The organism is Mumia spirodelae (assembly GCF_050632745.1).
Classification (GTDB): Bacteria; Actinomycetota; Actinomycetes; order Propionibacteriales; family Nocardioidaceae; genus Mumia.
This window is the reverse complement of sequence record NZ_JBODSD010000001.1, coordinates 497,886-555,556: the sequence shown is the minus strand read 5'-3', so window position 1 is coordinate 555,556 and position 57,671 is coordinate 497,886. Positions and strand designations below refer to the sequence as shown.

Below are 57,671 nucleotides of genomic sequence, written 5' to 3'. Positions count from 1 at the left end.
GGCGTCTTCGAGCGGACGCTCGCCTACTGCAAGGACCGCCACGCGTTCGGGCAGCCGATCGGCAGCTTCCAGAACACCCGCTTCGTCCTCGCCGAGATCGCGACCGAGCTCCAGGTGAGCCGCGCGTACCTCGACGAGATGGTGCGCCGGCACGTCGCCGGGGAGCTGAGCGCCGAGGACGCCGCCGCGGCGAAGTGGTGGTGCACCGAGCAGCACGTCCGCATCGTCAACCGCTGCCTCCAGCTCCACGGCGGCTACGGCTACATGCGCGAGTACCGGATCGCCCGCGACTACGAGGACGCCCGGATCACGACCATCTACGGCGGCACGACCGAGATCATGAAGGAGATCGTCGGCCGCGGTCTGGGCCTGTGACCTCCTTCCTCTCCGAGACCCACCTGACCCACAGCTGAAGGACACCGCGCCATGACCGAGACCGCCTACATCTACGACGCCCTGCGCACCCCACGCGGCAAGAACCGCGGAGGCGCCCTGCACGCGACCAAGCCCGTCGACCTGGTCGTCGGGCTCCTCGACGAGCTCGTCCCCCGCAACCCCGGGCTCGACCTCGAGCGCATCGACGACCTCGTCCTCGGGGTCGTCTCCCCGGTCGGCGAGCAGGGCGGCGTCATCCCCCGGACCGCCGTGCTCGTGTCCGGGCTCCCGGAGAGCGTGCCCGGCGTGCAGCTCAACCGCTTCTGCGCCTCCGGCTTGGAGGCCGTCAACACCGCGGCCGCCAAGATCGCCGCCGGTGACGGCATGGTCGTCGCCGGCGGTGTCGAGTCCATGTCGCGCGTGCCGATGGGCAGCGACGGTGGCGCGTACGTCCAGGACCCGACCACCGCGTACGACGCGTACTTCGTCCCGCAGGGCATCGGCGCCGACCTGATCGCGACGATCCACGGCTTCTCGCGCGAGGACGTCGACGCGTACGCGCTGGAGTCGCAGCGCCGTGCCGAGCACGCGTGGACCAGCGGCTACTTCAAGCGCTCGATCGTGCCCGTGCGCGACATGAACGGCGTCCTCGTGCTCGACCACGACGAGCACCGCCGCCCCGACGCGACGGCGGAGTCCCTCGCCGCGCTGCGCCCCGCGTTCGCCGGGATCGGCGCCCAGGCCGGCTTCGACGCCGTGGCGCTGCAGAAGTACCACGCGGTCGAGCGCATCGAGCACGTCCACACCGCCGGCAACTCCTCCGGCATCGTCGACGGTGCCGCGCTCGTGCTACTGGGCAGCGAGTCGGCCGGCGCGTCGATGGGGCTGACGCCGCGCGGACGCATCGTCGCCACCGCGGCCGTCGGCAGCGAGCCGACGATCATGCTCACCGGACCGACCCCGGCGACCCGCAAGGTCCTCGACCGGGCAGGCCTGACCGTGGACGACATCGACCTGTTCGAGCTCAACGAGGCCTTCGCGTCGGTCGTCCTCAAGTGGATCGAGGACCTCGCGCTCCCGACCGAGAAGGTGAACGTCAACGGCGGCGCGATCGCCCTCGGCCACCCGCTCGGGGCGACCGGCGCCATGATCCTCGGCACCGTCCTCGACGAGCTCGAGCGCCGTGACGGCCGCTACGGGCTCGTCACGCTCTGCGTCGGCGCCGGGATGGGCGTCGCCACCATCATCGAGAGGCTCTGAACATGACCACCGAAGGAATCCGCTGGGAGCAGGACGCCGACGGCGTCGTCGTCCTCACCATGGACGACCCGACGCAGCGCGTGAACACGATGAACGACGTCTGGGCCACGTCGTACGCGCGTGCCGTCGACCGCCTCGAGGCCGAGCGCGACACGATCACCGGCGTCGTCCTGACCAGCGCCAAGTCCACCTTCTTCGCCGGCGGCGACCTCACCCTGCTGCGCCAAGGCTCGCCCGAGGACGCCCCGCAGCGGACCGCGCACATCGACGCGATCAAGGCTCTGATGCGCCGGGTCGAGACGCTCGGCCGCCCCGTCGTCGCCGCGATCAACGGCACCGCGCTGGGCGGCGGGCTCGAAATCGCGCTCGCGACCCACCACCGGATCGTCGCCGACACCCCCGGATGCCGCCTGGGGCTGCCCGAGGTCACCTTCGGGCTGCTGCCCGGCGGCGGCGGCATCACGCGCACCGTCCGGATGCTCGGCCTGCAGCGCGCGCTCGCCGAGGTGATCCTCTCCGGTGCCCGGATGCGACCGGGCAAGGCGCTCGAGGTCGGCATCGTCGACGACGTGGTCGCCACGACGGCGGAGCTCCTCCCCCGGGCCAAGGCGTGGATCGCGGCCAACCCCGACGCGGCGCAGCCCTGGGACCGCAAGGGATTCCGCATCCCCGGCGGCGGTCCCGCCAGCCCGGCGGTCGCGACCACGCTGCCCGCGATGACCGCGCTCCTGCGCCAGCAGCTCAAGGGCGCCCCGATGCCCGCGCCGCGCGCCGCGCTCGCGGCCGCCGTCGAGGGGGCGTACGTGGACCTCGACACCGCGTCGCTGATCGAGACCCGCTATCTGGTCAGCCTGACGAGCGGCCAGGTCACCAAGAACATGATCCACACGTTCTTCGCCCAGCAGCGCGTCGACGCCGGCGCGAGCCGTCCGGAGGGGCAGCCGACGTACGCGTGCCGCCGGCTCGGCGTGATCGGCGCCGGGATGATGGGTGCGGGGATCGCCTACGTCGCCGCCAAGGCCGGGATCGAGGTCGTCCTCGCCGACGTCTCGCTCGACGCCGCGGTCCGCGGCAAGGGCTACTCGGAGAAGCTGGAGGCGAAGGCGATGGCGCGCGGCCGTACCGACGTCGAGACCTCCGCCGCGCTGCTCGCGCGGATCACCCCGACAGGAGACGTCGCCGACCTCGCGGGCGCCGACCTCGTGGTCGAGGCGGTCTTCGAGTCCGTGCCGGTGAAGCAGGAGGTCTTCTCCCGTGTCGAGCCGGTCGTGCTCCCCGACGCCGTCCTCGGCTCCAACACCTCCACGCTGCCGATCACCACGCTCGCGGAGGGCGTCGGCCGTCCGGAGGACTTCATCGGCATCCACTTCTTCTCGCCGGTCGACAAGATGCCGCTGGTCGAGATCGTCCGCGGCGCCAAGACCTCCGACGCGACGCTGGCGAAGGCGTTCGACTTCGTCCGCCAGATCCGCAAGACGCCGATCGTGGTCAACGACCAGCGCGGCTTCTTCACGTCTCGCGTGATCGGCACGTTCATCAACGAGGCCGTCGCCGCCGTCGGCGAGGGCGTCGAGCCGTCGACGATCGAGCAGGCGGCGCTGCAGGCCGGCTACCCCGCCGGACCGCTGCAGCTCCTCGACGAGCTGACACTGACGCTGACGCAGAAGATCCGTGCGGAGACGCGAGCCGCGGTCGAGGCCGGGGGAGGCACCTGGCAGCCCCACGGGGCCGATTCCGTGCTCGACCGGATGATCGGCGAGCTCGACCGATGCGGGCGCTCGACCGGAGGCGGGTTCTACGCCTACGACGAGGACGGGCGCCGCACCGGCATCTGGCCCGGACTGCGCGAGGCGTTCGGGTCCGGCTCCGCCGACGTGCCGTTCGTCGACCTCCAGGAGCGCATGCTGTTCGCGGAGGCGATCGACGCGGTGCGGTGCCTCGACGACGGCGTGCTGACCTCCGTCGAGGACGCCGACATCGGCTCGCTGCTGGGCATCGGGTTCCCGCGGTGGACGGGCGGGGTGCTCCACTACATCGACCAGTACGACGGAGGCCCGGCCGGGTTCGTCGCGCGAGCGCGCGAGCTGGCGGCGGCGTACGGTCCGCACTTCGAGCCGCCGGCGTCGCTGGTCGCGAAGGCCGAGGCGGGCGAGGTGCTCGCGTGAGGCGCACCCGCACGGCGACGGGCGGCGACCCGTGATCACCACCCGGTTCACCGAGGCGTTCGGGATCGAGCACCCCGTGGTCCAGGGCGGCATGATGTGGGTCGGTCGCGCGGAGCTGGCGGCGGCCGTCTCGGAGGCGGGTGGGCTCGGGATCATCACCGCGCTCACCCAACCGACGCCTCACGACCTCGTCCGCGAGGTGGAGCGCGCCCGACGGCTCACCGACAAGCCGGTCGGGGTCAACCTCACGATCCTGCCGACGATCTCCCCACCGCCGTACGAGGACTACCTCCGGGCGGCGATCGATGCCGGCGTGACGATCCTGGAGACCGCCGGTGCGAACCCTGAGCCGTTCCTCGACCTCCTCAAGGCGCACGGCGTCCGGGTGATCCACAAGTGCACAAGCGTGCGGCACGCGCTGAAGGCCGAGCGGATCGGTGTCGACGCGGTGAGCATCGACGGGTTCGAGTGCGCCGGGCATCCCGGTGAGGACGACATCGGCGGTCTGGTGCTGATCCCGGCGGCGGCCGACCGGCTCTCGATCCCGTTCCTCGCCTCGGGCGGGATCGCCGACGGCCGCGGGCTCGCCGCGGCGCTCGCGCTCGGCGCCGACGGGGTCAACATGGGCAGCCGGTTCCTCTGCAGCGTGGAGTCGCCGGTCGCCGACGCCGTCAAGCAGCGCATCGTCGAGGGCTCGGAGCTCGACACCGAGCTCATCTTCCGGACGCTCGGCAACACCGCGCGCGTGGCGAGCAACGAGGTGAGCCGCGAGGTCGTCCGCATCCTCGACGCCGGCGGCGACTTCGCGGCGGTCCGCGACCTGGTCGCCGGTGCCCGCGGACGTCGCGTGTTCGAGGAGGGCGACCTCGACGCCGGGATCTGGTCGGTGGGAGTCGTCCAGGCGCTGATCCGCGACGTCCCGACCGCCGGCGAGATCGTGCGCCGGACGGTGGCCGACGCCGAGGACGTGCTGCGCCGCCGCGCCCTGGCCGTCACGCCGGTGTGAGAGAGCGGGCCCGGCCGTCGCACCGCGCGACGGCCGGGCCCGCGTCATGCCCACGCGGCGGCCCGAGGCCCGCTCAGTGGCGCCCGAGCCCGTGGAGGACGAGGGTCTGCGTCGAGGCGACCAGGTCGTCGAGCGTGCGGTGCTTGGGGTCCCACCACTCCGCCGCCCAGTTCATCGCGCCCAGGATGAGGAACCGGGTGAGGTTCAGGTCGAGGTCGGCGCGCAGCTCGCCGTCCGCGTGCGCGTGCTCGAAGAGGTCGCGCCACATGTGGCTGTACGCGGTCTCCTCGGCGACGGCGCGCTCCCGCACCGCGTCGGGGACCTGGCCGGCGTTGCGGACCGAGGCCGTCGTGTAGTCGCTGATGAGCAGCTCGTAGCGCAGGTGCGCCTCGACGGCGGCGAGGATCCGGTCCATCGCGCCGGTCTCGGCCGGCAGGCCCGCGAGGACGTCCGCGACGTGCCCCCGGACGCGGTGGGCACCGACGTACATGACCTCGGCGATCAGCTCGTCGCGCGACCCGAAGTAGTAGTAGATCGCCGGCGCCTGGATGCCCGCCTCGGCGGCCACGTCCTGCAGCCGTGTGCCGGCGTAGCCCTTGCTGCCCAGCACGCGCGCCGCCGCGTCGAGGATCCGCTCCCGCGTCCGGTGGGACTTCGGGAGGGACCGCCCGGAGCCGGTCCGTGCTCGTCCACCCGTCTGCTCCGCCACGAGCCAGAATCTAACACGGGTTCAAATCGAGGTCGATGGCTCCGTGACCCCGAGCGTAAGCAGCACCAGGCCGTGGACGCGCTCCTGCGTGGAAGGGTCGTCGCGCCAGTGCACCCGCCGCCCGAGGTCGGTCACGACGCCGATCGCCGCGTGGACGAGGAACCGCGCCTCGACGGGGTCGAGCCCGGGCCGGGCGGCGACGAGGAGGTTCTCCCAGAGCGCCACGTGCTCGCGCTGCAGCGTGCGCAGCCGGGACTGGTCGCGAGCGGGAAGGCTCGCGATGTCGGAGTAGTAGACCGACATGAGCTCCTTGTGCGCGAAGGAGTGGGCGACGTACGCCCGGGTGAGCCGTTCCAGAGCCACGCCCGGCGCGGCGCCCCGGACGCCGGCCGCGGCCACGGTCGCGTCGAGGTGGTCCGAGGCCAGCAGGCACGCCGCGAGCAGCACGTCGGACTTGCTGGAGAAGTGCCGATAGAAGCCCGACGGAGTCAGCCCGACCTCGGTCGCGATCGCCTCGACGGTCACCTCGGAGAACCCGACCGAGTGGAAGAGGCGTACGGCGGCGGCGAGGACCTGGTCGCGGCGCGCGGCGGCGGGCTCCAGCGCACCCGCGCTCACCCGCACCGCAGTGCCGGGCGCGGTCGGACCGGGCGGCGTCTCGACCGCGACCCGGCTGGCCGCGGCGCAGACCACGGCCGACAGCCGCCGCGCGGGCAACGACGTGCGGTGCGCCGTCAGGCTCGCGACCACCGAGAGCGACCCGGCGGTCGCCAGGCCGACGTCGGCGTCCGTCGCCTCCGGGCGGAGCACCCGTACGAGGGCGGCGACCCGGTCGATGAGCTCCTGGAAGATCGTGCGGATCTGCTCGCGGTCCGCCGGCTCGAGGTAGCGGCCCTCCCAGCGGTAGATACCCCCCGTCCGCCGGTTGCGCACCGTCGTCCGGACCAGCGCCGCCAGCACCTCGTCGAGGTGCGCGCGCGCCGCCTCGGGCTCGGCGAGGTCGACGCCGAGCGGGGCGGGCGGCCAGTCGTCGAGCAGCTCGGCGGCCAGCGACCTCGCGCAGTCGGCGAACAGCGCGTACTTGCTCGGGAAGTGGCGGTAGAGCGCGGGGCCGGAGATGCCGACCGCGATCGCGATGTCCTCCATCCCGACGGCGTGGTAGCCGCGGTCGGCGAAGGCCCGCGCGGCGGCGTCGCGGATCAGCGCCTTGCGGTTGCGCGGACGTCGCGCGACCGGCGCGCGACCGCCCGTCGAGGGCACCGCGGGTGTGCTCACGTCGCCTCCTCCTTCCGCGTGGGTGCGGCCAGTTAACCACGCCGGACGACCTCAGGGAGAGCGGACGCTACCGCCTGGCGGACCGGCGCGCCAGATGTGAGTCGCCGCTAACAAAAATGTGAAGCGCGATTAACAAGGACTATTGCACAGGTCACACTTCTACGGCATGCTTCGGGGTCATCCGCAGCATCGCCGCACGGGAGGCCAGCCTCATGACCAGCACGCCGATCACCGCCCCGGAGTGGACGTTCCGCAACCACTGGATGGCGCAGGTCGCCGGACACGCCCAGGGGAAGCCGGACGCGACCGCCCTCCGTCACCGCGGGGTCGACACCACCTGGAGCCAGCTCCACACGAGCTCGCTCGCGGCCGCCGGCGCTCTGGCCCGGCGCGGGGTCGGGGAGGGCGACCGCGTCCTCCTGCTGACGCTCAACCACGGCGAGTTCGTCGAGGCGGTGCTCGCGATCAACAGCCTGGGCGCCATCGCCGTCCCGGTGAACTTCCGCCTCGCTCCCGACGAGGTGCGCTACATCGTCGAGGACTCCGGCGCGACCGTGATCCTCGCCGACCAGCTGCTCGCGCCGCTCGTCGGCGCGGTCGGCCAGCTGACCGACCGGCTCAGCACCCGCATCTGCTTCGGCGAGGCCGAGGGCTTCACGTCGTACGCCGCTCTGGTGGCCGAGGACGAGCCCGCCCCGCTCGGCGACGTCCCCGAGGACGCGACGGCGCTCATCATCTACACCTCCGGGACGACGGGGCACCCCAAGGGCGCGATGCTCTCGCACCGCAACATGCAGCTCCAGGCGCTGACCTGCATCCGCGCGAACCTCATGGGTGACGAGTCCGACGTCGCGTTCCTCACGGCGCCGTTCTTCCACATCGCGGGGTTGGGGTCGATGGTCGCGAACCTCCTCCTCGGCATCCCGACCGTCATCCACCCGCTCGGCGCGTTCGACCCCGAGGAGGTCGTCGCCGCGTGGGAGCGCGAGGGCGCGACGCTGGTCTTCAACGTGCCGCAGCAGTGGCAGGCGATCTGCGCGCTGCCGGACATCAAGGACCGCAAGCTCGCGCTGCGCATCATCAGCTGGGGGGCAGCACCGGCGTCGGAGACGCTGCTGCGGACCATGGCGGAGACCTTCCCCGACGCGATCAACGTCGCGGTGTTCGGCCAGACCGAGACCTCGCCCATCACCTGCGTCCTGAGCGGAGACGACTCGATCCGCAAGCTCGGCTCGGTGGGCAGGCCGATCCCGACCATCCAGTACCGCGTCGTCGACGACGAGATGAACGACGTCCCGCGCGGCGAGGTCGGCGAGATCGTCTACCGCGGGCCGACCGTCACGCGCGGCTACTGGAACAACCCCGCGGCGACCGAGGCGGCCTTCCACGGAGGCTGGTTCCACTCGGGCGACCTCGTGCGCCAGGACGACGAGGGGTTCGTCTGGGTCGTCGACCGCAAGAAGGACATGATCATCACCGGCGGCGAGAACGTGTACTGCGCCGAGGTCGAGAACGCGCTCTACGCGCACCCCGACATCGTCGAGGCCGCCGTCATCGGTCGTGAGGACAGCCGGTGGGGTGAGATCCCGGTCGCCGTCGTCGTCACCCGTGAAGGCTCGGCCCTGACCCTGGACGACCTGACGACCTTCCTCGACGGCCGCATCGCGCGCTACAAGCTGCCCAAGGACCTGGTCGTCCTCGACGCGCTGCCCCGCAACGCCGGCGGCAAGGTCCTCAAGACGACGCTCCGCAGCGAGGTGTCGTGATGTCGCTGACCGCCAAGCAGCGGGCCAACCTCACGGCCATCTGCGATACGTTCGCCCCCGGCGACGGAGACACCATCCCGTCGGCCAGTGCGCTCGGCGCCGTCGAGATCGTCGAGGCGATGGCCGCCCACAACCCGCGCAAGGCCGAGAGCGACCAGCTCAAGCGCCTGCTGGGGGTCTGGGACAGCAGGCTCGCCGGTCTCGCCCTCGGCTTCGGACCGCGACACTTCTCGTCGATGAGCCAGGCCGACCGGGAGGCCGCGCTGATCGGCCTGTCGGACTCCCGGCTCGCGCAGAAGCGTGCGCTCTTCCAGGCGCTCAAGGGCGCGGCCACACTCGCGTACTACCTGGCGCCGGGGCCTACCGGCGAGTCGCCGCTGTGGACGGCGATGGGCTATCCCGGTCCCCTCGGCCTGCGCACCGACGCCGCTGCGCCTCCGCTGTCCCCGACGACGCCGACCTCCGACGTCGAGCTCGTGTGCGACGTGGTCGTGGTCGGCTCGGGAGCGGGCGGCGGGACGGCCGCCGCGGTCCTGGCCGCCGCGGGCCACGACGTGGTCGTGCTGGAGAAGGGCCTCTATTACGACGACCGCGACTTCGACGGCGGCGAGCTCGGCGGCATCACGCGGCTCTACGCCCCCGGCCCGTCGGCGACGGCCGAGGGACAGCTGAGCATGCTGTCCGGGCAGTGCCTCGGCGGCGGCACGGTCGTCAACTACACGACCTCCTTCCGCACGCCCGACCACGTCCGTGAGGAGTGGGCGTCGATCGGCGCGGCCCAGTTCGCGACCGAGGAGTTCGACCGGTCGCTGGACGCCGTCTGGGAGCGTCTCGAGGTCAACCGCAACCACAACGCGATCTCGTCGCGCGACACCATCCTCGAGCGCGGGCTGACCCGCCTCGGGTGGCACGTCGACGAGATGCCGCGCAACGTCAAGGGCTGCGACAACGGCATCGAGTGCGGGCGGTGCGGGTACGGCTGCCGCCTCGGAGCCAAGCAGTCCGTCGCGAAGACGTGGCTGGTCGACGCCGAGGAGAACGGGGCGCGCCTCTTCACCGGAGTCGACGTCCGCACGGTGACGACCTCCGGTGGTGTCGCGACCGGCGTGGACGCGCGGACCGCCGACGGGCACTCCGTCCGGGTCCGCGCGCGGGCCGTCGTCGTGGCAGGCGGCAGCCTGCAGACCCCCGCCCTCCTGCGTCGCTCCGGCCTGACCAACCCCAACATCGGCCGCCACCTGCGCCTCCACCCCGCGACCGCGGTCTGGGGATCGTTCGAGGAGGAGGTCCGTCCCTGGGAGGGCGGGATCCAGACCCGCTACTCCAACGAGCACGCCGACGTCGACGGCTCCGGCTACGGCGTGATCTACGAGACCGCGGCGACGAACCCGGCGCTGGGAGTCGCGTTCATGTCGTGGCGCGGCGCCCAGACCCATCGCGACCGGATGATGAACCTCGCCCACCTCAGCGGCGTGGGCGTCATCACCCGCGACCAGGACTCCGGCGAGGTCAAGGTCGGCAAGGACGGCGAGCCTGTCGTCCACTACACGCTCTCGGCCCGCGACGAGCAGCGGCTGCGCGCCGGCGTGGCGGGCGCTGCCCGGATCGTGGAGGCAGCCGGCGCGCTCACGATGTTCTCCGGCCACCAGGCCGGGTTCACGTGGACCCGCGGGGAGAGCGTCGACGGCTTCATCGCGCGGTGCGACACCGAGGGCTACCAGCCGGGCCGGTGCGCGATGGCGGCCCTGCACATCATGGGCTCGGCGCGGATGGGCGGCTCGGCCGACACCAGCGCGACCGATCCCGACGGCGCCACGTGGGAGATCCCCAACGTCGTCGTCGCCGACGCGTCGTCGTTCCCGACGTCGTCCGGTGTCAACCCGATGATCTCGATCGAGGCCATCGCCCACATGAACGCCACCCGTCTGGCGGCTCGGCTCTGACCGGCGCCTGAGCAAGCTTCGTCCCCACTCGCGGGCCCGATCGGGAGGGCTGGCGACGCATCACCGATCCCGCGCGCCTGCGCACCCATTAGGGAGGACCCCATGAGAAGGCCATCATTCACCCTCGCCGCGGTGCTGTCCGCGGCCGTGCTCGCCGTCGCGGGCTGCGGCTCCGACGGCTCCGAGGCCGACACCGAGGACCCTGCCAGCGACCTCGACGGCCCGCCGATCAAGGTGGGCTTCCTGAACCCGTCGGGCGGCGCCGTCCCGCAGCCCGGTGCCGACACCGGCGCCGCGGCGGCCGTCGACTACATCAACGGCGAGCTCGGCGGCATCAACGGCAGCCCCATCGAGGTCGTCACCTGCGACACCGACACCACCCCCGAGAAGGCGACGGCCTGCGCCAACACCTTCGTCGAGGAAGGCGTCGTCGCGGTGATGGACGGCTTCAACCTCTCCTCCAGCGCGACGCTGCCCGCGCTGACCGCGGCGAAGATCCCGCTCGTCGGCATGATCGCCTTCGACTCGGTGACGGGCTCCGCCGCCGAGAACCGCGTCATGTTCGGTGCGCCCCAGGCGTCGTTCCTGGTCGGGGCGATGCAGGCGTTCAAGCAGACCGGCAAGAACTCGGTCACGCTCGCGCTCGTCGACACGCCGTCGTCGCACCAGACGATCGACGTGCTGCTGCCGGCGCTGGCGGGGGCGCTCGAGATGGAGGCGAAGGGCGTCTACTTCTCCCCCACCAACCCGAACTTCACCGCGCTCGCCGCGACGATCGCCAAGGACGACCCGGACGTGGGCGGCCTCGTCGCCTCGCCGAACGAGGGCGCCTGCACCGCGCTCGTCCAGGGCCTGCGTCAGCTGAAGTACGACGGCACGATCTTCACCGCGGCCTGCACGGACTACATCGAGGCATCGCCGGCGGAGGCCGCGGGCGGCGCCCTGTACTCGTCGGTGTGGCTGCCGGCCGCGATGGACAACGCGCCGGATGAGGTGAAGGCCGACCTCGAGGCCGCCGAGAAGGCGATCAGCGCGGTCGAGGGCGGCACCGGCGGCTTCTACGCCTACGGCGAGTTCGCCCAGTTCGTCACCTTCGCGAAGGCGCTCGAGGGCGTCGACGGTGAGATCACGGGCGAGGTCGTGCTGAGCACCCTCAAGGGTCTCAAGGACTTCCCGAGCTTCCTCGGTCCGAAGATCAGCTGCGACAGCCCGACGTCGCCGAACTGCACGACCGAGATGCTGCTGTTCGAGGTCCAGGAGGACGGGTCGATCAAGGCGGTCGGAGACAACTTCCTGCAGCCGGTGCCCGAGGTCCTCGCCCAGATCCCCGGCGCGACCTGACAGACGCCCCACCCCCGCTCGCCGCCACCCGCACCCCCACCTGAGGAGGACTTCGTGGACCAGCTCGTGCTCTTCGTGACCCTCGGCTTCGCCGTCGGTTCCGTCTACGCAACGATCGCGTCCTCGCTGGTAGCCGTCCACGCTGCTACCGGAGTGCTCAACTTCGCCCAGGGCTCCATCGCCCTGTGGGGGGTGTGGGTGGCGGCCGAGCTCGGCACGAGCGGCACGCTCGTGCTCCCGGTCGGGTCGATCTCGTTGAGTCCCGAGCCGGTGGCGGCCCCCGTGGCCGTCACCCTCGGGGTGCTCAGCAGCACAGCGGTCGCGCTGCTCACGCACCTGCTCGTGCTGCGTCCGCTCCGCTCGGCGCCGATCCTGTCCCAGGTCGCGGCGTCGGTCGGCGTGATGCTGCTGATCGTGAGCCTCGTCCCGCTCCGGTTCGAGACGACGGCGTCGATCGCGGCGCCGATCCTGCCCGAGAGCACGGTCGAGATCCTCGGCACGCCGGTCTCGGTGTCCGACCTGATCCTTCTCGGTCTCGCGATCGCGGTCGCGCTCGGTCTCGCCGCGTACCTCCGGTTCACCCGGTGGGGCACGGCGACACGGGCGAGCTCCGAGGACGAGACCGCCGTCGCGCTGACCGGGTACGCACCCGACCGGCTCGCCGCCGTCGTCTGGACCGTGACGGGTGCGGCCACCGGCCTCGTCGCGATCATGGCCTCGCCCACGGTGGGGCTCGACCCCCTCAGCTACACCTTCTACGTCCTCCCCGGTCTCGCCGCGGCGCTCGTCGCCCGTCTGCGGTCGGTGATGGTCGCCTGCGTCGCCGGGCTGGCGATCGGGATCTTCCAGTCGCTGCTGCTGATGATGAGCACGTACGCGTTCTGGCCGACGTGGGCCCAGGCCGGCTTCGGCGACACCGTGCCGTTCCTCATCGTCGTCGTCGCGCTGTTCGTGGTGGGCAAGAGCGTGCCCGCACGCGGCGGCGTCGTGACCACCAAGATGCCCGCCGTACGCCCGCCGTCGCTGCGGCCGGTCCCGGCGCTCGCACTCCTGGGCGGCGCCGTCGCCGCCGTCCTGCTCACCGAGGGCAGCTGGCGCTTCGGGGTCGTGACCTCGATCATCATGGCACTCATCGCGCTGTCGCTGGTCGTGCTCACCGGCTACCTCGGACAGATCTCGCTGGCGGCGATGGCGTTCGCCGGCACCGGGGGCTTCGTGCTCTCGCGGGTCACCACCGAGTACGGCATCCCGTTCCCGCTCTCGCTCGTCGTGCCGGCCCTGGTCGCGACGGTGCTCGGCATCGTCGTCGGCATCCCGGCGCTGCGGATCCGCGGAGCCCACCTCGCGGTCGTCACCCTCGCGGGCGCGCTCGCGATCCAGAGCTTCGTCTTCGGCAACCCGGCGTTCACCCCGTTCGAGGGCAACCTCATCGCGGACCCGTCGTTCCTCGGCATCGACCTCGCCGTGCGCAGCGGGACGACGCTGACGACGACCTCGTTCGCGCTCATGGTCATCGCCGTCGTCGGCGTCCTCACCTGGTTCACCGCCCGCCTGATGCGCGGGCGGACCGGGCGCGCCTTCCTCGCCGTCCGCTCCAACGAGCGTGCCGCTGCGTCGGCGGGGATCAACGTCGCGGCGACCAAGCTGCTCGGCTTCGCGCTGTCCGCCTTCATCGCCGGCATCGGCGGCTGCCTCATCGGCTACAGCCGGTCCCAGCTGTCGGTCGAGTCGTTCAACGTCCTGGTCGGCCTCACGCTGCTGTGCACCGTCTACGTCGCGGGGATCACGAGCATCACCGGTGCCGTCGTCGCGGGCCTGCTCGCCCCGCTCGGGGTCTTCGCCATCTTCCTCGAGCGCACCTTCGACCTGGGTCACGCGTACGGGCTGATCGCTGCGATCGCTCTCGTCGTGACCGCCGTCCTCAACCCGCTCGGCATCACCGGCAGCGTCCGCCACGCGACCGAGCACCTCGTCCACCGCAGGAGTGACCGTGTCCGAGCCTGAGACCGCCCCCGCCCCCGCACCGCTGCTGGAGGTGCGCGGACTCACGGTCCGCTACGGCGGCGTCGTGGCCAACGACGACGTCGACCTGACCATCGGCAGCGGCGAGATCGTGGGTCTGATCGGGCCGAACGGTGCGGGCAAGACCTCCCTGGTCGACGCGGTCACCGGCTTCACGCCCGCGACGGGCGAGGTCGTCCTCGACGGCCGGCGGCTCGACGGCAAGCCGTCCCACCACCGCCGTCGCGCCGGGCTCGCCCGCACCTGGCAGGCCGGTGAGCTCTTCGACGACCTGACGGTGGCCGAGAACGTCGCCGTCACGACCCAGAGCCGGGGGTGGCGCGGCTTCGTCGCGGACCTCTTCGGCGGGGCGCCGCGCAGCGGCGCCGACGACGCGGCCCTGACACTCCTCGGGCTCGAGGACGACGCGGCCCGCCGGCCCGACTCGCTGAGCCTCGGGAGGCAGAAGCTGGTCGGCGTCGCCCGGGCGCTGGCGGGCGACAGCCGGGTCGTCCTGCTCGACGAGCCGGCTGCAGGACTCGACACCGACGAGAGCGAGGCGTTCGGCGACGTCGTCCGCGCGATGGCCGGGACCGGGCGAGGCGTGCTGCTGATCGACCACGACATGAACCTCGTCCTCACCGTGTGCGACCGCGTCTACGTGCTCGACTTCGGCCGGATCATCGCGGTCGGACACCCGGACGTCGTCCGCCACGACCCGGCCGTCGTGACGGCCTACCTGGGAGAGGAGCCGGCGGCATGAGCGCGAGGAACCGCAGCGCAGGTACGCCGAGGTACGAGGTGTTCCGGAGCGAGGTACCGGAGCGCTCAGGCGAAAGGGGCACGGCATGAGTCTGCTCGAGATGCGCGGGGTGACAGCGGGGTACGGCCACGCCCTCGCCGTCCGCGACCTGGACCTGTCCGTGTCGGCCGGTGAGGTCGTCGCGCTGCTCGGCCCCAACGGTGCCGGCAAGACGACGGCGCTCCGGACCGCGGTCGGTCTGCTGGCCCCGAGCGCGGGCGAGGTCCGCGCGTTCGGGCGCCCGCTGAGCAGGCGCGTGGAGAAGAACGCGCGCGCCGGCGTCGTCCTGGTCCCGGACAACCGCGCGATCTTCCACGGGCTCACCGTCCGCGAGAACCTCACCCTCGCCCGCCCGAGGAACCGCGCCGACCTCGACGCCGTCCTCGACCGCCTCCCGCGCCTGAAGCCTCTGGTCGGGCGCCGGGTCGGCCTGCTGTCGGGCGGCGAGCAGCAGATGCTCGCCCTCGGCAAGGCGCTGCTGTCGCGTCCCCGGGTGCTGCTCGTCGACGAGCTGAGCATGGGCCTGGCACCGGTCGCGGTGCAGGAGCTGCTCCCGATCGTGCGGGGCCTCGCCGACGAGCTGTGGGTCGGCGTGATCCTGGTCGAGCAGCACATCGACCTCGCGCTCGGCGTCGCCGACCGGGCCCTCGTCCTCCACCACGGGCGTACGGTCCTGGCGGGGTCGGCCGCGGACCTGCGCGCCGACCGCGACGCCGTACGCCAGGCCTACTTCGGCGACCACGAGGCGGAGGAGACGGGCCCGTCGGAGCGGCCCGAGCCTGCGGCGGTCGGCGACCGCGTCTGAGGATTCCGCGGCCAAGCCGCAACACATCGCTGTTCTGGCGCCGATCTTCGCAACGATTCACCCTCGGTTGCGGAACGTCTGTCGACATACCGTCGTGTCACCCGACGACACGGAGGTACTTGATGACGATCACCACCGGGGCTCCGACGCCCACGGCGGCGGAGCACGCGGTCGAGCAGACGGTGGTGCGCGGGGCGACCCCTCGCCGCTTCCTGATGTGCCGCCCGGAGCACTTCGACGTGACCTACGCGATCAACCCCTGGATGGACCCGAGCAAGCCGGTCGACACCGCGCTCGCCGTCGCCCAGTGGGAGATGCTGCGCTCCGTCTACGAGAGCCTCGGTCACCGCGTCGACCTGATCCACCCGGTGGAGGGCCTCCCCGACATGGTGTACGCCGCGAACGGCGGCGTGGTCTACGACGGCAAGGCGATCGCCGCCAGCTTCGCCTTCCCCGAGCGGCAGCCCGAGGGCCCGGCGTACCACGCGTGGTTCGACGCCGCCGGCTTCGACCCTGCCGTGCAGGCGACCACGCAGAACGAGGGCGAGGGCGACTTCCTCGTCGTCGGCCGCCTGATCCTCGCGGGCACCGGCTTCCGAACGTCGGTCGCCGCGCACCACGAGGTGCGGGAGTTCTTCGGCGCACCGGTGATCTCCCTCGAGCTGGTCGACCCCCGCTTCTACCACCTCGACACCGCGCTCGCGGCGCTCGACGACCGCACGATCGCCTACTACCCGCCGGCGTTCAGCGCGGCCAGCAACGCGATCCTGCGCCAGCTCTTCCCCGACGCGATCATCGCGACCGACGCCGACGCCGAGGTCCTCGGCCTCAACGCCGTGTCCGACGGCGCGAACGTGGTCCTGACCGACAAGGCCGTCCACCTGCACGAGCGGCTGCGCGAGCGGGGCTTCCACCCGATCGGCGTCGACCTGAGCGAGCTGCTCAAGGGCGGCGGGAGCGTGAAGTGCTGCACTCTGGAGGTACGCGCATGACGACCGAGGGCAAGGCAGGCGTCTCCTTCGTGGACGTGGCAGGCATGAGCCGGTGGATCTCGGAGCAGGGCGCCGAGCGCATCATCGGCGCGATGGTGACCGCGCTCGAGGAGGACTTCCGGCGCTGGCCGCAGTTCGACAAGTCGCCCCGGCACGCCGTCCACACCCGCGAGGGTGTGATGGAGCTGATGCCGACCAGCGACGGCGACGAGTACGGCTTCAAGTACGTCAACGGCCACCCCAAGAACCCGTTGCGCGGCTTCCAGACCGTCACCGCCTTCGGCGTGCTCGCACAGGTCCACAACGGCTACCCGACGTTCGTCGCCGAGATGACGTTGCTCACCGCGCTGCGGACCGCGGCGACCTCGGCGATGGCCGCCCGGTGGCTCGCCCGGCCCGACGCGTCGACGATGGCGATGATCGGCGCGGGGTCGCAGGCGGAGTTCCAGGCGCTCGGCTTCCGCGCCGTCCTCGGCATCGACCGGCTGCGCGTCTGGGACACCGATCCGCACGCGATGGCCAAGCTGGTGCGCAACCTCGAGCCGCTCGGCTTCGACATCACCGTGGCCACCAGTGCCGCGGACGCGGTCCTCGGGGCCGACGTCGTCACCACGTGCACGGCGGACAAGACCAACGCGACGGTGCTGCGCGACGTCGACGTCGTCCCCGGTGTCCACATCAACGCGATCGGCGGCGACTGCCCCGGCAAGACCGAGCTCGACCAGGCGATCCTGGAGCGGGCGTCGGTGTTCGTCGAGTACCCGGAGCAGACCCGCGTGGAGGGCGAGATCCAGGCGTTCGGTCCGGAGTTCCCGGTCACCGAGCTGTGGCAGGTGATCTCCGGCGACGCCCCCGGACGTACGTCCTCGCCGGAGATCACCGTCTTCGACTCCGTCGGCTTCGCGATCGAGGACTTCATGGCGCTGCGCTTCGTCCGCGACGCGGTCCGCGGCACGTCGTACGAGGCGACGCTCGACCTGGTCGCCGAGCCGAGCGACCCGAAGGACCTGTTCGCGATGGTGGCACCGGCCCCGGCCGAGGTCCGAGGCGCCAGGGCGGCGGCGCTCGCCTCGACGTGACCGACCCTCAGCGCGGCGACTCGGCGGCGTGGGCCAGGGCACGGCGGCACGACGCCACGCCCGGGCTCGCCACCGCCGAGAGCCGCGCCGAGGTGAAGATCGAGCGCTGCGGATCGCCGGGGAGCGGGCACAGCCGCGCCGGCGCCGGCAACCCCTTCCACAAGATGTCGGGAAGCAGCGCGACCGCGTGGCCGGACTGGACCAGTCGGAGGTGGGCCTGGAGGTCGGCGGTCTCGAACCGGACGTCGGGCTCGAACCCCGCGCGGCGGCAGGCCTGCTCGGCCCAGTGCCGCGAGGCCGCTCCCACCGGCTCCATCACCCACGGCACGCGCGCCGCATCCTCGATCCGCTCGATCGCTGCGTGCTCGGGCGCGTCGGGCGAGACCGCGAGCCAGAGCGTGTCGGTGGTGAGCGGCAGGCGGTCCAGCCCGGGGTGGCGCGGTGCGGCGTGGTGCGGGTACTCCTCGGCCACCACGAGGTCGAAGTCGCGCGCCCAGGTCTCCGCGAGCGCGGTCTCCGGCTCGCGCTGGACGACCGTGACGCGCAGGGCGGGGTGCTCGGCCTCGAGCCAGGTCAGCGCCGCCGGCAGAAGTGCGAGCGCGGCCGACTGGAACACCGCGACGCGCACCGACCCGGACGGCTGCACGAGCGAGGCGGCGACGTCGGACTCGGCCCGCTCGAGGCCCGCGAGCACGGCCTCGGTGTGCTCGACGAGGATCTCGGCCTGCGGCGTCAGACGCACTCCGCGCCCGGCCTTGATGAGCAGCGGGACGCCCACCTCGCGCTCGAGCTGGGCGAGCTGCTGGGAGACCGACGACGGGCTCTGGTGCAGCGCGTCAGCCACCTGCGCCAGGGTGCCGCGCAGCGCCAGCTCCCGCAGGAGGCGCAGCCGGCGGACGTCGAGCACCTGACCCCCTTGGCGTCTGAGCGTTAAGGATTCCTGACCGATCATCGTCAGGAATCATCACTTTACCTGATCACACACCGCGCGCACACTGAGAACAAACCACGACCTTCTGGACGGATCTCGATGACTTCACCAGCCCCGACCGACGTCCACGCCGCCGACCTCCCCGGCGCGGTGGAGACCCTCGTACGGCAGTGGCTGGCGACCGCCGCCGACGTGCCGCCCGACCGCTCGGCCGAGCAGCTCGCCGGCGTGCTGAAGGACCCCAAGGGCCTCCCCTTCGCGGTCGGCTTCGTCGACGGCGTGATCCGGCCCGAGGACCCGCGGGTGGCCGCGCAGGCGTTCGCCGAGCTCGCGCAGGACCTGCCGCGGTTCCTGGCCTGGCACCTGCGCGCCGCGGTCAAGGTCGGCGCGGTCGCGGCGAAGGTGGCCCCTGGTCTGGTCATCCCCGTGGTCCGGCGCGTGCTGCGCCGGATGGTCGGCCACCTCGTCGTCGACGCCTCCGACCGTCGCCTGGGGCCCGCGATCGCGCGGATCCGCAGCGGCGGCGTACGCCTCAACGTCAACCTCCTCGGCGAGGCCGTCCTCGGTGAGGGCGAGGCGGCGCGCCGCCTCGACGGCACCCACCGGCTCCTCGCCCGCGACGACGTCGACTACGTCTCGATCAAGGTCTCCTCCACGGTCGCGCCGCACTCGCCGTGGGCCTTCGACCAGACGGTGGACCATGTGGTCGAGCAGCTGCGCCCGCTCTACCGTCGGGCCGCCGCGGCGTCGCCGCAGAAGTTCATCAACCTCGACATGGAGGAGTACCGCGACCTCGACCTGACCGTCGCGGTCTTCACGCGGCTCCTCGACGAGCCGGAGCTGCTCGGGCTCGAGGCGGGCATCGTGCTCCAGGCCTACCTCCCGGACACGCTCGCGACGATGGAGCACCTGCAGGAGTGGGCTGCGAGCCGCCGCGCGCGTGGCGGCGCTGGCATCAAGGTCCGCCTCGTCAAGGGCGCCAACCTGCCGATGGAGAGTGTCGAGGCCGCGGTGCGCGACTGGCCGCTCGCGACCTGGGGCTCCAAGCAGGAGACCGACACGCACTACAAGCGGATCCTCGACTACGCGCTGCACCCCGGGCGCATCGCGAACGTCCGGCTCGGGGTCGCCGGGCACAACCTGTTCGACGTCGCGTTCGCCTGGATCCTGGCGGGCCGTCGCGGCGTCCGCGACGGCGTCGACTTCGAGATGCTGCTCGGGATGGCGCAGGGCCAGGCCGAGGCCGTCCGCCGCACCGTCGGCGAGCTGCTCCTCTACACGCCGGTCGTGCGGGCGTCGGAGTTCGACACCGCGATCGCGTACCTGGTCCGCCGGCTCGAGGAGGGCGCCAGTCAGGAGAACTTCATGTCCGCCGTGTTCGACCTCGGGAGCGACGAGCGGCTGTTCGCGCGGGAGCGGTCGCGGTTCCTCGCGTCGCTCGAGGCGCTCGACCCGACCGTCCCGGGACCCCACCGCCGCCAGGACCGTCGTACGGACTCCGTCACGGTCCCCGGCCCGGGCTTCGCCAACACCCCGGACACGGACCCGGCGCTCCCGGGCAACCGGGCGTGGGCCGACGAGATCCTCGCCCGTGCGGCGTCCACGACCCGAGGGGAGGACCTCGTCCGCGACCACACGGTCACGTCCGCCGACGTGCTCGAGGACGTCCTCGCCAGCGCCGTCGACGCTCAGCCGTCGTGGGCAGCGCGGGGCGGTGCCGGTCGCGCCGAAGTCCTCCGGCGCGCCGCCGCCGAGCTCGAGCGTCGCCGGGCCGAGCTCCTCGAGGTGATGGCCGCGGAGTGCGGCAAGACCCTCGACCAGGGCGATCCCGAGGTGTCCGAGGCCATCGACTTCGCCCGCTTCTACGCCGAGTCGGCCGAGCTGCTCGACCGCACCGACGGCGCGCGACCGGTCCCGGTCGGCCTGACCGTCGTGACCCCGCCGTGGAACTTCCCCGTCGCCATCCCGGCCGGGTCGATGCTGTCCGCGCTCGCCTCGGGGTCGTCGGTCGTCGTGAAGCCGGCACCGCAGGCGCAGCGGTGCGGATCGCTCGTCGTCGAGGCGCTGTGGGCGGCGGGCGTGCCGCGCGAGGTGCTGCACCTCGTCCACGTCGAGGAGTCCGACCTCGGCCGCCGGCTGGTGTCCGACCCGCGGGTGGACCGCCTCGTCCTCACCGGCGCGTACGACACCGCCCGGCTGTTCCGGACGTTCCGCCCCGACCTGCCGCTGCTCGCCGAGACCAGCGGCAAGAACGCGATCGTGGTGACGCCGAGCGCCGATCTCGACCTCGCGGTGAAGGACGTCGTCGCGTCCGCGTTCGGGCACGCCGGTCAGAAGTGCTCCGCCGCCTCGCTGGCCATCCTCGTCGGCCCGGTCGCGACCTCCCGCCGCTTCCGCGAGCAGCTCGCCGACGCCGTACGGTCGCTGAAGGTGGGCTACCCTACCGACGCCGCCGCCCAGGTAGGACCCGTCATCGAGCCGGCGCACGGCAAGCTCCTGAACGCGCTGACGTCGCTCGAGACCGGCGAGTCGTGGCTGGTGGAGCCGCAGCAGCTCGACGCGACGGGCCGTCTCTGGTCGCCCGGGGTGAAGGTCGGCGTCGCACCGGGGTCGGAGACGCACCTCGTCGAGTTCTTCGGCCCCGTGCTCGGCATCATGACGGCCGAGACGCTGGAGGATGCGATCGCCCTCCAGAACGCGCCGGCGTACGGCCTCACCGCGGGCCTGCACTCGCTCGACCCGCACGAGATCGCCACCTGGGTCGACGGCGTCCAGGCCGGCAACCTCTACGTCAACCGGGGAATCACCGGCGCGATCGTGCGGCGGCAGCCGTTCGGCGGGTGGAAGCGGTCCGCGGTCGGTGCCGGGACGAAGGCCGGCGGCCCCAGCTATCTCCACGGACTTGTCGACTGGGAGTCGGCCGAGGCGACGGCGACGGACCCGCTGCTCACCGAGCAGCTGCTGTTCGTCGAGGCCGCCTCTGCTGTCGGGACCGACGCGGCCGACCTCGCGCGGCTCGAGCGGTCGCTGCGCAGCGACGCCGCCGCCTGGCGTACCGAGCTCGGCAGTCCCACGGACGTCACCGGGATCGCGTACGAGCGCAACGTCCTGCGGCACCTGCCTGTGCCGGTCACGGTGCGCTACGACGGGCAGCGTCCGCTGGTCGAGCTCCTCCGCGTCGTCGCGGCCGGAGCGGTGGCGTGCTCGACGGTCTCGGTGAGCTCCGCGGTCGCGCTGCCCGAGCCGGTACGACGGGCGTTCGGGAGCGCGCGCACGTCGGTCGTGGTCGAGTCCGACGATGCGTGGTTCGAGCGTGCTGCCGAGCTCCCCGCCGGCCGGGTGCGGCTCGTCGGCGGCGATGCCGGCGAGCTGGCGCGGGCGACGGGAGGACGACCGGACCTCGCGGTGTACGGGCACCCCGTCACCGAGGCAGGTCGCGTCGAGCTGCTGCCGTTCCTGCACGAGCAGGCGGTGAGCATGACCGCCCACCGGTTCGGCACCCTCGACGGGCTGACCGACCACGTCCTGCCCGTCGGCGGCTGACCCGGGCGACCCGGCGGCAGGCCGCGGGTACCGTCGAAGGATGCTCCGGCTCGCGCTCGTCGGCGGTGCGGGCGCCGCGCTCCTGCTCGCAGGCTGCGGCGGCGCCCCACCGGTCGAGCGTGCGCCGGCCCCGCACCCGGCGGAGGAGACGACCTCCGCCCCGCCGGTCGAGGCGGTCCCGACCGCGTCGGCGCCCGCGCCGTCCGTTGCGCCCACGCCCCCACCGAAGCCCGTCGCGGTCACGCCCTCCCCTCCCCGCGACGCGCTCCTCTCGATCCCCGCGATCGGCGTCCAAGACCTGCGCGTGATCGCGTACCGGGGCAAGACCGACGACGCCGCCGGCACCCGGATCCAGAACCGCGGCCGCGCAGCCAGCCCGTACGGGCCCCGCGGCGGCACCGGACCGGGCGGCATCGGCAACTACCAGGTCACCGCGCACCGCCTCTCGTCCACGCGCGCCTTCCTCGACCTGCCCGACCTTGCGCGCGGGGACCGCGTGCACGTGACCGCGGGCGGGACGCGCTGGACGTACGCGATCGTGAGCACCCGCACGACGTCGTTCCGCTCGGCGGGCTCGCTCGCCGAGCAGCGCGCCGCCGTCCCGGGCCACCCCGGCCGTACGCCCGACCGCGCCTTCATCACGCTGTCGACCTGCGCGACCCCCGAGGACCACGCGGCGGGCAACTACTGGGCCGACCGGTTCGACAATCCCGAGCACCGCATCGACAAGATCGGCGTGCTGGTCCGGACCGAGCCCGCCTGACGCGTCACCCCGGCCTCGCCTGTCCGAGATCCTGGGATCCCCGCCGTTCGGCCTTAGACTCGAGCATGGCCGAACGCAACGTCGTCGTCGTGGCGTACGAGAACGCCGAGCTCCTCGACATCGCGTGCATCACGACGCCGCTGATGATGGCGAACACCATCGGGGCGGTCGAGGTGCCCTACCGGACGCGCGTGGTCTCGCCGGGCGCGCTCCCGATCGTCTGCGGGTCGGGGCTGAAGCTCGCTGCGGAGGGCGCGCTCGAGTGCGTCACCACTCCCGTCGACACGCTGATCGTCTCCGGCGGCATCGGGCACGAGCGCGCGGCCGAGAGCCCCCTCGTCCGCGACCACGTGCGCCGGCTCGCGGCCGGTGCGCGCCGGACCGCCTCCGTCTGCACCGGGGCGACCGTCCTCGCCGCTGCGGACCTCCTCGACGGACGCCGGGCGACCACGCACTGGGAGTACGCCGCACGGCTCGCGCGACGGCATCCCGAGGTGGTCGTGGACCCGGGGCCGATCTTCATCCGTGACGGCGCGATCTCGACCGCGGCGGGCGTCACGAGCGCGCTGGACCTGACCCTCGCCTTCATCGAGGAGGACCACGGCTCGGAGCTCGCGCGGACGATCGCCCGGAGCCTCGTCACGTACCTGCAGCGTCCGGGGAGCCAGTCACAGGTGAGCATCCACACGGCCACGCCGGCCTCGGACAACACTGTCGTCCGCCGGGTCACCGAGCACGTGACCGCCGACCTCGCCGCACCGGCCGACGCCACCACGCTCGCCGACGTCGCCGGAGTGAGCGTGCGTCATCTCGGGAGGGTGTTCGCCGCCGAGGTCGGGACCACGCCTGCCCAGTACGTCCGGAACGTGCGGCTGGAGGAGGCGGCGCGGCAGCTCGAGTCCACGACGGAACCGCTCTCGGTCGTCGCGCGGCGGTGCGGGTTCGCGTCGGCCGAGGTGATGCGTCAGGCGTTCGTGCGCCGGCACGGCACGACCCCGTCGGCGTACCGGGCCCGGATGCGACGTCGGGCCTCCTGACCGCGGGCGTACGCCGCACTCACCACTGCGCACCGGGCTCGTAGGTGCCGAAGCTCCACTCGACACCGCCCGGGTCGACCACCCGCGCCCGACGCGTCCCCCACTCGGTGTCCTCGGGCGGGATGACGGCGTCCGCACCGGCGCGGACGGCGGCGTCGAACACCTCGTCCACCTGGTCGACGAGCAGATAGAGACCGAGCCCGGTCGAACGTCCCACGAGCGGAGCGCGCTGGTACGGCGCGTCGTCGCTGGCGACCATGACGACGGCGTCTCCCCGACGCAGCTCGGCGTGCACGACCCGCTCACCGTCGTCCTGCCGTCGTACCAGCGTGAATCCCACCGCCTCCAGCCAACCGATCGCCGCCGGGGCGTCGGCGTAGCTGAGCGAGACGAAGAGACGATCTGCCACATCCGACACCGTACGTCCGACGCCGCATTTCGGCGCTGCCGTGCTTCGCCTGTACCGTCGTGCGGTGACCGCCCCCGACCAGACGCTCCGCCGTGCCCGGGTCGCCGTGGCCGCGCTGTTCCTCACGAACGGCGCGATCTTCGCCAACGTGCTCCCGCGCTACCCCGGCATCAAGGCCGAGCTCGACCTCACCAACGCCTCGTACGGGCTCGCGATCGCCGCGCTCCCGGTCGGCGCCCTGGTGGCGGGGCTCGCCGCAGGCGTCCTTATCCGCCGGTTCCGGTCCTCGCGCGTCGCGGTCGTCGGCACGATCTTCACCGGCGTCGGGGCCTTCGCCGTCGGCTTGTCGCCGAGCCTGGCCGCGTTCGCGGGCGCGTTGTTCCTGCTCGGTGCGATGGACGCGATCACCGACGTCGCCCAGAACGCGCACGGTCTGCGCGTGCAGCGCCGCTACGGCCGGTCCATCCTCAACGCCTTCCACGCCATCTGGTCGGCCGGGGCGGTGCTCGGTGGTCTGATGGGCGCCGGGGCGGTCGCGCTGGGACTGTCCCCCGCGGTGCACCTCGGCCTCTCGTCCGCCCTGTTCGCGGCGGTGGCCGTCGCGGCGTACCCGTTCCTCCTCTCGGGGCCCGAGGCCGACCCGATCGAGCCGGTCGAGCCCGCCGAGCGCGGTGAGCCGTCCACGCGCAGGCGCCGCTCGTCGACCGGCCCGACGCCTCGGACGATCCTGGTGCTCGTCGCCCTGGTCCTCATCGGCATCGCCGGCGCCCTGGTCGAGGACGCGGGCAGCACCTGGGCCGCGGTCTACCTGAACGGCTCCCTCGGCGCAGCCGGGTCGATCGCGGCGTTCGGGTACGTCGCGCTGGTCGGAGCACAGTTCGTCGGGCGCATCATCGGCGACCGCCTCGTCGACCGGTTCGGGCAGCGCACCGTCGCGCGGGTGGGCGGGCTCATCACCGCGCTCGGCATGGGGACCGCGCTCGCCTTCCCGTCCGTGCCCGGCACGATCGCCGGGTTCGCGGCCGCGGGCTTCGGCGTCGCCACGCTCATCCCGGCAGCGATGCACGGCGCGGACGAGCTGCCCGGGTTCAAGCCGGGCACGGGCCTCACGCTGCTGACGTGGCTGATGCGGATCGGCTTCCTCGCCTCTCCGCCGCTCGTCGGGCTCGTCGCGGACGCCACGAGCCTCCGGGTCGGACTGCTCGTCGTCCCGGCGGCCGGCCTGGTGGTCGTCGCGCTGGCCGGAGTGCTCGAGGGGCGGCGGCGGGCCTAGCGCTCGACCCGACGGAGGCGGGTCCGCGGCGGGAGCTCCCGGCGTACCGACTTCCTCAAGGCGCCCGCGTGGAAGACGACGAACCGGTCGTCGCGTCCCGCCGTGTCGAGCAGCGGACCGAGGTCGTCCTGGACCGCGGAGGCCGACCACCCACGGGTGTCGAGGTAGAGCCGAAGGTCGGTCCGGCTGATCGAGACCAGCACAGGGGTGAACCCGACCTCGTCGAAGTCGCCCCACTCCTCCTCGGAGATGCCGTCGTCGAGATCGACCTGGATCAGGTCGGCCTCGACCTCGACCGCGCCTCCGAACGTGGCGAGGACCTCGACGAACCAGGCGTACGTCACCTCGTCCGTCGCCGATGGCGTGATCGTCCGCATGGGAGCAGCGTAGCCACCTACTCGTCGGTCTCCTGGCCGCCCGCGTCCTCGTTGCACTCGATCTGCGGCGGCTCCTCGCCCGGGAACGCCATCACGTTCAGACGCGGCGCCCTGGTGCCGCTGCTCAGGTCGAACGAGAGCACCGGGCGCCGAGTGACACGCCCTGAGGCGCTGCGGTAGAGGTAGCCGCGGGACTGACGCATCCCGACCGTGAACATGCACTCGTCGAAGCGGGTGATGTCGCCGACCGGCTCCCGCAGGTCCTCCACGTCCTCCCGCAACGAGCGGACGTCCTGCCGAAGGTCGCGGAGCGCGTCGCCGCCGGTCCGGCGGGCGACACGGTCGGCGGACTCGCCGGGACCCTTGCCGCAGCCCCGGCGCTTCGGTCGGACCGCGAGGATCTGGTAGTCGGGGTCGTCCCACTCGCTCCCGTCGAGGTCGATCCCCGCGGCGTACGCCCGTCCTCCGGCAGCGACCCGGGGGTCGAGCCGGTAGCCGAGCCTCTGGGCGCCGTCGCCCTGCTCGGTGACCGGGAGCCACGCCAGGCACGACTCCCAGGCGTCGAACCGCTCGGTCCGGTCCTCGACCCGCTCCTCGATCCGCTCGAGACGCCGCAGCTGCCGTCGCAGCGCCTTGACGCCTCCCTTGCCGGCGGTGCCGCGGACGACCCGCGCGTCGTCACCGGAACCGTTCGGATCGGGGGCGGCGCTGAGGCAACGCCGCGACGTCCGCAGGCTGAGCAGGCGCCACGTCGGGTTCGCCCGGCGGACCAGCGCACGCTTGACGTCGACGCCGGTGCCGTCGCGTTCGTCGTACAGGAATCCGGCACGTCCGCCGCGGCCGCCCGCCCGGGCGATGCCGATCCTCCTCGTACAGCGCATCAGCGCGTCGAACCGGCGGGAGTCGCGGTCGAGGGTGCGCAGGCGTGTGCGCAGCCGGGCCAGCGCCGTACGCACCGACGGGCGCTCACGCAGTGGCGCGGCCCGCCGGAGCGAGACCGAGCGCGTGGGCGGCCGGGACGCCGTCCGGGCCACCGGGCTTCCCGCACGGCGCACCGCCGACGCAGTGGCTCCCCCTGCCGTCGCCGCGGTCGGTGTCGTGCGGGGAGCGGTGGTTGCGGGTGTCGGTGTGGTCGGGAGTGGGGTCGGTCGGGACTGCACGGCGCCGACGTCGCACGCCGCTCCTCCGACGCCCTTGGGGTTGCCGACGGCGTCGTGGGCCAGGACCAGTGGCCAGCTGACCCTGCCGGCGAGCAGGTGGCCCGCCGGAAGCCGGCTCGGCAGGACGCCGCGGCAGGCGCCCGCGGGGATCCTCGCGCGCGCCGGGCTGCCGGGGCGCGGCGTGAGGACGAAGCCGAGCGGATCGGCCTCGAGCTGGTCGAGCTGCGGGTCGGGCGCCGTGGCGTCGGTGGCCGCACGCAGGCCGCAGGAGGGGTCGGCGACGAGGTTGTGGCCGTAGGAGACCTGGTCGTACACCCGACAGCTGCGGCGGGTCGGGATGGTGTCACCGGTGACGCCCTCCCACGCCGGAGGCCCGATGATCGTCGCGAAGGCGGTCATCGGGCCCACAGACCCGACGTCCCCCGCGACCGAGCCGATGTTCTTGGTGATCGTCGACGAGATCAGCGTCGTACGCCCCGCGGAGAGCACGCCTCCGCCCGCGCCCTCGGCGTAGTTGTTGGTGACGGTGGAGTTGATCAGTGCCAGGTCGCCGCGCGCCCAGACCCCGCCCCCGACATGGGCGACGGCGAGGTTGCGCGCGACGGTCGAGTTCACGAGGAGGACGTCCGACTCTCCGGAGATCGCGCCGCCACGGTCGTCCGCACGGTTGCCGATCAGGGTCGAGCCCATCACCGCGACGTCGCCGTCGAGGGTGAAGATCGCGCCACCCGGACCGTCGGCGTCGCTGCCGTCGATCAGGGAGTCGATCACGGTGACATCACCGTCCTCGTCGGCATAGAGCGCGCCGCCGTCACCGTCCGTGGTGTTGCCGTCGATCCGCGAACGCACGACGAGGATGTCGCCGGTGGACCCGATCGCGCCGCCCGAGCCGTCCACCAGGTTCGCGCTGAGGACCGAGTCGTAGACCTGCACGCCGCCGCGACGTGCGTAGATCCCGCCGCCGTCGTCGTTCGCGAGGTTCCCGTTGATGTGGCACCGACGCGCCGTGACGCGGCGCATCGAGAAGACGCCGCCGCCGGGTTCCTCGGCGAGGTTCTGCAGGATCTTGCAGTCGGACAGGCTGATCTCCCCGCGCGAGGTCAGGGCGGCTCCGGGTCCGTCCGACCCGCCTCGGGTGAGCGTGATGCGGCGCAGGTCGAGCCGGCCGGTGCCGTCCTGGCGCAGCACCCGCTTCTCGAAGCACGACTGCCGCACACTGTGCCCGTGCCCGTCGAGCACCAAGGGGAACGGCGACTCCCGGATCGGGTCGCCCACGTCGCAGTCACGGAGGACGATGTCGCGGCCGAGGTCGATGCGACGTCGCACGGGATCGGCCCATGCCGCCCGGAGCTGCGCCTCGGTCCGCACAGCACCCGGTGCTCGCGCCGACACGACGCTCGACGACCTCCGCTCGGCCGGCGTCGCCTCGACGGTCGCGCCCTCCGCCACTCCTCCGGCGCCGAGCACGAGGCCCGACGCGATGATCCATGTCGCCGCCGGGTGTCGACGGCCTCCTGTCCGTGCCATCGAGACCATTCCTTCCAAGGCGTTCGCAGCTGACTCCTGCCTCAGCACGACCACGGGTCGGCCCCGGAGGCAGAGAGAAGTCGCGACGTCCTGGCGGGGTCGTGCACCTTCGACGCATGCTCGCACGACGAACCATCGGCGCGGCGTCACGACGGATGCAGTCCAGTGTGCGCCCGGACCGGCGCGCACGCGCGCGGGCGAAGGCTCAGCCCCGCTTGCGCGCGAGCACGTACGCCTGCCGCACGCCCTCGTCGAGGTCCGCGTCGGCGGAGCGGACGGTCGTCGCCGCCAGGTCGAGGCCGGCACGGTCCAGCAGGCCGACGATCTCGTCGACCTCGGGGCGGAAGAAGTCGAGCTCGACCGCATGACCACCGATGTCCGTGCGCCGGCGCGGCGTATCCCCGGTCTGGAACGACGCGAGCATCACGCCTCCAGGTCGCAGCACGCGCGCCAGCTCGTCGACAGCAGCCGGCAGCGCCTCCGGCGGCACGTGGATCAGCGAGTACCACGCGACCACGCCGACGTACGACTCTGCGGCGAACGGCAGCTCCGTGACGCTTCCGACCTCGAACCGCAGGTCGGGGTGATCCGCCCGCGCGATCGCGACCATGGCCGGGCTCAGGTCGAGACCCTCCGCGTCGACGCCGAGCGAGGCGAGGTGCGCGGTGACGCGACCCGGTCCGCACCCGGCGTCGAGCACGCGCCCTCGGCCGGCGACCCGCTCGGCGAACACCCCGAGCACGGCGCGGTCCCACGGGCTCGCCGCCATCAGGCCGCGGATCCACTCCGCGTAGGGGACGGCGATGGTGTCGTAGGCGTGGCGTGTGCGCGTGAGGAAGTCCGGCTCGGCCATGGCCGATGAGTCTAGGAGGACCCACCGGCCACGGCCTGCCGGAATACGGTCAGCGGTGGTCAGCGCACCGTGATCGTGCCGCGCAGCGCGATGTCACGCGCCGAGGTGCCGACCAGGATCGGCACCCGACCTCGCGGCGTCACCCACGAGCTCGTCGCGTCGTTCCAGTACGACAGGCTGCGGCGCGAGACAGGGACTCGCACCCAGGCTGCCCGGCCCGGTCGGAGCGTCACCTTCGCGAAGCCGACGAGCTTGCGCGCCGGTGCGTCCAGCCCCGGCAGCCTGCCCGCGTAGACCTGCACGACCTCGGCCCCGGTCCGCCGGCCCGTGTTGCGGACCCGGACGCGGACGGTCGTCTGCTCGCGCGTACCTGCCGCCCGCAGCGTCCCGGTCTGGAGGCGCCGGTGGGCGAACGTCGTGTACGAGAGCCCGTAGCCGAACGGGTAGAGCATCCGGGTGCCCGACGCGAGGTATCCGCGGTAGCCGATGTTGACGCCCTCGCTGAACTCCACCCGCGTGTCACCGATGCTGTCCCACGGGTTGGAGATCCCCGGCGGAAGCTGCTGCTCGCTCACCGGGTAGGTCATCGGGAGCCGCCCGGACGGGTTCACCGCGCCGGACAGGACCCGGACGAGGCTCGAGCCCTCCTCCTGACCGCCGGGGTACGACTGCACGACGGCCTCGACCTGGTTGCGCCACGGCATCGTGACGGGACCGCCGGACGAGAGCACCACCACGGTGCGCGGGTTGACCGCGGCGACGGCCGAGATCAGCCGGTCCGCGCTCTGCGGCAGCTTCAGCGACACCCGGTCGCGTTCCTCGGACTCGTACGTGCGGGCGTAGACGACCGCGACGTCGGCACGTCGTGCCGCCCGGACCGCCTGCGCGATCCGCGGGGAGACGGCCTGGCGCGGCGGGCTCCACTGGAGCAGCAGCGTGCCGGGCTGGAGTGCGACGAGCGGATGCGTCGCGGCGTACTCGATCCGCAGGTCGTACGACTGGCCCCGCGTGAGCGAGACGGTGGCCTCCACGGCACGCCGACCGTCGGCGCCGGTCATGTCGATGATCTGCTCGCCGTCGAGGAACGCCTTCGCGTCGCCCCATCCGGTCAGGCCGAGACGGTAGTCCCCGGTCGCCGGCGCGGTCAGGGTGCCCGTGTACGTGACGGACTGCCCGGCCGCGACGCCGGTGCCGCTGACGTCGGGCACGGGCGGGACCTGCGACGAGTAGAGGCTGGCGAAGGCCGGGACGCCGGAGGTGAAGCCGGTGTCGTACAGGACCTGCGCCTCGGTGCGCGTCACCGGATCACCGGAGAACGTCGTGTTGCCGTAGTGGCGCGCGGTCAGGCCGTTGCCCGACCCCGACTCCGGCGTCAGGACCGTCGACGGCACTGCAGTCATGTCCGCCGTCTCGATCATCGAGGCACCGTTCACGGTGTCGTTGCCCGGGGCGTAGCGCACCCGCAGCCCGGTGCGGCGGCCCAGGTCGCGCATCGCGTCGACGAGGCTGACCTGGTACGTCGGCTGGACCGCGAAGGATCCGCCGAGCCTGCCGGTGACGTTGGCGTCGGCGCCGATCACCACGGCGGAGCGGACGCGCCGTCGCAGCGGGAGGGTGCCGTCGTTCTTGAGCAGCGTGACCGCCTCGTCCTCGACGGTACGGGCGAGCCTGCCGTGGGCGGCGACGGGGATCGCCGACATGGTGTAGTCGTGGTCGAAGACGCCGATCGCGAACATGGTCCGCAGAATGCGCAGGACCGAGCGGTCGACGAGGGCCTCGGGGACGGTGCCGTCCTGGACGGCGGCGAGCAGAGCGCCGTCGTAGAAGGCGGCGGTGCCGGTCTCCATGTCCGTGCCGGCGCGGATCGACGGCTCGGTCGAGTGGATGGCCCCGAAGTCGGTGATCACGAATCCCGTGAAGCCGAGCTCGTCACGAAGGATCGTGTCGAGCAGGAGGTCGTTCTCGCAGGCGAAGACGGAGTTGACCTCGTTGAACGAGCACATCACGGAGCCCAGGTCGGCCTTCTCGATCGCGTCGGCGTACGGGGCGGTGTAGACCTCCCGGAGCGCACGCGGATCGATGATGCTGTCCTGCGCGTTGCCGCGGTCGACCTCCTGGGTGTAACCCGCGTAGTGCTTGAGGTTGGCGATGACGTTCTGCCGCTGGACGGCAGCGACGTACGGGGTCGTGAGCTCGGAGGTGAGCAGCGGGTCCTCGCTCATCCCTTCGGCGATCCGTCCCCAGAACGGCTGGCGTCCCATGTCGGAGCCCGGTCCGAGGAGCATGGCGTGGCCGGTGGCCTTGGCCTCGTCGGCGACCGCGCGGCCGTAGCGGCGCGCGAGCCGCGGGTTCCACGTCGCGCCGAGTGCGGCTCCGGCCGGGAAGGCGGTCGCCGTGTCCCCGGTGCCCGGGAGCGTCCAGCCGCGGGCGGCGATGCCGCCGCCGGCGTCGGCCATCCGCAGCTCGGGGATGCCGAGGCGCTCGATGGGCGCGTTGTAGAAGGCGGACGGCGCCTCGCCCTGGTCGCCCGTCATCAGCTCGACCTTCTCCTCGAGCGTCATCTGCTCGAGGAGCGCCAGAGCGCGGGCGTCCGGGGACAGACGCGGGTTGGTCCACGGACGCTCGGCGGCGTTCGCGGGGAGCGTCGCGCTGGACGGCGACAGCATCGCAGCGCCCAAGAAGGCCGCCAGACCCGCGGCCACGAGGCCTCGGAATCGGCGGCGGGCATGCTTCGTAGCGGGTTTGCTCATGGCGTACTCCCAGCTCCTGGAGGGAAAGGACGAACGGGGTACGGGATGTGATCCGAGTCACACTCTGTCCGAAACGTCCGATTCCCCCGGAGGGAGGCGGCAAACCTTCTCCGGGCTAGGGGGACGGCGGGATGTTCTGGTTCAGGTGGAAGACGTTCCCCGGGTCGTACGCGTCCTTCAGAGCGGTCAGCCGCGCGAGCTTCTCCGGCGGGTACGCCCGTCGTACGCCCTCCGCGCCCTCGTCGCCGAGCACGTTGACGTAGACCCCGCTCGCGTACGGCACCAGGCGCGCCGCGCTCGCCCGGGCGGCAGCCATCCTCTCCTCGTCCTCGGCCGGATCCGTCCAGCGCACCGCGGCGACGTACTCGAACGCGGCATCGCGCTGGCTGTACGCGGTCGCGTCGTCCGGCACCTCCGCGATCGCGCCGCCGTAGGCCTGCACGCTGGCCGCGACCGTCGGGTCCTGGGCCACCAGCACCTCGATCGCGGCGTCAGGGAGCTCGCGGATGTAGTGACCCTTCCAGTAGCGCCTCAGCGCGTGGCCCTCGAGCGTGTCCTCGCGCCGCTGGAGGTCGACGTACGCCATCTCGACGACGCGCCGGTCGAGCGGCGGGCCGAGGGCATCGAGCACCTGCGCGTGCTCCCGCCCGGCCGCCGGGTCGCCGATCCACACGAAGCCCAGCGTCACCACCGAGTCGTAGACGGTCGCGGCGTACGTCGCCTCGCGCGGCGCGGTCGCGTTCAGGTCGCGCCACCGCGCCATGGCCGGCGCCGCGCCGCCGGCGGCGAAGTCGAGCTCGACGCTCAGCGCCCGCGTGCCCGTCTCGTGCAGCCGCAGCTCGAACTCCGTGACGATGCCGAAGTTGCCGCCGCCGCCCCGCAGACCCCAGAAAAGCTCGGGATTCTCGTCTTCGGACGCGCGCACGACGTCTCCGTCGGCCGTGACCAGCTCGCACGACACGAGGTTGTCGCAGGTCAACCCGTGCTTGCGCGCGAGCCATCCCATCCCACCACCGAGCGTGAGCCCGCCGACGCCCGTGTGGGAGACGTTGCCGGCGGTCGTCGCCAGGCCGTACGGCTGGGTGGCCGCGTCGAGCGCACCGAGCAGCGCCCCGCCCTGCACCCACGCGCGCCGGCGCCGCGGAGCGACGCGCACCCCGCGCATCGGCGTCAGGTCGATCATCAGGCCGCCGTCGGGGACCGCGTGCCCGACGACGCTGTGACCGCCGCAGCGGACGCCGATCTCGAGGCCCTCGCTCCGCGCCAGCCGGACGGCGGCGGCGACGTCGCTCGTCTCGCGGCAGCGCACGATCATCGCGGGACGATGGTCGACCATCGCGTTCCACACCTGGCGCGCGGCGTCGTACCCGTCGTCGCCTGGACGCAGGACCCGGTCGTCGGTGATCGTCGTCGGTGGTCCGGTCTCGGTCATCGGCCCCGCTCCTCGCGCTCGGTCGGCTCTGGCAGGTGTGACCGGACCGGGCCGCGGAACTCATCGCGTGAGAGTGTCGGAGCCGTGGAAGACGACGCCCAGATCATCGATCGCAACCCGCTCCCGGAAGGCATCGGAGAGCGGCTCGCCGCGCAGCTGACCTTCATCGCCGAGGCCGACCGGCTCAAGACGATCCTCCGAGCCTCTCCGCTCGCCGCCGCCGACCGGCGCGAGAACGACGCGGAGCACTCGTGGCACCTCGCCCTGATGGTGCTGCTGCTCAGCGAGTACGCCGACGAGTCCTTCGACGTCGGGCACGCGATCAAGCTCGTGGTCGTCCACGACCTGGTCGAGATCTACGCCGGCGACAGCCCGGTGTTCGACCCGGCCGCGGTCGTGGACCAGCGCGCGCGGGAGGAGGCGGCCGCCGACCGCCTGTTCGCGCTGCTACCCGAGGACCAGGCGCGCGAGATCCGCGAGCTGTGGGACGAGTTCGAGTCGGGCGCGACGCCGGAGTCGCGCTTCGGGAGGGCGATGGACCGCCTCGAGCCCATGCTGCTCAACTGGCTCGCCGAGGGCGGGACCTGGCAGATGCCCGGCGCGACGGTCGAGACGGTCCGGGCCCGCGAGGCCGGGGTCGTGGCGGCCTCCACGAGCCTCGGCGCGGTCACGGATGCCTTCATCACGGAGGGGCTGCGCCACGGGTGGATCCGCCCGGCGCCCGGCCGGGAGCCCGGGGACTGATACTTCAGTTAGCAGACCTTCTCCGCTACAGTGACGCCAGTCACGAGGATCACGACGACCCTCACGAGCGAAGGAGACAGCATGTCGGACTCCGAGCGGCACCCGTACGTGGTGCTCCTCGACCGGATCATCGCGGCGGCCGAGGCGGGAGACGCGGCCGACCTCTACAACGTGTACGCCGACGACGCGGTGATCTGGCACAACAACGACAACCGCGAGCAGACGGTCGAGCGGAACGCGAAGGTGCTCGAGGCCATGCCGCGCTTCGTGTCCGACCGCCGCTACACCGATCGTCAGGTCCAGGTCTTCGACGGCGGCGTCGTGCAGCAGCACGTGCTCCGCGGCGTCAACGTGGAGAGCGGTGAGGAGGTCGCCCTCCACGCGTGCGTCGTCGTGCGCGTGAACGAGGAGGGCCTGATCACCCGTCTCGACGAGTACATCGACTCCGGCGAGGCAGCCGGCTTCGGTCCGGCCTCGCGGCGTACGGCCTAGCGCCCGGGCAGACGCTGGCCGGAGGACGAGCGCGGTCAGTCCCCCGCTGCGCGCTCGTCGCCGGCCAGGGTCTCCTGGGTCGCCAGGCCCGGCCGGAGCACGCCCCCCATCACGAACTCCGACAGCTCGTCGACCACCCGCGCCGTCGCGCGGGCCGTCCGCGGTCGGAACCACTCCGGCACATAGGCGAGCACGCCGATGATGGAGTACTGGATCATCGCGGCGTCCAGCTCGCGCAGCTCGCCGGCCTCGCTGCCCTCGGTCAGCAACCCCTCGGTGATCCCTCGGTAGGTCTCGATCCGCTGCCGGAGATCCTTCACCTGGTCGGCATCCAGGTTCTTCTCGATCCACGGGATCTCGTGGAAGAAGACCGCCAGCTCGTCGGAGATGCCGGCGACGTGCTCCACCTGGAGGCGTACCAGCTCACGCAGCCGCTCGTGCGGACGCGCGTCGGCCGGCACCTTCTCGACAAGGGCGATCGTCTCGTCGACCTGGTCGGACAGCAGCTCGTAGAGGATCGCGCTCTTCGAGGGGTAGTAGTGGTACAAGGTCCCCTTGTTCAGCCCCACGGTGTCGGCGATCAGGTCCATCGTGGCGGAGCTGTAGCCGTACTCGCGGAAGATCCGGGCAGCGGTCGCGCGCACGTCGGCACGTCGAGAGGTCCTGGGCATGTGCTTCCACCTGGTCGTCCGGTGTGGGTGCGACTGACCGGCACCCGCGCTTGTTACCAACCAACTGTTCGGCCGATGCGGCGACCCTATCAGCCAGACCGCTCACCGCCAGATGGTGCAGATCACACGTATGGACAGGGCGAATAACCCACCGTACGGTTGACCTCTCGGCCGACATCAGGATGGTGACCATGGTCCTTCGGGTGGAGCGCGACGACGGGCTCGTGCGGATCACCGTCGACAACCCGCGACGAAGCAACGCCCTCACGGTCACGGACCTCGGGGACCTCCGCGTCGAGCTCGAGCGGATCGCCGGCTCCGACGAGGACCGCGCGGTCCTTCTGAGCGGTGCCGGACCGACGTTCTGCTCGGGCGTGGACGTCGCGGGGATGCCAGACGTGGTCGCCACCGCACGGGCGCTCCACCACCTGCCGCAGGTCGTGGTCGCAGCCGTCGGCGGGCCGGCCGTCGATATCGGGACCGGCATCGCGCTCGCGTGCGACCTCGTCGTCGCCTCGTCACGCGCCTCCTTCCGCCTGGACTCGGTACGACGGGGGCTGCCTCCTACCTTCGGCAGCACCTGGCTGCTCCCCCGCACGGTGGGGCTCCAGGCCGCCAAGCGCCTGGCCCTGCTCGGCGACACCCTCGACGCTGAAGAGGCGCTCCGGCTCGGCCTCGTCGCTCAGGTCGTCCCGCCGGACGCCCTCGACGAGGTCGCCGACCGGATCGCCCGCCGGCTCGCGGACGGCCCTCCGATCGCCCAGACCCTGACGAAGCGCCTGCTCGACGCGTCGTTCGCCAGAGGCTTCGACGAGACCCTCGAGGACGAGGCGGACGCAACCGCGGTCGCGGCGGACTCAGAGGACGTGATGGAGGCGTTCATCGCCATCGCGACCGGCCGTGCACCGGTGTTCGTCGGCGCCTAGACACGCGCGGTGCCCGGCGGTCGAGGCGGCACCTGTAAACCGGCGATACGATCGCGGACGGCGGTGACGAGGCCACCGGCCTCACAGCCGTCCTCGCCCGCGCCCGTCCGGTGCCACCTCCAGCAGCGAGAGGAATGCCATGCCGAGAGTCTCCCGACGTGCCGATGTGCGGTCGACCGCTGCTCGACTGTTCCGCGAGCACGGCTACAGCTCCGCCACGATGGACCTGATCGCCGACACCGTGGGGCTGAACAAGGGGACGCTCTACCACTACTACTCGTCGAAGAGCGCGATCCTCTACGAGCTGCTCTCGGACCAGCTGGACACCACGATCACGCTCCTCGGCAAGGTCCCCGACGAGGGCACCCCCACCGAACGCTTCCGCGAGCTCGTGAGGCTTGAGGTGGCGCAGGCCGCGGGAGCGTCGGACGAGCTCGTGGTCTTCTTCCAGGAGCTGCCCTGGGTCGAGCGGAACCTTCCCGCCGAGCAGGCGAGCGACGTCCTCCGGCGCGTCGAGAAGTACCGCAACTTCTCCCAGAAGCTGCTGAAGGAAGGCATCGCCGCCGGGGAGTTCCGCCCCGTCAACGTCAGCGTCGTCCACTACTCCATCGTCGGCGTGCTGGCCTACATCCCCAACTGGTTCCGCCCGAGGTCAGGCCGCGGCAAGAACGCGGTCGTCGAGGAGCTGACCGAGTTCGTCCTCGCCGGGATCCTCAAGCCGCAGGACTGACGGGATCACAACGTCTCGCCGCCGTCGATCGCGATCAGCTCACCCGTGACGAAGCCCGCCGCGTCGCCGCAGAGGTACGCGACGAGATCGGCGAACTCGTCGAGCTCACCGGTCCGACGCATCGCGACCCGGCTGATCATCTGCTCGCGGGCACGCTCGTCCGCGAACTGCTCGCGCGTCATCTCGGTCTCGAAGTGCCCGGCGGCCACGGCGTTCACGGTGACGCCGTAGCGCCCCCACTCCCGCGCGAGCGAGCGCGTCAGCTGGACGAGCGCTCCCTTCGCGGTGTCGTACCCCACCGTGTACGGCACGGCCCGTCGCACCACGTTGCTGACGACGTTCACGACGCGGCCGCTGCCCCGGGCAAGCATGCCCGGGCCGAACGCGCGGAGCATCCGCACGGCACCGCCGAGGTGGACCTCCATCACGTTCGCCCACTCGCCGTCGCTGATCGGCGTGTCGAAGCCGGGGTACGCGTCCTCGCGACCCGGCAGCGGGACGAACGGCTTGTAGAGGAGGTTGCCGGCGTTGTTCACGAGGATGTCGACGGACCCGAGCTCGCGCACGACCTCGTCGCGCACGGCGTCGACCGCCTCGGTCGACGTGACGTCGACCGACAGCCCGAGGGAGCGCACGCCGCAGGACTTCGCCTCGTCGGCCACGGCGGCGACCTCGTCCAGCGACCGCGCAACGACGGCGACGTCGACCCCGTCGCGCGCGAGCCGCAGGGCCGTCGCCCGTCCGAGTCCACGACCCCCGCCCGTCACGACGGCGACCCGCGAGGCGGTCACCACAGGCTGCCTTCGACGGCTTCCTTGCGGACGACGAGCGCGTGGTGGAGCTCACGCAACCGGGTGGACCGCCGGCCGGACCGCAGCTGCATCGCCTTCGCCCGCCGGAAGTGGTGGTGCAGGATGTGCTCGACCGTCGTGCCGACCCCGCCGTGCACCTGAGCGCCGGTGAGCACCACCTGGACGTACGACCTGCCGGCGGCGAAGACCGCCGCCTGGGCGATCGCCGTCTCGCTGGTTCCGGGCTGCGCGCGGTTCAACGCGTCGTCGCACAGCAGCTGGGCACCGTCCGCGGCGATGACCATGCGCGCGAGGTGGTGGCGTACGGCCTGGAACTTCCCCAGCGGCTGACCGAACTGGTGGCGCTCCAGCGCGTACTTCGCCGTGCGCTCGACGACGTCCTGGGCGCCGCCGACCATCGCGCTGGCCCGCAGCAGGTCGGCACGGGCGACGGCGTCCGCGGCCGTCTCGGCAGGCACGTGCACCGAACGGACGGCCTCGCTCGGAAGCACCAGCCCGTCGAGGTCGAGCCGCACCATCCGCTCGTTGTCGATGCTCGGCACGTCCTGCGCCCGTTCCCCGAAGGCGTCCGCCGCGACGACGGCGCAGATCCAGCCCTCGTCGCGGGTGGGCAGCAGGAGCGCCACCCACTCCGCCTGGGCGAGCCACTCGACGAGGACGGGTGGCCCGCTGAGAGCGAAGCCGCCCGACACGCGCTCGGCGACCACGGTCCGGTCCGGTGGTGAGACGAGGGTCGCGATCGCGCCGCCGACGATGCGCGCCAGCACGTCGTCGTACGTCTTGTGACCGCCGACCGCGTCGAGGACCGTCGCGGTCCGCAACGTGGGGAGCAACGGCGTCGCGAGTGCGGCGCGCCCGCACTCCCGTGCGATGAGCGCGGCGTCGACCAGCGTCCCGTCCGCCCCGCCGACGCGGGCGGGAAGGTGCACGCTGGTCCATCCGAGGTCTCTCATGCGCTCCCAGCGCGCGGACTCGAATCCCGCGACCGAGGCCTCCTGCTCGTTGAGGTAGGTGTTGTCGACGAAGTCGCGGAGGAACGCTCGCGCGGTCGCCTGGACCTGGGCCTCTTCCTCCGACAGGGCGAACGTGGTCATCGCGGCATCCCCAGCCCTTGGTTGGCGATCATGTCGAGCTGGATCTCGTTGGTGCCGCCGCCGAAGCGCCACACCGGCGACGACTGCAGGCCGTGCTCGAGGTGCCCGTGCGCCGGGGCGTACGGCGAACCGTGCGCGATCGCGCCCTCCTCGCCGATCAGGTCCAACCCGGTGTCGCAGATCCGTTGTCGCAGCTCACCCCACCAGATCTTGTTGGCCGACGCCTCGGCGACCGGGACCTTCCCCTCGGCCAGCATGCTCGCGCCGCGCAGCGCGAGGAGGCGGCAGATCTCGACGTCGACCGCGTGCTCGCCCATCCGCTCCTGCAGGGCGTACGCCTCCGGGCTCTCGCCGTCGAGGAGACCGTGCTCGTCGGCCCAACCCGCGAGCTGCTCCAGCTCCCAGCGGGGCTCGTTGTGGAAGAACATCCGCTCGAAGTTCAGGGCGCACACGATCGCCGACCAGCCGTCGTTCTCCTCGCCGATGCGCTGCGACGCGGGGATGCGGACGTCGTCGAGGAACACCGACGTGGTCCGCTCGCCGCCCTGGGTGACGATCGGGGTGACGGTGATGCCCGGCGCGTCCATCGGGACGATGAACAGGCTGACACCGCGGTGGCGGTCCTCCTGCTTGCCCGTCCGGGCGGCGAGCCAGTAGTGCGTCGCGACGTGCCCGCCCGTGGTCCAGATCTTCTGCCCGTTGACGACGTACTCGTCGCCGTCGCGGACGGCGCGGGTACGGAGCGACGCGAGGTCGCTGCCCGCGTCGGGCTCGCTGTAGCCGATCGCGAACACCAGCTCGCCGTTGATGATCCGCGGCAGGTAGTCGGCCTTCTGCTCCTCCGTCCCGGTGAGCATGAGCGTGGGCCCGATGACGTTGAGCGTGAGCAGGCCGTTCGGGAGCCGACGGTTGTAGAGCTCCTCGGCGAACAGCCAGTGCTCGATCTCGGTCCGACCCTGACCGCCGTACTCCTGCGGCCAGGAGACGCCCAGCCAGCCGTCGGCGGCGAGTCGGCGCAGGAAACGACGGCCGTGCTCGCGCGGCTGCATGGGGTCCTCGATGTTCTCCGCCCGCGTGGCGTCGACGAGCTCGGCGTCGAGCCCGTCGAGATAGGACCTCAGCTCGGCGAGGAACGCCCGCTGCGTCGGACCGATGACCGTTTTCACGTGCGCCTCCACGACTGCTTGCCAACGCCCACAGGCTAGAGGCGGGAACGAGGCCTAGTCAACCAACTGGTCGGTTGTGTAGTGTCCGCCGGGTGAGCGACCGTGACTTCCACCACATCACTCCGGCCGAGATCGCCTGGCACCTCGACCTCGGGAAGGACGACCCGGACTTCGTCGACCTGTTCTGGCTCGACGCAGGCCTCGACAACGGCTGGCAGGTCGGCATCGGCCTCTACCGCTGCCGTCCCCACGACGGCGGTCGGCCTGCGATCACCGTCAACCTCCTACGGCCGGGCAAGGACGTCGTCGAGGTCCACGAGACGTACGAGGCCGCCGCGTTCACCCCGACCGAGTTCGGTGGACGGTGGGGCGACGACAACGTCTTGGCCGGCACGTTCGACACCGACGGGAGGCCCGCGTCCGTCCGCCTGTCGGTCGCGATCGACGGGGTACGGATCGAGCTCGCGGGCACGGTGGTCTGCGCGGGCGTGAAGTTCACGTCAGCGTCCCCGGGCTACACGCACTACCGCGAGGAGACCGGGACCGCGGTCGGCTGGTGGCCGGTCGCGCCTCGTACCGACGTCACCGGCCGCATCACGGTCGACGGCGAGGAGACGGTGGTGACCGGGGCGGCCCACCTCGAGAAGCAGCTGTCGTCGCTCCCGCTCGCCGGCGAGGAAGGCGCACCGTCGGCCCAGTCGGTGTGGACGTGGGGCCACTTCACCTGCGGCGACTACACGGGGATCTGGACCGACTCGGCGGCCTCCGCCCGACTCGGCTACCGGCACTTCACCCCGTTCGTGCTCTATCGCGGCAGCGAGCCCGTCCTGAGCACGTTCGCGTCCTCCAGCAGCGTCGAACGGTTCACGACCGAGCCGAGTACGGGGCTCCCGCGCCCGCAGGTCGTCACCCTGAAGGCCTCGGACGGTCAGCGCGACTTCTTCGCGCGCCTCCTCGACGGCCGGGTCAGCGACCAGTTCGAGCTCAACGGTGTCGCCGGGGCGTACTACTGCCGCCAGGTCGGGCGCATCGAGGCAGAGATCCACCACTGGGGTGCGCGCACGCGCATCGACGGCGAGGCCGTCCACGAGTGGGGCACGCAGGCCGGCAACTTCCCGTTCGAACGCTCGCGAAGAGGAGACCACGCATGACCACGCTCGACCCAGAACACGGGACACAGCCACCCGGGAGCACGTGCATCGGCGTCGACGTCGGCGGCACGTTCACCGACGCGATCCTGTCCGACGGCACCACGGTGTGGCGCGCCAAGGCGCCGAGCACCCCCGGCAACCTCGGGGCAGGGGTGCTCGACGCCTGCGAGCGGGTGGCCGAGCGGGCCGGCACCACGCTCGACGCGCTCCTTCCGAGCGTCGCCCGGTTCGGCCTCGGCACGACCGCGGTGACCAACGCCATCGCCTCGCGCGCGGGACGTCGCCTCGGGCTCGTCACCACCCAGGGCTTCGAGGACCTCGTCCCGATGGCCCGGGCGATGCGGACGCACGTCGACGGCTGGCTGACCACTCCCGACTCCTTGGTCGACCGTGAACGCATCCGCGGTGTCCGCGAACGGATCGACCGCACGGGCACCGTGCTGACCGCGCTCGAGCCGGCGGACGTCGTCGCCGAGGTCGAGTGGCTCGTCGACCACCACCAGATCGAGGGCCTGACGATCTCCTTCCTCTGGTCGTGCGTCAACGACGCGCACGAGAGCGCCGCCGTCGCCGCCGTGCGCGAGCGGTTCCCCGACCTGCCGGTCACCTCCGGCGCCGAGCTGCTGCCGGTGGTCAAGGAGTTCGAGCGCACCCAGTTCGCGCTGCTGAACGCGTACACCGGTGGCGCCCTCGACGGTGTCGACACGCTCGCCGCCGAGCTGGCCGCGCGAGGACTGCGGGTGTCGCCGCTGCTGGTGCACTCCGGCGGCGGGTCGATCAGCGTGGCCGAGGGACGCCGCGTCCCCGCCACCATGGCCGAGTCCGGGCCTGCCGCGGGCGTCATCGCCGCCCAGGCGATCTGCGCCGCGACCGGGATCAGCAACGCCGTCACCGGCGACGTGGGTGGGACGTCCTTCGACGTGTCGTTCATCTCCGACGGTGTGGCGTCACGGCGCAGCACCGGCGAGCTGATGGGGATCTGGACCGCCCTGCCGATGATCGACATCAACTCGATCGGCACCGGCGGCGGGTCCGTCGGCTGGGTGGACTCGCTCAACATCCTGCGCGTCGGGCCACGCTCGGCCGGCGCGAGCCCAGGCCCCGCCTGCTACGGCCGGGGCGGCTCGGAGCCGACCGTCACCGACGCGCTCGTGGTGCTCGGCTACATCGATCCCGCGCAGTTCCTCGGCGGCACGATGGCCCTGGACAGCGACGCCGCGCGGGCAGTCTGCTCGCAGCTCGGCGAGCAGCTGGGGATGAGCGCCGTCGAGGCCGCCTGGGGCATCTGGGAGGTCGCGAAGTCCAGCATGACCCGCGCGCTGCGGGCCCGGTTCGCCGAGCAGGGCGTCGACCAGCGCGAGTTCTCGCTGATCACGATGGGCGGGTGCGGCGCGCTGTCGAGCGCGGAGATCGCCCGCGAGCTCGGGCTGCGCGGCGTCGTCGTCCCCGAGCTCGCCTCCGTCCTGTCCGCGTTCGGTGCCGCCACCTCGGACGTACGCCGCGAGCGCAGCCGAGCGGTGTCGGTCCTGCTGCCCGACGGAAGCGACGTGCTGGCGCAGACCGCGAAGGAGCTGGCTGCCGAGGTCCGCGCCGACCTCGCGGCCGACGAGGTGCCGGACGAGGACGTCACGATCGGGCTGATCGCCGACGTCCGGTTCTTCCGCCAGCACTACGAGCTGCAGATCCCGTGGGACGGCGGCCTCGACGAGGACGGGCAGGCCGCGCTCGTCGAGCGCTTCACGCGGGAGTACGTCTCCCGGTACGGCTCCGGCGCCGTCTCCACCGGAGCGCCGGTCGAGCTGGTCACGCTGCGGGCGTACGGCCTGGGCGCCACCGTCCGGGCGTCCCTGGCGCAGTACGACGACGGCCCCGGCGGCGTACCCGCGACCAGCGGCGAGCGTCTGGTGCACCTCACCCGGGGCGCCGAGCCCACTCCCGTGCCGACCGTCCTCGGCGACACCCTGCAGGCCGGGCACCGCCTCACGGGTCCGGCCGTCGTCGACGCCGCCGACACCACGATCTGGGTCCCCGAGACCTTCACCGCCACCGTCGACTCCTACCGCAACCTGCACCTGGAGGCAGCGAAATGACCCTCACCGACCACCGGACGGCGTCCGACCCGATCGCCTTGGAGGTGCTGCGCTCCCGCCTTCAGGCCGTCGCCGAGGAGGGCGCGATCACCATCGAGCGCACCGCGATCAGCCCCATCATCATCGAGAGCCGTGACTACTCCTGCACGCTGCTGGAGGCGGACGGCTCGATGATGGTGGCCGGCGGCGCCATCTCGCACCACTTCGGCATCTGCGGACCGGCCGTCCACGTCACCATGGCGAGCCACGACACCATCTCCCCTGGGGACGTCTTCCTGTCCAACGACCCCTACAACGGCGGCGGGCTGCACCCGCAGGACGTCGTCGTCCAGATGCCCGTGTTCCACGGCGACACCCTGATCGCGTGGGTCGTGAACTCCGGTCACCTCATCGACCTGGGCGGCATGGTCTTCGGGTCGTGGACGCCGGCGGCGACCGAGTGCTACCAGGAGGCCTTGCGGTTCCCGCCCGTACGCCTGTTCCGCGCGGGCGTCGAGCAGCCCGACGTGTGGGGCATCCTGCGGACCAACGTCCGTCAGGCCGACATGGTCGAGATGGACATGCGGAGCCTCGTGGCCGGCTGCCAGGTCGCCGCGGACAAGCTCGTCGCCATCGCCGACAGCATGGGCACGGAGGGGTTCGTCGACGGGGCCGCGGAGCTGCGCCGCCTGGCCGAGACCGAGATGCGCCGCCGCATCGGCCAGCTCGCCGACGGCGAGTACCGCTACGACATGTGGGTCGAGTGGCACGAGGAGCTGTACGAGGTGCCGACGCGGATGACGGTGCGCGGCGACGAGCTGGTCTTCGACTTCGAGGGAGCGCCACCGCAGGCCCCCCACTTCTTCAACACCCAGCCGCACATCGTGACCGCAGGCGTCGTGGGCGACATCTCCGACGTGCTCACGTACGACCTGCCGCTGAACGAGGGCATGTTCGCGCCGGTCACGGTGAACTGTCCGAAGGGCACGATCATGCACAGCGCGCCGCCGGCGCCGGTCGCCTCCGCCCACTGCGACGTCGCGCTCGCGGCGTCCACCGCCGCCACGGAGTGCGTGATGATGGCGATCGCCGCCTCCGACGAGAGCGAGGTCGCCCACCTCGCGACCGGCCCCATCGCCTCGACCACGCTGGCGATCCAGACCTGGGCGTACGTCGGACCCGCCGGGCCTGACGGCTGGATGATGCTGGACGGCGCGATGGGCGGGGCCGCCGCGGCGCACGACCACGACGGGATCGACCTGTCGAACTTCATGGTGTCGCGGGCACAGATCATGGAGGCGAGCGACGTCGAGTCGCTCGAGTCGGCGTACCCGATGCTCATCGACTTCAAGCGGGCCCGCGGTGGCGCGTTCGGCGAGGGGACCTTCCGCAGTGGCGGAGGCGCCCACATGCAGCTGCGACCGCACGGCGTCGCCCAGATCGTCGGGCAGTGCCTGGCGATCCGCGAGGACGTCCCCCTCAACGGTGCGGCCGGCGGCTTCCCGGGCGGGGTGTGCGAGTTCACCCTGCACCGTGCCGACGGCACCAGCGACACGCTGCCGGGCAAGAGCAGCAACGTGGTGCTCGCCGAGGGGGACGCCGTCGAGTTCGCGCTGGCCACGGCGGGCGGCTACGGCGACCCGCTGGACCGGGAGCCCGACAGGGTCGCCCGCGACGTACGGTGCCACCGCATCACGCCCGAGGTGGCGCTGACCTCGTACGGGGTCGTCGTGGAGCACGGCCAGCCTGTCCTCGACGCCACCGCGCAGCGCCGCGACCGGATCAGGGCGGAGCGGCTCGCGGCGGCCCAGCCGGCGGCGAAGCCGGTAGCCGGACCGGCACGGCCAGGCGACCTCGACCAGGCTCCGCACCCGCTGTTCGTCGGCGTCGAGCGCCGTGGCGCGACCGCGGTCGCCGCGCAGAGCGGCGCGATCCTCGCGCACGCGCCGGACTCCTGGACCGACGGGTGTCCGACGCTCGAGCGTCAGGTCGCCGCCGCCATCGTCGAGCGGACCTACCTCGATCCGGAGACCGGACGCACCTTGCTGGTCGAGGCGGTCCCGTCGGGGTCACCGCTCAGCGTCGCGGCCCAGCCGGACCACTGGACGAGGGCGTGACGACGATGACCGCGCTCCGCTCCGACGCCCGGGACGCGTACGACTCCGTTGTCTGGGACGGCGTCCAGCACAGCTATCGCCCGTCCCCTGACTGGCGGGACCGCGTCTCGCCGACGCTCGCGATCGACACGGTCGCCGACGATGACCTCGACCCGGTCACGTTCGAGGTCCTCCGCAACCGGCTCTGGACGCTCAACCTCGCCCACGGCGACACGCTCTCCCGCATGTCGGGCTCGCCCATCTTCCAGGCCCTCGACTTCAACATGTCGATCCTCACCGAGGACGGCGAGATCGTGATGGGGGCACCGTTCATCCAGTACCTCAACACCGGCTCGCCGCTGATGGTCCGCTACCTGATGGAGCGCCTGAGCGACAACCCCGGGATCGACGAGGGCGACATCTTCCTCGCCAGCGACCCGTGGATCGGCGCCTCGCACCAGATGGACGTCTGCATCGCGGCACCGGTGTTCGTCGACGGCAAGCTGTTCGCGTGGGTGTCCAACGCCGCGCAGCAGTACGACCTGGGCGGCATCGTGCCTGGCGGCTGGCCGCAGAACGCACCCGACATCTTCAGCGACCCGATCATCTTCCGCCCGTTCAAGCTGGTCGAGCGGGGCGTGCTGCGGCCCGACCTCGAGGAGATGTTCCGCCGCCAGTCGCGCCTGCCGGACATGGTCGCCCTCGACCTGCGCGCCCAGCTCGCCGGGTGCCGGTTCGCGGCGAAGCGGCTTCAGGAGACGTGCGAGGAGTTCGGCGCCTCGACCGTGAAGGCGGCGATGCGGACCATCCTCGACAACGCTCAGGCGGCCTTCGCGCGCAAGCTCGAGCGCGTCCCGGACTGCACCCTGAGCGACGTCCTCTACTTCGACGAGAAGATGCCCGGCGACCGGACGACGCACCGCGTGCAGTTCAACGTGACCAAACGCGGCTCGCGCCTGATCATCGACAACGTCGGCACCGATCCGCAGGTCGACGGGCCGATCGGCTTCACGTACATGAACTTCGCCGGCGTCGTCCTCGGCGTCGTCGGCCAGACCATGCTCCACGAGCACACCTTCTCGGTCGGCGGGGCAGAGCGGCAGATCGACTTCCGCCCGCTGCCCGGGACGCTGAGCTGCGTCGACTACCCCGCCGCCGTCAGCGGCAGCGTGCTCAACGTCAGCAGCGCGTACATGCGGCTGCACAACGTGTTCTCCCGCCTGATGGCCTGCGACCCGCAGCTCAAGGAGGACCTGGTCGTCTCCGGCCCTGACGTGCCGCTGACCGTGATCGCGGGCGCCGACGAGGGCGGTCGCGTGTTCGGTACGGCGCTGACCGAGGCCTCCGGCTTCGGCGGCGGCGCGCGGTCGCACTCCGACGGCGTCGACACGAGCGGAGCCTCGTACATCCCGCTCATCCGGATGCCCAACATCGAGGCCAGCGAGCAGTTCTACCCGATGCTCGTGATGTACCGCCGAGAGGCTTCTGACACCGGCGGCGCCGGCCGATGGCGCGGCGGGGTCGGCATGGAGGTGGCGATCACGCCGTACCACGCGGCAGCGATCGACATCGTCACCAACGCCGGCGGTCAGGGGGTGTCGACCAACCAGGCCGTCGGGGTCTTCGGTGGTCTCCCGTCACCGACGGCCCGGTACGAGGTGCTGACCGGCACCGACGTGCGCCGCCGTTGGGCCGACGGCGAGATGCCGCGCGACGTCGCCGAGCTGGCGCGGCGCGAGGCGCAGGCGCTGCGCGGCAAGTCCAACGGGACCCCGTTGAACGCCGACGACGTGCTGCTCCTCGTCGTGTGCGGCGGTGGCGGCTACGGCGACCCGCTCGACCGCGAGCCCGAGCGGGTGGCCGAGGACGTGGCGCAGGGACGGGTGTCGGTCGAGGCGGCCGCCGGGCTGTACGGCGTGGTGCTCGACGGCGCCCGGACCGACGCGGTGCAGGTCGACGCCGACGCGACGGCGCAGCGGCGTACGGCGATCCGCGCCGAGCGGGCAACTTGGCAACCAGCGGCCGAGGTCTTCGGCGAGGCTGCTCCGTACGAGGTGGCGCCGGCGACCGCAGGGCCCGCGGTGCCCGTCCACGAGTACGTGGTCGCCCGCGACGACGGCGAGCGCCGGGTGCTCGCCTGCGCGACGTGCGACCGCGTCCTGTCCGACTACCGCGAGAACTACAAGCGCGGGCTGCTCGTCGACCAGACCGGCGTCGACGTGCTCCCCCGCGTCGACGACCCTCGGACGTTCCTGGACGAGGACATGGTCCTGCGGCGCTACTGCTGCCCGGGCTGCCAGACGTTGATGACGATCGAGATCGCCCGCGCGGGCGAGCCCATGCTGACGGAGGTGGTGTTCCGATGACCGGCCGCTACGTGATCGGTGTCGACATCGGTGGCACGTTCACCGACTGCGTGGTCCTCGACGACGAGGGCCGGATCGCGATCGGGAAGGCGCCGTCGACCCCGCCGGACTTCCACGAGGGTTTCCTCGCCGCGATCGAGGTCGCGGCAGGTCGGATCGGCATCGGCGCCGACGAGCTGATCGGCCAGGCGCGCGCGATCGTGCACGGCTGCACGGTCGCGACGAACGCGCTGGTCGAGAAGCGCACGTCCCGTACGGCGCTCCTCACGACCGCGGGGCACGGCGACACGCTGTCGTTCATGCAGGCCGGGCACCGGCTCGCCGGGCTCGACGCGCGCCAGATCGCGCGCCTTGCGGGGCACACCAAGCCCGAGGCGCTGATCCCGAAGGCGATGGTGGTCGAGGTCGACGAGCGCATCGCCGCCGACGGCGCGGTCATCGTGGCGCTCGACGAGGACCGCGTACGCGAGCAGGTCAGGGCGCTGGTCGCCGACGGGGTGGAGGCCTTCGCGGTCACCTTCTTGTGGTCGACCGCCAACGACGCGCACGAGCGTCTCGTCGGCCGCATCATCAACGAGGAGGCGCCCGGGGCGTTCCTGTCGCTCAGCGGCGACGTCAGTCCGCGGCCGGGCGAGTACCAGCGCAGCGTCGCGACCGCGATCAACGCCATGATCGGCCCGGTGACCAGCACGTACCTGCAGCAGCTCACGGCGCGGCTGCGGGCGTTGGGCTACGCGGGCGAGCTCTCCGTGATGAGCTGCACCGGCGGGCTGATCGACGCCGAGCGCGCGAGCCGGCTCCCTCTGCTCACGATCGGCTCCGGGCCGGTGGCGGGGCTGATCGGCGCCGGCAAGCTGGCTCAGGCGATGGGTGGTGACGACGCCGCTGGGGACGGCAACGTGCTCACCGGAGACATGGGCGGCACGACCTTCGACGTCGGCGTCATCCGGCGCGGCCAGCCCGTCACCCGGACCGAGACCCGCTACGGCCAGTACGAATACTTCGTCCCCACGCTCGACGTACGCTCCGTCGGCTCGGGCGGCGGCAGCATCGTCGCGTACGACGAGGAGACCGCAAGCCTTCGCGTCGGTCCGCAGAGCGCGGGCGCCGTCCCCGGCCCGGCGGCGTACCTGCGCGGCGGCGAGGAGGCCACCGTCACCGACGCCGACCTCGTGCTGGGCTACCTCAACCCGGAGTACTTCCTCGGCGGCGACCTCGCCCTCGGCACCCGCGCCGCACGCGACGCCCTGGCGCGCGCGGGCGAGCCGCTGGGCTTCACCGTCGAGCAGACGGCCGCCGCGGCCGCCCGGATCGTCGACGACCAGATGGCCGACGCGATCCGGCTCTCGAGCATCCAGCAGGGGTACGACCCGCGTTCGTGCGTGATGTACGCGTACGGCGGCGCGGGCGCCGTCCACTGCCCGCAGGTCGCGCGCAGCCTCGGGATCCGGACCCTGGTGGTGCCGCTCGGGGACCTCGCGGCGGGTTGGTCGGCCTTCGGCGTCGCGTCGTCCGACGCGATGCTCGTGCAGGACCTGCCGCTCGTCCTGGCGTCGCCCTTCGACCCCGACGCGCTCAACAACGCGTGGAAGCAGCTCGAGGAGGAGGTCCGCGTCGCCATGCCCGCCGGGATGCGCGACGCGAACCCGACCCTCGAGCGCTCCGTCGAGATGCGCTACACGATGCAGGTCAACCAGATCCGCATCCCCGCGCCCGACGGCGTCTACGGTCCCGACGAGATCGCGCAGCTCCTCACAGCGTTCGAGGAGGAGTACGAGCGCCTCTACGGGCAGGGCAGCGGCTACCCGGTCGCAGGCTTCATGGTCACGTCGCTGCGGGTCAGCGCCCGGGCGCAGATTGCGGCCGCGGAGCTGACCGCCCGAGGCGACGGCGTACCGCACGACGTCGTACCCGCCGGCGAGCGCGACGTGATCTGGTACGAGCTCGGCCCGGACCCGGTGCGTACGCCGGTCTACCGCGGGGAGGACGTCACCACCGGCGCCCGCATCGTCGGGCCCGCGATCGTGGAGTTCGTCGACACCACGCTCGTGCTCCGGCAGGGGCAGCGCGCGATGGTGGACGCCTACGACAGCATCGTGATCGAGACCTGAGCCCGCCGCCCGCCACCCGCCGCCCCACGATTTGCCGCCTTATCCACCCGAGTCCGCCGCGGAAAGGTGGATAAGGCGCCACATCGTGGGGCGCGTGGGGCGGCTGGGGCGTGCGGAGGTCAGGGGGCGACGTACGACGCGCGGAGCTCGCGCTTGAGGATCTTCGCCGCGGCCGACATCGGCAGCGGCTCCGTCCGGAGCTCGACCGACTTCGGCGCCTTGTACGCCGCGATCCGCGCGCGGACGTGGTCGATCAGCTCCTGCTCGGTCGCGTCCTGACCGGGGCGCAGCATCACCACCGCGTGCACCGCCTCGCCCCACGTCGACGACGGGACGCCGATGACCGCGACCTGCGCGACCGCCGGGTGGGTGGACAGCGCGTTCTCGACCTCGATCGAGTACACGTTCTCACCACCCGTGACGATCATGTCCTTCAGCCGGTCGGTGACGTACAGGTAGCCCTCGTCGTCGAGGCGACCCATGTCGCCGGTGTAGTACCAGCCGTCGCGCAGCACCTGCGCGGTCTCCTCGGGCAGGTTCCAGTAGCCCGTCATGGCGGCACCCGACTGGACCACGATCTCCCCGACCTCGCCCGTCGGCAGCACCTCCCCGGTCCCCGGGTCGCAGATCCGCATGCGGACGCCGGGCAGCGCACGCCCGGCGGACCGCGTGCGCTCGCCGCCGGCACGGTGGTCGGCGGGCGTGAGCTCGGTGAGGACGGCGGCCATCTCGGTCATCCCGTAGATCTGGAAGAGCTCGCTGCGCGGGAACTCCTCCCCGAGCCGGCGCATCAGGTCCTCCGGCATCGGGGAGCCCCCGTACGCGATGGCGCGCACCGACGCCACCTTCTCGCGCGTGAAGTCGGGGTGCGCCATCAGCATCGCGAGCATCATCGAGACGACCCCGAGCCGTGTCACCCGGTGCTTCTCGATCGCGGCGAGGGCCGTGCCCGGGTCGAAGCGCGGCAGGATGACAACACGGCTCCCCGCAGCCGGCATCCCCATCAGCCCGAGGCAGCCGGCGACGTGGAACATCGGGGTGTTCATGAGGAAGACGTCGTCAGCGCCGAAGTAGCGGTACGCGAAGTCCATGCGATAGACCGTGAGCGCCTCGGCCCGGTGGGTCAGCTGCACGCCCTTGGGCTTGCCGGACGTCCCGCCGGTGTACATCAGCACCGCGACGTCGTCCTCGTCCGGCTCGGAGTCGTCCGCGGGAGCGTGCGCCGCGAGCAGGTCCTCGTACCGCAGGTCGTGGGCGCCGTCGCCGTCGTCCATCAGCACGACCGTCCGAAGGGCCGTGGTGTCGCGGAGCTTCTCGACGACCGGAGCGTAGGTGCTGTCCACGAAGATCGTCTCGACCTGCGAGTCGTTGAGGATGTAGTCCAGCTCCGGGAGCGCCAGGCGGGCGTTCAGCGGGTTGATGACACCCGCCCCGAAGAGCGCGGCGTGCCACAGCTCGAGGTAGCGGTGGCTGTTGTCGGCGATGACCGCGAACCGGCCCTGCGGACCGACGCCGAGCCCTTCCGCGAGTGCGCGCTTGAGCCGCAGCACCCGGTCCAGGTGCTGCGCGAAGGTCGCCTCGTACGAGGTGCCGTCGTCGTACTCGGCGACGACCGCCACGCGGTCAGGGACCCGCTCGACCGTCGGCACGAGCAGGCGCGGGAACACCAGCTCCTTCATCGGGGACACACCGCCATCTCCACCACTCCCTCTCTTGTCAAGGCTTTCATGACTGCCACCGCGGGGTCCGCCGTTCGGCGAAGGCGAGCGGGCCCTCGCGCGAGTCCGGGTGATCCCAGTGCGCCTGGACGGCCTCCCACCCGCGCTCCATCGCCGGGCGTACGAGCTGGGCCTCGACGTCACGGATCGCGCGACGGGTCGCGGCGACGGCGGCCGGCGAGCCCGCGACGACCAGGTCGGCCAGCGCGTGCGCCCGGGCCTCCAGCTCCTCGGCCGGGACGACCTCGGTCACGAGGTCGATCGCGAGCGCCTGGGTGGCGCTGAGGCGCTCGCCCTTGCCGAGCAGCGCCAACCGCATCAGCCTCGGCAGCGGAACGCGCAGCGCGAGCGACACCGGCTCCAGCGCGCTCACCTGCCCCACGCTCACGTGCGGGTCCACGAACGACGCCGCCTCGCTGGCGATCGCGACGTCGGCGTCGGCGACGAAGTGCAGGCCTCCCCCGGCGCACACGCCGTTGACCGCGACGATCACCGGCACGTCGAGGTGCGGTCCGGGCAGGAACGACAGCTCGCCCTCGACCCCCTCGCCGCGCGGCTTGCGCTCCGCCGCGAGGTCGGAGACGTCCGCGCCCGCGCAGAATCCGCGCCCCGCACCGGTGAGGACCACGACGCGGACCGTCCGGTCGGTCGCCGTCTGCTCCCACAGGTCGGTCAGCTCGGCGGTCATCGTCCAGTCGAACGCGTTGAGCTGGTCGGGACGGTTCAGGCGGACGCTCAGGACCTCGCCCCTCCGCTCGACCTCGATCGTCTCGTACGCCACTCGTCTTCCTCTCGTGCGGTTCTTCTCGTGCGAACAGGGGCTGCTCAGCGGTCGCGGGGCAGCCCGAGCACCCGCTCGCCGACGATGTTGCGCTGCACCTCGGAGGTGCCGCCGTAGATCGTCGCGCCGAGCGACTCGACGCGGTCCTCCATCAGCTGCGCGTCGAGCAGGCCGTCCACGCCGGCGGACTCCATCGCGAAGCGGGTCGCCCGCTGCGCTGCCTCGGAGCCGAGCAGCTTGAGGATGAAGAACTCGTCCGGGTCCCGGCCGGCCAACCGCGAGAAGACCGTCCGCAGCCCGGTGAACCGCACGGCCTCGGCGTCGGCCAGGATGCGGCCCAGCTCGGTCAGGGCGTCGTCGCCGAGGTCGGGGCGCCGCAGGGCTGGTTCGACCGCCTGCGCGATCTCGACCCAGTTGTTGACCCAGATCATGTCGCGCTCGTGCTCGAGGCTCTCCGACGCGACCCTCCAGCCGCCGTTGAGCGGTCCGAGCAGGTTGTCGGCCGGGATGCGCACGTCGTCGAGGAAGACCTCGCAGAACGCGTCGACGGAGGGTGCGGCACGCGGGATCGGGCGCACGTCCACGCCGGGGCTGCGCAGGTCGAGGATCAGGCACGAGATCCCCGCGTGCGGTCGGGCCGCGTCGGGATCGGTGCGGACGTACAGCGTCGCCCAGCGCGACTCGCGTGCCTGCGTGGTCCAGATCTTCGACCCGTTGACGACGAACTCGTCCCCCTCGCGCCGCGCCTGCGTCCGCAGCGACGCGAGGTCGGAGCCTGACCCCGGCTCGGACATGCCCAGCGCCCACCACTCGTCGCCCCGCAGCACCGGCCGCAGGAGACGGTCCTGCTGTGCTGGCGTGCCGAAGCGCCGCAGACCGGGCGCCACGACGCCGACGCCCTGGACGTTGTGGATCTTGGGGACGCGACGCCGGGCGCCCTCGATCCGTACGGCGAGCGCGTCGCCGGACGGCAGGCTCTGCCCGCCGAGGCCCGGCTCCCAGTCGGGCACGAGCCAGCCGGCCTCGAACGCGGCGACCTGGAAGTCCGTCTTGAGCCGGTCGTCGTGGCGGTAGTGGTCGACCCGCGCGGCGTAGTCCGCGGGGAGCGCCTCGCCGAGGAACTCGTCGTACGCCGCCAGCACGTCGCTCATCGGTGGTCCTCCCTGCGGTGGAGCGCCGCCGCCCGGTAGCACGCGGCGGCCGAGCCGAGGAACGGCGCCGTCTGCTGCGCACGGCGGAAGTAGAGGTGGGCGTCGGCCTCGAACGTCATGCCCATGGCACCGAGCACCTGCACGTACGCCCGGGTGGAGTCCACCGCCGCGTCGGTCGCGGCGGCCTTCGCGAGGAGGGCCAGCTCGGCGGCCGACCGGTCGCTCGTCTGCTCGCTCGCCAGCGCGACCGCGGCCGCCCTGGTCAGCGACCGCGCACGCTCGACGGCGACGTACACGTCGGCGAGCCGGTGCTTGATCCCCTGGAAGGCGCCGATCCGCTTGCCGAACTGCTCGCGCTCGAGTGCGTGCCGGACGGCGCGGTCGAGGGCCGCCGCGCCGATCCCGGTGAGGTCGGCGGCCAGCACCGTCCGCGCCGGCGCGAGGACCGCGTCGACGTCGGCCGGTCCGTCGGCGACGACGGTCGCGCTCAGCCTCGTACGGTCGAGCACGGCCGTCGGCCGGCCCGGGTCGACGTGATGGTGCACGGCCGTGACCGCGTCCGCGACGTCGGCGACCGAGACGGTCGCCGCGGCGCCGCGGGTGCCGACCAGCACGACCTCGTCCGCCAGCGCGCCGTCGAGCACCACGAGGTCGCCCCCGTCCACCACGGCGAGCGCCGCTCGGCGCTCGGAAGCGACCTCGTACGCCGGTCCGTACGGCGAGCGCGCGTGCGCAAGGGTCTGCCAGGCCATCACGGTGCACACCAGCGGCAGCGGGACCAGTGCCGGCCCTGCGGCCTCGACCATCGCGACGGTGTCCACGAGCGATCCGACGCCGCCCATCGCCTCCGGGAGGCCGATCACGGGGTAGTCGGCCGACGCGATCTCGCGCCAGGCGTCCTCGGGCTGGCCCGCGTCGAAGCACGCGCGCGCCGCGTCCGGTCCGAACCGCGTGCCGAGGTGCGCGCGGACCGAGGCCGCGAACTCGGCGCGCTCGTCGGAGTCGACGAGGTCGCGCCACGCGCTCGGGTCGGCCTGCACGGGAGACGTCGCCGTTGCGCTCACCCCACTCACCCCGCCTTCTCGGAGAGCCGACGCGACAGCCGCGCGAAGGCCTCATGCGTGTCGGGGTGGTCGAAGAGCACGAGCTGGGCCGCGTGCTCCTCCCGGAGCTGCTCGACCATCGTGCTGGTCATCGAGCGGCGCAGGACGCGCTTGGCCGCGCGGAGCCCGAGCGGCGGCATGGCGGCGACGCGGTCGGCCAGCGTCATCGCCGCGTCGAGGCTCCGCCCTTCGGCGGAGATCCGGTTGACCAGACCGATCTCCTTCGCCTCGACAGCATCGACCAACCGCCCGGTGAACAACAGGTCCGCCGCGACGGAGAGGCCCGCCACGCGGGGCAGGAGAAGGCTGATCCCGAGCTCGGGCGCGAGACCGATCGGCGCGAACCCCGCCCCCAGCCGCGCGGCCGGATCGGCCACGATCAGGTCGTGCAGCAGCGCGATGCCGAAGCCTCCGCCGACCGCCACGCCGCTCACCGCCGCGATCGTCGGCTTCTCGAGCCGCCAGATCCTCTCGGTCCAGCGACCGGCGTTGCCGAGGTCGTCGAGGCTCCGCTCGTACGCCGTCAGCTCGGGGAGGCCCTTGCGACCTCCGAGCGTGGTGCCCGACAGGATCTCGCGCGCGCTGGCGTCACCCGCGCCGCCGAGGTCGTCTGCGTCGGCGCCGACGCAGAAGTCGGAGCCCGCCCCGGTGGTCACGACCACGCGGACCGCGTCGTCGGCGGCCGCCTCGGCGAACGCCTCGGCGATGCCCTCGAGCATCGTGCCGCCGATGGCGTTGTGCCGCTCCGGACGGTTCAGCGTCACGACCATGACGCTGCCCTGGCGCTCGACCAGGACGTCGGGCGCAGTCCCGTCGCCCCCGCTCACGCGCGGACCCGATCCGTACGACCGCGGCGCGTGGCCACCAGTCCGAGCGCGTTCAGATCCCACATGGTGTCGGTCACCCCTTCGTCGCGGAGCACGTGCTTCATCACCCGGCTCAAGGCGTTGACCGGCAGCGCGTCGCGGACGTCCACGTACCGCGGGACCGCGAAGTACGGCAGCCGGGCCTCGGCGAAGTCGAAGAGCTCCTCCGGCGTCAGCGTCCCCGCGAGGACGAGGCTGGCCTTGATCTCCTCCTCACCGACCTCCGACGGGACGCTGGAGACGGCGACGTCCTGGATCGCGGGGTGTCCGCGCAGCACGCCCTCGACCGCGAGCGCCGACACGTTCTCGCCGCGCCGGCGGATGACGTCCTTCTTGCGGTCGACGAACGTCACGCACCCGTTCTCGTCCATCCGCCCGTGGTCGCCGGTGTGGTGCCACAGGCTGGACCAGGTGTCGACCGTGGTCTCGGGCTTGTTCCAGTAGCCGCTGTACATCACGTGCGGCTCGCGGGGGCGTACGACGATCTCGCCCGCTTCCCCCAGCGGAACCTCGTCGTCCTGGTCGTCGACGATGCGGACCTCGATGAGCGGGGAGACCTGGCCGGACGTCGCCCGGTCGCGCGGGCCGCCCGGGTCCGTGTTGGTGATCGGGACGCACTCGGTCTGCCCGTAGCCCTCCGACATCACCGGCGTCCCGAACCGTTCCTCGAACGCCCGCTGGTCGTCCTGTCCCATCGGCACCCACACCGCCAGCCGGAACGGGTGCGCCGCGTCGTCGGGGCGCTCGGGCTGCGCGAGCAGCATCTGCCCCATCGGGCCGACACCGACGAGCATCGTCGCCTCGTCGGCCGCCGCCTCGGCCATGAACGTCGAGGCGTGGAACTCCGGCGCGATGCTGATCGTCGCGTCGTTGACCAGCGCGGACATGAACGCGACCATCTGGCCGCTGGTGTGGAACATCGGGAAGCCGGTGAACATCCGGTCGCCCGGGACCACCCACCGGCGCATCCCGTACGCCCTCCCGACGGCGGTGTAGTAGCCGGTGCTGAGCAGGCAGCCCTTCGCCGCGGCGGTGGTGCCGGAGGTGTACATGATCGAGACGATGTCGCCCGGCGCCGACTCCCGCGCGTGGGTCTCGTACGCCGTCAGCAGCTCGCCGTACGGGACGGCGCCCGGCTCGGGCTCGTCGACGAGCACCCGGTGGCGGACGGGCGTCGCGGCGAGCAGCCCCCGCGCGGCCTCGTACCCGGCCGTGTCGGCGACCAGGATCTCGGCGCCGCAGTCGTTCAGCTGGTACTCGAGGAAGTCGCCCTTGAGGTAGTAGTTCAGCGGCACCTGGACCGCGCCCAGCTTGTCGACCGCGAAGAGGAGCTCGACGGTCTCGATCCGGTTCGGCAGGATCGTCGCCACCTTGTCGCCCGCTCCGACGCCGAGCGACGCCAGTCCGGTCGCGAGCCGGTCGGCACGCTCGTCGAGCTGGGCGGGGGTGATCCAGTCGCCTCCGCAGCGGACGAACGGCGCGTCCGGCTCGTGGTCCAGTCGGCGCTGGAAGGCCGCCGCGATCGTCCGGGTGGCGAAGCGCTCCTCGGTTCGTGCACTGCTCACGGTCTCTCCCTCGTCTCGATCGGGGTCCGTCGTCACGCGACGTCGCCCGACGCCTTCAGACGCTCCAGGGCGTCCGGGTCGATGCCCCACTCGGTGAGCACGTCGTCGGTGTGCTCACCCGAGCGGGGCGGAGGTCCGGCGATCTGCCCCGGCGTACGCGCGAAGCGCGGCGCCGGGCTCGGCTGCACCACGCCGTTGCTCGTCGTGAACGTCGCGCGCGCCACGTGGTGCGGGTGGTCGGGCGCCTCCCACGGCGACAGCACCGGTGCGACGCACGCCTCGGCCGAGTCGAGCAGCGCAGCCCACTCGTCTCGCGTCCGCGTCCTGAACGTGGCGGCGAGCTCCTTGCGCAGCGCCTCCCACGCCCCCTCGTCGTCCTGGTCCCGCGGATCGAACGTGAGCCCGAGCGTCGTGACGAGGTTGGCGAAGAACTTCGGCTCCATCGCCCCCACCGCGACCCAGCGCCCGTCGGCGGTCTCGTACGT

Annotated in this window: 45 protein-coding genes (2 of these 45 cut by a window edge); 25 read left to right on the top strand and 20 right to left on the bottom strand. The window is 72.3% G+C overall.

Translation table 11 applies throughout. From position 1 onward, the window contains the following. The 4 genes in view from ACQSSQ_RS02710 to ACQSSQ_RS02695 are tightly spaced (at most 51 nt apart) and all read left to right on the top strand, a layout consistent with a single transcriptional unit that may run on beyond the window. Positions 1-375 carry the final stretch of an acyl-CoA dehydrogenase family protein gene (locus ACQSSQ_RS02710; RefSeq protein ID WP_431325492.1) on the top strand. 774 nt of this gene lie to the left of the window's left edge, so only the last 375 of its 1,149 coding nucleotides appear in the window; the start codon falls outside the window, past its left edge; it ends in the stop codon at positions 373-375. 51 nt (positions 376-426) lie between these two features. Then, a complete protein-coding gene (locus ACQSSQ_RS02705; protein ID WP_431325491.1) occupies positions 427-1,635 on the top strand; it encodes an acetyl-CoA C-acetyltransferase in 1,209 nt (402 codons plus the stop codon). Between the two features lie 2 nt (positions 1,636-1,637). Continuing rightward, positions 1,638-3,800 carry a 3-hydroxyacyl-CoA dehydrogenase NAD-binding domain-containing protein gene (locus ACQSSQ_RS02700; protein WP_431325490.1) on the top strand — a complete coding sequence of 721 codons (2,163 nt, stop codon included), beginning with the start codon at positions 1,638-1,640 and terminating at the stop codon, positions 3,798-3,800. Positions 3,801-3,831: 31 nt separating this feature from the next. Beyond that, positions 3,832-4,806: an NAD(P)H-dependent flavin oxidoreductase gene (locus tag ACQSSQ_RS02695; protein ID WP_431325489.1), complete on the top strand. Its 975-nt coding sequence runs from the start codon at positions 3,832-3,834 to the stop codon at positions 4,804-4,806. A 73-nt stretch (positions 4,807-4,879) separates the two neighbouring features. On the opposite strand, the gene ACQSSQ_RS02690 is transcribed toward ACQSSQ_RS02695, so the two are convergent. Beyond that, positions 4,880-5,515, bottom strand: a complete 636-nt coding sequence (locus ACQSSQ_RS02690; RefSeq protein ID WP_431325488.1) for a TetR/AcrR family transcriptional regulator — start codon at positions 5,513-5,515, stop codon at positions 4,880-4,882. A 21-nt stretch (positions 5,516-5,536) separates the two neighbouring features. Then, the gene (locus tag ACQSSQ_RS02685) at positions 5,537-6,790 is read right to left on the bottom strand and encodes a TetR/AcrR family transcriptional regulator (protein ID WP_431325487.1); all 1,254 of its coding nucleotides are present in this window, start codon (positions 6,788-6,790) and stop codon (positions 5,537-5,539) included. 212 nt (positions 6,791-7,002) lie between these two features. Here ACQSSQ_RS02685 and ACQSSQ_RS02680 point away from each other — a divergent pair, with 212 nt between their 5' ends. From ACQSSQ_RS02680 to ocd, 8 genes are all read left to right on the top strand, one after another. Further along, positions 7,003-8,556 (top strand): long-chain-fatty-acid--CoA ligase, encoded by a 1,554-nt coding sequence (locus ACQSSQ_RS02680; RefSeq protein ID WP_431325486.1) that lies wholly within the window; start codon positions 7,003-7,005, stop codon positions 8,554-8,556. Then, complete coding sequence (locus ACQSSQ_RS02675) at positions 8,556-10,499, top strand: GMC family oxidoreductase (RefSeq protein WP_431325485.1); 1,944 nt, start codon at positions 8,556-8,558, stop codon at positions 10,497-10,499. Before ACQSSQ_RS02680 ends, ACQSSQ_RS02675 begins: the two co-directional genes overlap by 1 nt. Before the next feature lie 102 nt (positions 10,500-10,601). Beyond that, the gene (locus ACQSSQ_RS02670) at positions 10,602-11,840 is read left to right on the top strand and encodes an ABC transporter substrate-binding protein (RefSeq protein ID WP_431325484.1); all 1,239 of its coding nucleotides are present in this window, start codon (positions 10,602-10,604) and stop codon (positions 11,838-11,840) included. 54 nt (positions 11,841-11,894) lie between these two features. After that, positions 11,895-13,844 (top strand): ABC transporter permease, encoded by a 1,950-nt coding sequence (locus ACQSSQ_RS02665; RefSeq protein ID WP_431325483.1) that lies wholly within the window; start codon positions 11,895-11,897, stop codon positions 13,842-13,844. Next, positions 13,831-14,604 (top strand): ABC transporter ATP-binding protein, encoded by a 774-nt coding sequence (locus tag ACQSSQ_RS02660; RefSeq protein ID WP_431325482.1) that lies wholly within the window; start codon positions 13,831-13,833, stop codon positions 14,602-14,604. The genes ACQSSQ_RS02665 and ACQSSQ_RS02660 overlap by 14 nt, the downstream gene beginning before the upstream one ends. Positions 14,605-14,689: 85 nt before the next feature. Further along, the gene (locus ACQSSQ_RS02655; RefSeq protein WP_431325481.1) at positions 14,690-15,448 is read left to right on the top strand and encodes an ABC transporter ATP-binding protein; all 759 of its coding nucleotides are present in this window, start codon (positions 14,690-14,692) and stop codon (positions 15,446-15,448) included. A gap of 122 nt (positions 15,449-15,570) precedes the next feature. Beyond that, positions 15,571-16,440, top strand: coding sequence for a dimethylargininase (gene ddaH, locus ACQSSQ_RS02650; RefSeq protein ID WP_431325480.1), 870 nt, complete (start codon positions 15,571-15,573; stop codon positions 16,438-16,440). Continuing rightward, complete coding sequence (gene ocd, locus ACQSSQ_RS02645) at positions 16,437-17,519, top strand: ornithine cyclodeaminase (RefSeq protein WP_431325479.1); 1,083 nt, start codon at positions 16,437-16,439, stop codon at positions 17,517-17,519. Before ddaH ends, ocd begins: the two co-directional genes overlap by 4 nt. Positions 17,520-17,526: 7 nt before the next feature. On the opposite strand, the gene ACQSSQ_RS02640 is transcribed toward ocd, so the two are convergent. Next, positions 17,527-18,426: a LysR family transcriptional regulator gene (locus ACQSSQ_RS02640; protein WP_431325478.1), complete on the bottom strand. Its 900-nt coding sequence runs from the start codon at positions 18,424-18,426 to the stop codon at positions 17,527-17,529. A gap of 123 nt (positions 18,427-18,549) precedes the next feature. Here ACQSSQ_RS02640 and ACQSSQ_RS02635 point away from each other — a divergent pair, with 123 nt between their 5' ends. From ACQSSQ_RS02635 to ACQSSQ_RS02625, 3 genes are all read left to right on the top strand, one after another. Then, positions 18,550-21,993 (top strand): bifunctional proline dehydrogenase/L-glutamate gamma-semialdehyde dehydrogenase, encoded by a 3,444-nt coding sequence (locus tag ACQSSQ_RS02635; RefSeq protein ID WP_431325477.1) that lies wholly within the window; start codon positions 18,550-18,552, stop codon positions 21,991-21,993. A 40-nt stretch (positions 21,994-22,033) separates the two neighbouring features. Next, positions 22,034-22,756: a sortase domain-containing protein gene (locus tag ACQSSQ_RS02630; RefSeq protein ID WP_431325476.1), complete on the top strand. Its 723-nt coding sequence runs from the start codon at positions 22,034-22,036 to the stop codon at positions 22,754-22,756. Positions 22,757-22,821: 65 nt separating this feature from the next. Beyond that, on the top strand, positions 22,822-23,793 hold the full coding sequence (locus tag ACQSSQ_RS02625; RefSeq protein WP_431325475.1) for a GlxA family transcriptional regulator: 972 nt from the start codon (positions 22,822-22,824) through the stop codon (positions 23,791-23,793). A 19-nt stretch (positions 23,794-23,812) separates the two neighbouring features. On the opposite strand, the gene ACQSSQ_RS02620 is transcribed toward ACQSSQ_RS02625, so the two are convergent. Next, on the bottom strand, positions 23,813-24,202 hold the full coding sequence (locus ACQSSQ_RS02620; protein ID WP_431325474.1) for a VOC family protein: 390 nt from the start codon (positions 24,200-24,202) through the stop codon (positions 23,813-23,815). A 64-nt stretch (positions 24,203-24,266) separates the two neighbouring features. On the opposite strand from ACQSSQ_RS02620, the gene ACQSSQ_RS02615 reads away from it, so the two are divergent. Further along, positions 24,267-25,475, top strand: coding sequence for an MFS transporter (locus ACQSSQ_RS02615; protein WP_431325473.1), 1,209 nt, complete (start codon positions 24,267-24,269; stop codon positions 25,473-25,475). Here the strand turns inward: ACQSSQ_RS02615 and ACQSSQ_RS02610 are convergent. The 5 genes from ACQSSQ_RS02610 to ACQSSQ_RS02590 all read right to left on the bottom strand — a co-directional run bounded on the left by ACQSSQ_RS02610 (position 25,472) and on the right by ACQSSQ_RS02590 (position 33,574). Continuing rightward, positions 25,472-25,852 (bottom strand): hypothetical protein, encoded by a 381-nt coding sequence (locus ACQSSQ_RS02610; RefSeq protein WP_431325472.1) that lies wholly within the window; start codon positions 25,850-25,852, stop codon positions 25,472-25,474. The genes ACQSSQ_RS02615 and ACQSSQ_RS02610 overlap by 4 nt on opposite strands. Positions 25,853-25,869: 17 nt before the next feature. Beyond that, positions 25,870-28,539 (bottom strand): right-handed parallel beta-helix repeat-containing protein, encoded by a 2,670-nt coding sequence (locus tag ACQSSQ_RS02605; protein ID WP_431325471.1) that lies wholly within the window; start codon positions 28,537-28,539, stop codon positions 25,870-25,872. A gap of 205 nt (positions 28,540-28,744) precedes the next feature. Further along, positions 28,745-29,392, bottom strand: a complete 648-nt coding sequence (locus ACQSSQ_RS02600) for a class I SAM-dependent methyltransferase (protein ID WP_431325470.1) — start codon at positions 29,390-29,392, stop codon at positions 28,745-28,747. 59 nt (positions 29,393-29,451) lie between these two features. Then, on the bottom strand, positions 29,452-32,142 hold the full coding sequence (locus ACQSSQ_RS02595) for a glycoside hydrolase family 3 protein (protein WP_431325469.1): 2,691 nt from the start codon (positions 32,140-32,142) through the stop codon (positions 29,452-29,454). Between the two features lie 115 nt (positions 32,143-32,257). Further along, positions 32,258-33,574 carry an FAD-binding oxidoreductase gene (locus ACQSSQ_RS02590; protein WP_431325468.1) on the bottom strand — a complete coding sequence of 439 codons (1,317 nt, stop codon included), beginning with the start codon at positions 33,572-33,574 and terminating at the stop codon, positions 32,258-32,260. A gap of 84 nt (positions 33,575-33,658) precedes the next feature. On the opposite strand from ACQSSQ_RS02590, the gene ACQSSQ_RS02585 reads away from it, so the two are divergent. Together ACQSSQ_RS02585 and ACQSSQ_RS02580 are read left to right on the top strand one after the other, a co-directional pair. Further along, entirely contained in the window at positions 33,659-34,318 is a 660-nt protein-coding gene (locus ACQSSQ_RS02585; protein WP_431325467.1) for an HD domain-containing protein, read from the top strand. A gap of 81 nt (positions 34,319-34,399) precedes the next feature. After that, a complete protein-coding gene (locus ACQSSQ_RS02580) occupies positions 34,400-34,810 on the top strand; it encodes a nuclear transport factor 2 family protein (protein ID WP_431325466.1) in 411 nt (136 codons plus the stop codon). Positions 34,811-34,845: 35 nt separating this feature from the next. Here ACQSSQ_RS02580 and ACQSSQ_RS02575 read toward each other — a convergent pair whose 3' ends face one another. After that, the gene (locus ACQSSQ_RS02575) at positions 34,846-35,481 is read right to left on the bottom strand and encodes a TetR/AcrR family transcriptional regulator (protein ID WP_431325465.1); all 636 of its coding nucleotides are present in this window, start codon (positions 35,479-35,481) and stop codon (positions 34,846-34,848) included. Between the two features lie 191 nt (positions 35,482-35,672). On the opposite strand from ACQSSQ_RS02575, the gene ACQSSQ_RS02570 reads away from it, so the two are divergent. Together ACQSSQ_RS02570 and ACQSSQ_RS02565 are read left to right on the top strand one after the other, a co-directional pair. After that, positions 35,673-36,407, top strand: coding sequence for an enoyl-CoA hydratase-related protein (locus ACQSSQ_RS02570; RefSeq protein WP_431325464.1), 735 nt, complete (start codon positions 35,673-35,675; stop codon positions 36,405-36,407). Between the two features lie 139 nt (positions 36,408-36,546). Beyond that, the gene (locus tag ACQSSQ_RS02565) at positions 36,547-37,137 is read left to right on the top strand and encodes a TetR/AcrR family transcriptional regulator (RefSeq protein WP_431325463.1); all 591 of its coding nucleotides are present in this window, start codon (positions 36,547-36,549) and stop codon (positions 37,135-37,137) included. Positions 37,138-37,142: 5 nt separating this feature from the next. Here ACQSSQ_RS02565 and ACQSSQ_RS02560 read toward each other — a convergent pair whose 3' ends face one another. Genes ACQSSQ_RS02560 through ACQSSQ_RS02550 form a run of 3 tightly spaced genes read right to left on the bottom strand, consistent with a single transcriptional unit; the run spans position 37,143 to position 40,209 of the window. Continuing rightward, a complete protein-coding gene (locus ACQSSQ_RS02560; protein WP_431325462.1) occupies positions 37,143-37,928 on the bottom strand; it encodes an SDR family NAD(P)-dependent oxidoreductase in 786 nt (261 codons plus the stop codon). After that, on the bottom strand, positions 37,925-39,043 hold the full coding sequence (locus ACQSSQ_RS02555; protein WP_431325461.1) for an acyl-CoA dehydrogenase family protein: 1,119 nt from the start codon (positions 39,041-39,043) through the stop codon (positions 37,925-37,927). The genes ACQSSQ_RS02560 and ACQSSQ_RS02555 overlap by 4 nt, the downstream gene beginning before the upstream one ends. Further along, positions 39,040-40,209 (bottom strand): acyl-CoA dehydrogenase family protein, encoded by a 1,170-nt coding sequence (locus ACQSSQ_RS02550; protein WP_431325460.1) that lies wholly within the window; start codon positions 40,207-40,209, stop codon positions 39,040-39,042. The genes ACQSSQ_RS02555 and ACQSSQ_RS02550 overlap by 4 nt, the downstream gene beginning before the upstream one ends. A gap of 92 nt (positions 40,210-40,301) precedes the next feature. Between ACQSSQ_RS02550 and ACQSSQ_RS02545 the strand changes: the two genes are divergently transcribed. Genes ACQSSQ_RS02545 through ACQSSQ_RS02525 form a run of 5 tightly spaced genes read left to right on the top strand, consistent with a single transcriptional unit; the run spans position 40,302 to position 50,002 of the window. Further along, positions 40,302-41,360, top strand: a complete 1,059-nt coding sequence (locus ACQSSQ_RS02545) for a hypothetical protein (RefSeq protein ID WP_431325459.1) — start codon at positions 40,302-40,304, stop codon at positions 41,358-41,360. Then, on the top strand, positions 41,357-43,450 hold the full coding sequence (locus ACQSSQ_RS02540) for a hydantoinase/oxoprolinase family protein (RefSeq protein ID WP_431325458.1): 2,094 nt from the start codon (positions 41,357-41,359) through the stop codon (positions 43,448-43,450). Before ACQSSQ_RS02545 ends, ACQSSQ_RS02540 begins: the two co-directional genes overlap by 4 nt. Beyond that, positions 43,447-45,546 carry a hydantoinase B/oxoprolinase family protein gene (locus ACQSSQ_RS02535; protein ID WP_431325457.1) on the top strand — a complete coding sequence of 700 codons (2,100 nt, stop codon included), beginning with the start codon at positions 43,447-43,449 and terminating at the stop codon, positions 45,544-45,546. Before ACQSSQ_RS02540 ends, ACQSSQ_RS02535 begins: the two co-directional genes overlap by 4 nt. 5 nt (positions 45,547-45,551) lie before the next feature. Further along, complete coding sequence (locus ACQSSQ_RS02530; protein ID WP_431326766.1) at positions 45,552-47,891, top strand: hydantoinase B/oxoprolinase family protein; 2,340 nt, start codon at positions 45,552-45,554, stop codon at positions 47,889-47,891. Next, a complete protein-coding gene (locus ACQSSQ_RS02525; protein WP_431325456.1) occupies positions 47,888-50,002 on the top strand; it encodes a hydantoinase/oxoprolinase family protein in 2,115 nt (704 codons plus the stop codon). Before ACQSSQ_RS02530 ends, ACQSSQ_RS02525 begins: the two co-directional genes overlap by 4 nt. 119 nt (positions 50,003-50,121) lie before the next feature. Here the strand turns inward: ACQSSQ_RS02525 and ACQSSQ_RS02520 are convergent, their stop codons facing one another. The 7 genes in view from ACQSSQ_RS02520 to ACQSSQ_RS02490 are tightly spaced (at most 46 nt apart) and all read right to left on the bottom strand, a layout consistent with a single transcriptional unit that may run on beyond the window. Next, positions 50,122-51,681, bottom strand: coding sequence for a long-chain-fatty-acid--CoA ligase (locus ACQSSQ_RS02520; RefSeq protein WP_431326765.1), 1,560 nt, complete (start codon positions 51,679-51,681; stop codon positions 50,122-50,124). A 46-nt stretch (positions 51,682-51,727) separates the two neighbouring features. Beyond that, complete coding sequence (locus ACQSSQ_RS02515; RefSeq protein WP_431325455.1) at positions 51,728-52,501, bottom strand: enoyl-CoA hydratase/isomerase family protein; 774 nt, start codon at positions 52,499-52,501, stop codon at positions 51,728-51,730. Between the two features lie 44 nt (positions 52,502-52,545). Beyond that, positions 52,546-53,652, bottom strand: a complete 1,107-nt coding sequence (locus ACQSSQ_RS02510; protein WP_431325454.1) for an acyl-CoA dehydrogenase family protein — start codon at positions 53,650-53,652, stop codon at positions 52,546-52,548. Next, positions 53,649-54,716 (bottom strand): acyl-CoA dehydrogenase family protein, encoded by a 1,068-nt coding sequence (locus ACQSSQ_RS02505; protein WP_431325453.1) that lies wholly within the window; start codon positions 54,714-54,716, stop codon positions 53,649-53,651. Before ACQSSQ_RS02505 ends, ACQSSQ_RS02510 begins: the two co-directional genes overlap by 4 nt. A gap of 5 nt (positions 54,717-54,721) precedes the next feature. Next, the gene (locus tag ACQSSQ_RS02500; protein WP_431325452.1) at positions 54,722-55,582 is read right to left on the bottom strand and encodes an enoyl-CoA hydratase/isomerase family protein; all 861 of its coding nucleotides are present in this window, start codon (positions 55,580-55,582) and stop codon (positions 54,722-54,724) included. Next, positions 55,579-57,186 carry an AMP-binding protein gene (locus tag ACQSSQ_RS02495; RefSeq protein ID WP_431325451.1) on the bottom strand — a complete coding sequence of 536 codons (1,608 nt, stop codon included), beginning with the start codon at positions 57,184-57,186 and terminating at the stop codon, positions 55,579-55,581. Before ACQSSQ_RS02495 ends, ACQSSQ_RS02500 begins: the two co-directional genes overlap by 4 nt. 32 nt (positions 57,187-57,218) lie before the next feature. Next, positions 57,219-57,671, bottom strand: the 3' portion of a protein-coding gene (locus ACQSSQ_RS02490; protein ID WP_431325450.1) for a CaiB/BaiF CoA transferase family protein. It continues 702 nt past the right edge of the window; only the last 453 of its 1,155 coding nucleotides appear in the window; its start codon lies beyond the right edge, outside the window; it ends in the stop codon at positions 57,219-57,221.

Bases quoted from the DNA above. Each gene is read 5' to 3' on its own strand.
- ACQSSQ_RS02705 (WP_431325491.1), top strand. From the start codon at position 427: ATGACCGAGACCGCCTACATCTACGACGCCCTGCGCACCCCACGCGGC.
- ACQSSQ_RS02700 (WP_431325490.1), top strand. From the start codon at position 1,638: ATGACCACCGAAGGAATCCGCTGGGAGCAGGACGCCGACGGCGTCGTC.
- ACQSSQ_RS02680 (WP_431325486.1), top strand. From the start codon at position 7,003: ATGACCAGCACGCCGATCACCGCCCCGGAGTGGACGTTCCGCAACCAC.
- ACQSSQ_RS02675 (WP_431325485.1), top strand. From the start codon at position 8,556: ATGTCGCTGACCGCCAAGCAGCGGGCCAACCTCACGGCCATCTGCGAT.
- ACQSSQ_RS02670 (WP_431325484.1), top strand. From the start codon at position 10,602: ATGAGAAGGCCATCATTCACCCTCGCCGCGGTGCTGTCCGCGGCCGTG.
- ACQSSQ_RS02655 (WP_431325481.1), top strand. From the start codon at position 14,690: ATGAGTCTGCTCGAGATGCGCGGGGTGACAGCGGGGTACGGCCACGCC.
- ddaH (WP_431325480.1), top strand. From the start codon at position 15,571: ATGACGATCACCACCGGGGCTCCGACGCCCACGGCGGCGGAGCACGCG.
- ocd (WP_431325479.1), top strand. From the start codon at position 16,437: ATGACGACCGAGGGCAAGGCAGGCGTCTCCTTCGTGGACGTGGCAGGC.
- ACQSSQ_RS02635 (WP_431325477.1), top strand. From the start codon at position 18,550: ATGACTTCACCAGCCCCGACCGACGTCCACGCCGCCGACCTCCCCGGC.
- ACQSSQ_RS02630 (WP_431325476.1), top strand. From the start codon at position 22,034: ATGCTCCGGCTCGCGCTCGTCGGCGGTGCGGGCGCCGCGCTCCTGCTC.
- ACQSSQ_RS02625 (WP_431325475.1), top strand. From the start codon at position 22,822: ATGGCCGAACGCAACGTCGTCGTCGTGGCGTACGAGAACGCCGAGCTC.
- ACQSSQ_RS02610 (WP_431325472.1), bottom strand. From the start codon at position 25,852: ATGCGGACGATCACGCCATCGGCGACGGACGAGGTGACGTACGCCTGG.
- ACQSSQ_RS02605 (WP_431325471.1), bottom strand. From the start codon at position 28,539: ATGGCACGGACAGGAGGCCGTCGACACCCGGCGGCGACATGGATCATC.
- ACQSSQ_RS02600 (WP_431325470.1), bottom strand. From the start codon at position 29,392: ATGGCCGAGCCGGACTTCCTCACGCGCACACGCCACGCCTACGACACC.
- ACQSSQ_RS02595 (WP_431325469.1), bottom strand. From the start codon at position 32,142: ATGAGCAAACCCGCTACGAAGCATGCCCGCCGCCGATTCCGAGGCCTC.
- ACQSSQ_RS02590 (WP_431325468.1), bottom strand. From the start codon at position 33,574: ATGACCGAGACCGGACCACCGACGACGATCACCGACGACCGGGTCCTG.
- ACQSSQ_RS02580 (WP_431325466.1), top strand. From the start codon at position 34,400: ATGTCGGACTCCGAGCGGCACCCGTACGTGGTGCTCCTCGACCGGATC.
- ACQSSQ_RS02575 (WP_431325465.1), bottom strand. From the start codon at position 35,481: ATGCCCAGGACCTCTCGACGTGCCGACGTGCGCGCGACCGCTGCCCGG.
- ACQSSQ_RS02570 (WP_431325464.1), top strand. From the start codon at position 35,673: ATGGTCCTTCGGGTGGAGCGCGACGACGGGCTCGTGCGGATCACCGTC.
- ACQSSQ_RS02565 (WP_431325463.1), top strand. From the start codon at position 36,547: ATGCCGAGAGTCTCCCGACGTGCCGATGTGCGGTCGACCGCTGCTCGA.
- ACQSSQ_RS02555 (WP_431325461.1), bottom strand. From the start codon at position 39,043: ATGACCACGTTCGCCCTGTCGGAGGAAGAGGCCCAGGTCCAGGCGACC.
- ACQSSQ_RS02540 (WP_431325458.1), top strand. From the start codon at position 41,357: ATGACCACGCTCGACCCAGAACACGGGACACAGCCACCCGGGAGCACG.
- ACQSSQ_RS02535 (WP_431325457.1), top strand. From the start codon at position 43,447: ATGACCCTCACCGACCACCGGACGGCGTCCGACCCGATCGCCTTGGAG.
- ACQSSQ_RS02530 (WP_431326766.1), top strand. From the start codon at position 45,552: ATGACCGCGCTCCGCTCCGACGCCCGGGACGCGTACGACTCCGTTGTC.
- ACQSSQ_RS02525 (WP_431325456.1), top strand. From the start codon at position 47,888: ATGACCGGCCGCTACGTGATCGGTGTCGACATCGGTGGCACGTTCACC.
- ACQSSQ_RS02520 (WP_431326765.1), bottom strand. From the start codon at position 51,681: ATGAAGGAGCTGGTGTTCCCGCGCCTGCTCGTGCCGACGGTCGAGCGG.
- ACQSSQ_RS02510 (WP_431325454.1), bottom strand. From the start codon at position 53,652: ATGAGCGACGTGCTGGCGGCGTACGACGAGTTCCTCGGCGAGGCGCTC.